This is a genomic window from Pseudooceanicola aquaeponti, assembly GCF_050897975.1.
In the GTDB taxonomy this organism is placed as follows: domain Bacteria; phylum Pseudomonadota; class Alphaproteobacteria; order Rhodobacterales; family Rhodobacteraceae; genus Pseudooceanicola.
Genome location: NZ_JBPAXY010000007.1, coordinates 329,517 through 385,595, shown reverse-complemented (window position 1 = coordinate 385,595; position 56,079 = coordinate 329,517). Strand labels below are relative to the sequence as shown.

General features: G+C 66.2%; 51 protein-coding genes and 1 tRNA gene. 18 read left to right on the top strand and 34 right to left on the bottom strand.

What is annotated here, in order from left to right; all coding sequences use genetic code 11:
* Positions 1-85: 85 nt before the first annotated feature.
* Entirely contained in the window at positions 86-2,263 is a 2,178-nt protein-coding gene (locus tag ACRARE_RS19055) for an acetate--CoA ligase family protein (RefSeq protein WP_432658051.1), read from the bottom strand.
* Positions 2,264-2,339: 76 nt separating this feature from the next.
* A complete protein-coding gene (locus ACRARE_RS19050) occupies positions 2,340-3,320 on the bottom strand; it encodes a Bug family tripartite tricarboxylate transporter substrate binding protein (protein ID WP_432658050.1) in 981 nt (326 codons plus the stop codon).
* Positions 3,321-3,571: 251 nt separating this feature from the next.
* Here ACRARE_RS19050 and ACRARE_RS19045 point away from each other — a divergent pair, with 251 nt between their 5' ends.
* Genes ACRARE_RS19045 through ACRARE_RS19020 form a run of 6 tightly spaced genes read left to right on the top strand, consistent with a single transcriptional unit; the run spans position 3,572 to position 12,523 of the window.
* Positions 3,572-6,868 (top strand): carboxyl transferase domain-containing protein, encoded by a 3,297-nt coding sequence (locus tag ACRARE_RS19045; protein ID WP_432658049.1) that lies wholly within the window; start codon positions 3,572-3,574, stop codon positions 6,866-6,868.
* A gap of 24 nt (positions 6,869-6,892) precedes the next feature.
* Positions 6,893-7,336 (top strand): tripartite tricarboxylate transporter TctB family protein, encoded by a 444-nt coding sequence (locus ACRARE_RS19040; RefSeq protein WP_432658048.1) that lies wholly within the window; start codon positions 6,893-6,895, stop codon positions 7,334-7,336.
* Between the two features lie 7 nt (positions 7,337-7,343).
* Complete coding sequence (locus ACRARE_RS19035) at positions 7,344-8,876, top strand: tripartite tricarboxylate transporter permease (protein WP_432658047.1); 1,533 nt, start codon at positions 7,344-7,346, stop codon at positions 8,874-8,876.
* Between the two features lies 1 nt (position 8,877).
* Positions 8,878-10,956: a 3-hydroxyacyl-CoA dehydrogenase NAD-binding domain-containing protein gene (locus ACRARE_RS19030; protein ID WP_432658046.1), complete on the top strand. Its 2,079-nt coding sequence runs from the start codon at positions 8,878-8,880 to the stop codon at positions 10,954-10,956.
* 5 nt (positions 10,957-10,961) lie between these two features.
* Entirely contained in the window at positions 10,962-12,128 is a 1,167-nt protein-coding gene (locus tag ACRARE_RS19025; RefSeq protein WP_432658045.1) for an acetyl-CoA acetyltransferase, read from the top strand.
* Positions 12,125-12,523, top strand: a complete 399-nt coding sequence (locus ACRARE_RS19020) for a Zn-ribbon domain-containing OB-fold protein (protein WP_432658044.1) — start codon at positions 12,125-12,127, stop codon at positions 12,521-12,523. Before ACRARE_RS19025 ends, ACRARE_RS19020 begins: the two co-directional genes overlap by 4 nt.
* 141 nt (positions 12,524-12,664) lie before the next feature.
* Here the strand turns inward: ACRARE_RS19020 and ACRARE_RS19015 are convergent, their stop codons facing one another.
* The 8 genes from ACRARE_RS19015 to ACRARE_RS18980 form a co-directional block, all read right to left on the bottom strand.
* Positions 12,665-14,140: an aldehyde dehydrogenase family protein gene (locus ACRARE_RS19015; protein ID WP_432658043.1), complete on the bottom strand. Its 1,476-nt coding sequence runs from the start codon at positions 14,138-14,140 to the stop codon at positions 12,665-12,667.
* Positions 14,141-14,153: 13 nt separating this feature from the next.
* The gene (locus tag ACRARE_RS19010; RefSeq protein ID WP_432658042.1) at positions 14,154-14,867 is read right to left on the bottom strand and encodes an ABC transporter ATP-binding protein; all 714 of its coding nucleotides are present in this window, start codon (positions 14,865-14,867) and stop codon (positions 14,154-14,156) included.
* The gene (locus ACRARE_RS19005; RefSeq protein WP_432658041.1) at positions 14,857-15,630 is read right to left on the bottom strand and encodes an ABC transporter ATP-binding protein; all 774 of its coding nucleotides are present in this window, start codon (positions 15,628-15,630) and stop codon (positions 14,857-14,859) included. Before ACRARE_RS19005 ends, ACRARE_RS19010 begins: the two co-directional genes overlap by 11 nt.
* On the bottom strand, positions 15,627-16,595 hold the full coding sequence (locus tag ACRARE_RS19000; protein WP_432658040.1) for a branched-chain amino acid ABC transporter permease: 969 nt from the start codon (positions 16,593-16,595) through the stop codon (positions 15,627-15,629). The genes ACRARE_RS19005 and ACRARE_RS19000 overlap by 4 nt, the downstream gene beginning before the upstream one ends.
* On the bottom strand, positions 16,592-17,455 hold the full coding sequence (locus ACRARE_RS18995; protein WP_010142002.1) for a branched-chain amino acid ABC transporter permease: 864 nt from the start codon (positions 17,453-17,455) through the stop codon (positions 16,592-16,594). The genes ACRARE_RS19000 and ACRARE_RS18995 overlap by 4 nt, the downstream gene beginning before the upstream one ends.
* A gap of 66 nt (positions 17,456-17,521) precedes the next feature.
* Positions 17,522-18,688 carry an ABC transporter substrate-binding protein gene (locus ACRARE_RS18990; RefSeq protein ID WP_432658039.1) on the bottom strand — a complete coding sequence of 389 codons (1,167 nt, stop codon included), beginning with the start codon at positions 18,686-18,688 and terminating at the stop codon, positions 17,522-17,524.
* A gap of 23 nt (positions 18,689-18,711) precedes the next feature.
* Positions 18,712-19,599 (bottom strand): alpha/beta fold hydrolase, encoded by an 888-nt coding sequence (locus tag ACRARE_RS18985; protein ID WP_432658038.1) that lies wholly within the window; start codon positions 19,597-19,599, stop codon positions 18,712-18,714.
* Complete coding sequence (locus tag ACRARE_RS18980; protein WP_432658037.1) at positions 19,596-19,973, bottom strand: hypothetical protein; 378 nt, start codon at positions 19,971-19,973, stop codon at positions 19,596-19,598. Before ACRARE_RS18980 ends, ACRARE_RS18985 begins: the two co-directional genes overlap by 4 nt.
* Before the next feature lie 178 nt (positions 19,974-20,151).
* Between ACRARE_RS18980 and ACRARE_RS18975 the strand changes: the two genes are divergently transcribed.
* From ACRARE_RS18975 to ACRARE_RS18955, 5 genes are all read left to right on the top strand, one after another.
* Positions 20,152-21,114 carry an SMP-30/gluconolactonase/LRE family protein gene (locus tag ACRARE_RS18975; RefSeq protein ID WP_432658036.1) on the top strand — a complete coding sequence of 321 codons (963 nt, stop codon included), beginning with the start codon at positions 20,152-20,154 and terminating at the stop codon, positions 21,112-21,114.
* The gene (locus ACRARE_RS18970; RefSeq protein ID WP_432658035.1) at positions 21,111-22,010 is read left to right on the top strand and encodes an NAD(P)-dependent oxidoreductase; all 900 of its coding nucleotides are present in this window, start codon (positions 21,111-21,113) and stop codon (positions 22,008-22,010) included. The genes ACRARE_RS18975 and ACRARE_RS18970 overlap by 4 nt, the downstream gene beginning before the upstream one ends.
* The gene (tcuA, locus tag ACRARE_RS18965; RefSeq protein WP_432658034.1) at positions 22,010-23,395 is read left to right on the top strand and encodes an FAD-dependent tricarballylate dehydrogenase TcuA; all 1,386 of its coding nucleotides are present in this window, start codon (positions 22,010-22,012) and stop codon (positions 23,393-23,395) included. Before ACRARE_RS18970 ends, tcuA begins: the two co-directional genes overlap by 1 nt.
* A complete protein-coding gene (gene tcuB / locus ACRARE_RS18960; RefSeq protein WP_432658033.1) occupies positions 23,385-24,491 on the top strand; it encodes a tricarballylate utilization 4Fe-4S protein TcuB in 1,107 nt (368 codons plus the stop codon). The genes tcuA and tcuB overlap by 11 nt, the downstream gene beginning before the upstream one ends.
* Positions 24,492-25,281: 790 nt before the next feature.
* Positions 25,282-26,385 (top strand): hypothetical protein, encoded by a 1,104-nt coding sequence (locus ACRARE_RS18955; RefSeq protein WP_432658032.1) that lies wholly within the window; start codon positions 25,282-25,284, stop codon positions 26,383-26,385.
* A 146-nt stretch (positions 26,386-26,531) separates the two neighbouring features.
* Here ACRARE_RS18955 and ACRARE_RS18950 read toward each other — a convergent pair whose 3' ends face one another.
* From ACRARE_RS18950 to ychF, 12 genes are all read right to left on the bottom strand, one after another.
* Positions 26,532-27,893, bottom strand: coding sequence for a hypothetical protein (locus tag ACRARE_RS18950; protein WP_432658031.1), 1,362 nt, complete (start codon positions 27,891-27,893; stop codon positions 26,532-26,534).
* 166 nt (positions 27,894-28,059) lie between these two features.
* The gene (locus tag ACRARE_RS18945) at positions 28,060-28,746 is read right to left on the bottom strand and encodes a helix-turn-helix domain-containing protein (protein ID WP_432658030.1); all 687 of its coding nucleotides are present in this window, start codon (positions 28,744-28,746) and stop codon (positions 28,060-28,062) included.
* Between the two features lie 158 nt (positions 28,747-28,904).
* Positions 28,905-29,177 (bottom strand): hypothetical protein, encoded by a 273-nt coding sequence (locus ACRARE_RS18940; protein ID WP_432658029.1) that lies wholly within the window; start codon positions 29,175-29,177, stop codon positions 28,905-28,907.
* Positions 29,174-30,562 carry an RNA-dependent RNA polymerase family protein gene (locus tag ACRARE_RS18935; RefSeq protein ID WP_432658028.1) on the bottom strand — a complete coding sequence of 463 codons (1,389 nt, stop codon included), beginning with the start codon at positions 30,560-30,562 and terminating at the stop codon, positions 29,174-29,176. Before ACRARE_RS18935 ends, ACRARE_RS18940 begins: the two co-directional genes overlap by 4 nt.
* A 108-nt stretch (positions 30,563-30,670) precedes the next feature.
* Positions 30,671-30,958: a hypothetical protein gene (locus tag ACRARE_RS18930; RefSeq protein ID WP_432658027.1), complete on the bottom strand. Its 288-nt coding sequence runs from the start codon at positions 30,956-30,958 to the stop codon at positions 30,671-30,673.
* A 73-nt stretch (positions 30,959-31,031) separates the two neighbouring features.
* Entirely contained in the window at positions 31,032-31,325 is a 294-nt protein-coding gene (locus ACRARE_RS18925; protein WP_432658026.1) for a hypothetical protein, read from the bottom strand.
* A 19-nt stretch (positions 31,326-31,344) separates the two neighbouring features.
* On the bottom strand, positions 31,345-31,692 hold the full coding sequence (locus tag ACRARE_RS18920) for a hypothetical protein (protein WP_432658025.1): 348 nt from the start codon (positions 31,690-31,692) through the stop codon (positions 31,345-31,347).
* Positions 31,676-31,888 (bottom strand): helix-turn-helix transcriptional regulator, encoded by a 213-nt coding sequence (locus tag ACRARE_RS18915; protein WP_432658024.1) that lies wholly within the window; start codon positions 31,886-31,888, stop codon positions 31,676-31,678. The genes ACRARE_RS18920 and ACRARE_RS18915 overlap by 17 nt, the downstream gene beginning before the upstream one ends.
* Positions 31,889-32,710: 822 nt before the next feature.
* Entirely contained in the window at positions 32,711-33,526 is an 816-nt protein-coding gene (locus ACRARE_RS18910; RefSeq protein ID WP_432658023.1) for a hypothetical protein, read from the bottom strand.
* Positions 33,523-34,827 (bottom strand): tyrosine-type recombinase/integrase, encoded by a 1,305-nt coding sequence (locus ACRARE_RS18905; protein WP_432658022.1) that lies wholly within the window; start codon positions 34,825-34,827, stop codon positions 33,523-33,525. Before ACRARE_RS18905 ends, ACRARE_RS18910 begins: the two co-directional genes overlap by 4 nt.
* A 150-nt stretch (positions 34,828-34,977) precedes the next feature.
* Positions 34,978-35,067 (bottom strand) — tRNA-Ser (locus tag ACRARE_RS18900).
* Between the two features lie 212 nt (positions 35,068-35,279).
* A complete protein-coding gene (ychF, locus tag ACRARE_RS18895) occupies positions 35,280-36,377 on the bottom strand; it encodes a redox-regulated ATPase YchF (protein ID WP_432658021.1) in 1,098 nt (365 codons plus the stop codon).
* Positions 36,378-36,505: 128 nt separating this feature from the next.
* Here ychF and ACRARE_RS18890 point away from each other — a divergent pair, with 128 nt between their 5' ends.
* The gene (locus ACRARE_RS18890) at positions 36,506-36,907 is read left to right on the top strand and encodes a VOC family protein (RefSeq protein WP_432658020.1); all 402 of its coding nucleotides are present in this window, start codon (positions 36,506-36,508) and stop codon (positions 36,905-36,907) included.
* Between the two features lie 64 nt (positions 36,908-36,971).
* Here ACRARE_RS18890 and ACRARE_RS18885 read toward each other — a convergent pair whose 3' ends face one another.
* The 8 genes from ACRARE_RS18885 to ACRARE_RS18850 all read right to left on the bottom strand — a co-directional run bounded on the left by ACRARE_RS18885 (position 36,972) and on the right by ACRARE_RS18850 (position 45,860).
* Positions 36,972-38,033, bottom strand: coding sequence for an aromatic ring-hydroxylating dioxygenase subunit alpha (locus tag ACRARE_RS18885; RefSeq protein WP_432658019.1), 1,062 nt, complete (start codon positions 38,031-38,033; stop codon positions 36,972-36,974).
* A 29-nt stretch (positions 38,034-38,062) separates the two neighbouring features.
* Positions 38,063-38,986, bottom strand: coding sequence for an ABC transporter permease (locus ACRARE_RS18880; protein WP_432658018.1), 924 nt, complete (start codon positions 38,984-38,986; stop codon positions 38,063-38,065).
* Positions 38,983-40,212 (bottom strand): ABC transporter permease, encoded by a 1,230-nt coding sequence (locus ACRARE_RS18875; protein ID WP_432658017.1) that lies wholly within the window; start codon positions 40,210-40,212, stop codon positions 38,983-38,985. The genes ACRARE_RS18880 and ACRARE_RS18875 overlap by 4 nt, the downstream gene beginning before the upstream one ends.
* Positions 40,209-41,819 carry an ABC transporter ATP-binding protein gene (locus ACRARE_RS18870; protein WP_432658016.1) on the bottom strand — a complete coding sequence of 537 codons (1,611 nt, stop codon included), beginning with the start codon at positions 41,817-41,819 and terminating at the stop codon, positions 40,209-40,211. The genes ACRARE_RS18875 and ACRARE_RS18870 overlap by 4 nt, the downstream gene beginning before the upstream one ends.
* Positions 41,816-42,865 (bottom strand): BMP family lipoprotein, encoded by a 1,050-nt coding sequence (locus tag ACRARE_RS18865; protein ID WP_432658015.1) that lies wholly within the window; start codon positions 42,863-42,865, stop codon positions 41,816-41,818. Before ACRARE_RS18865 ends, ACRARE_RS18870 begins: the two co-directional genes overlap by 4 nt.
* Positions 42,866-42,988: 123 nt before the next feature.
* On the bottom strand, positions 42,989-43,570 hold the full coding sequence (locus ACRARE_RS18860) for a TIGR00725 family protein (protein ID WP_432658014.1): 582 nt from the start codon (positions 43,568-43,570) through the stop codon (positions 42,989-42,991).
* The gene (locus ACRARE_RS18855; RefSeq protein ID WP_432658013.1) at positions 43,567-44,643 is read right to left on the bottom strand and encodes a carbohydrate kinase family protein; all 1,077 of its coding nucleotides are present in this window, start codon (positions 44,641-44,643) and stop codon (positions 43,567-43,569) included. Before ACRARE_RS18855 ends, ACRARE_RS18860 begins: the two co-directional genes overlap by 4 nt.
* Before the next feature lie 212 nt (positions 44,644-44,855).
* On the bottom strand, positions 44,856-45,860 hold the full coding sequence (locus ACRARE_RS18850) for an aldo/keto reductase (protein ID WP_432658012.1): 1,005 nt from the start codon (positions 45,858-45,860) through the stop codon (positions 44,856-44,858).
* 169 nt (positions 45,861-46,029) lie between these two features.
* On the opposite strand from ACRARE_RS18850, the gene ACRARE_RS18845 reads away from it, so the two are divergent.
* The 3 genes from ACRARE_RS18845 (at position 46,030) to ACRARE_RS18835 (ending at position 48,135) form a co-directional block, all read left to right on the top strand.
* Complete coding sequence (locus ACRARE_RS18845) at positions 46,030-46,827, top strand: GntR family transcriptional regulator (RefSeq protein WP_432658011.1); 798 nt, start codon at positions 46,030-46,032, stop codon at positions 46,825-46,827.
* Positions 46,828-47,060: 233 nt separating this feature from the next.
* Positions 47,061-47,447 (top strand): glycine zipper family protein, encoded by a 387-nt coding sequence (locus ACRARE_RS18840; protein ID WP_432658010.1) that lies wholly within the window; start codon positions 47,061-47,063, stop codon positions 47,445-47,447.
* A complete protein-coding gene (locus ACRARE_RS18835) occupies positions 47,431-48,135 on the top strand; it encodes a hypothetical protein (RefSeq protein WP_432658009.1) in 705 nt (234 codons plus the stop codon). Before ACRARE_RS18840 ends, ACRARE_RS18835 begins: the two co-directional genes overlap by 17 nt.
* A gap of 16 nt (positions 48,136-48,151) precedes the next feature.
* Here the strand turns inward: ACRARE_RS18835 and ACRARE_RS18830 are convergent, their stop codons facing one another.
* Together ACRARE_RS18830 and clpB are read right to left on the bottom strand one after the other, a co-directional pair.
* Positions 48,152-48,616, bottom strand: a complete 465-nt coding sequence (locus ACRARE_RS18830; RefSeq protein WP_432658008.1) for a DUF2867 domain-containing protein — start codon at positions 48,614-48,616, stop codon at positions 48,152-48,154.
* 186 nt (positions 48,617-48,802) lie between these two features.
* A complete protein-coding gene (gene clpB / locus ACRARE_RS18825) occupies positions 48,803-51,424 on the bottom strand; it encodes an ATP-dependent chaperone ClpB (RefSeq protein WP_432658007.1) in 2,622 nt (873 codons plus the stop codon).
* Positions 51,425-51,636: 212 nt separating this feature from the next.
* Here clpB and ACRARE_RS18820 point away from each other — a divergent pair, with 212 nt between their 5' ends.
* Both ACRARE_RS18820 and pyrF read left to right on the top strand, forming a co-directional pair.
* Positions 51,637-51,981, top strand: coding sequence for a hypothetical protein (locus tag ACRARE_RS18820; protein WP_432658006.1), 345 nt, complete (start codon positions 51,637-51,639; stop codon positions 51,979-51,981).
* 175 nt (positions 51,982-52,156) lie between these two features.
* A complete protein-coding gene (gene pyrF, locus ACRARE_RS18815; protein ID WP_432658005.1) occupies positions 52,157-52,870 on the top strand; it encodes an orotidine-5'-phosphate decarboxylase in 714 nt (237 codons plus the stop codon).
* 247 nt (positions 52,871-53,117) lie between these two features.
* Here pyrF and ACRARE_RS18810 read toward each other — a convergent pair whose 3' ends face one another.
* Positions 53,118-53,564 carry an NUDIX domain-containing protein gene (locus ACRARE_RS18810; protein ID WP_432658004.1) on the bottom strand — a complete coding sequence of 149 codons (447 nt, stop codon included), beginning with the start codon at positions 53,562-53,564 and terminating at the stop codon, positions 53,118-53,120.
* Positions 53,565-53,611: 47 nt separating this feature from the next.
* Here ACRARE_RS18810 and ACRARE_RS18805 point away from each other — a divergent pair, with 47 nt between their 5' ends.
* Positions 53,612-54,877 (top strand): DNA polymerase IV, encoded by a 1,266-nt coding sequence (locus tag ACRARE_RS18805; protein ID WP_432658003.1) that lies wholly within the window; start codon positions 53,612-53,614, stop codon positions 54,875-54,877.
* 231 nt (positions 54,878-55,108) lie between these two features.
* On the opposite strand, the gene ACRARE_RS18800 is transcribed toward ACRARE_RS18805, so the two are convergent.
* Positions 55,109-55,975 (bottom strand): N-formylglutamate amidohydrolase, encoded by an 867-nt coding sequence (locus tag ACRARE_RS18800; RefSeq protein ID WP_432658002.1) that lies wholly within the window; start codon positions 55,973-55,975, stop codon positions 55,109-55,111.
* Positions 55,976-56,079 lie beyond the last annotated feature (104 nt).

The window sequence follows — 56,079 nt, the reverse complement described above, 5'->3', positions numbered from 1 at the left end:
AGAACCGGCCTCCGGCCTGGGCCCCGTGATGGGACGGCAGGCCGCAGGCTCGGGGGCACCCGCCATGCGGCCCGACCGCCAGACCCTAGACCGCAGCCGTTGCAGCCCCTGCCCCCATCTCGGCGAGAACCAGCAGCGCGTCCGCCGCGATGATCTCTGCGCCCCGGCAGATGAGCGGGTTCACGTCCATCTCCGACAGGACCTCGCCGTGATCGGCTGCGAACTCGGACACCCGGGCGATGATGTCCGCCAGCGCCTTGCGATCGACGGCGGGCTGCCCCCTGAAGCCATCCAGCAGGCTTTCGCCCCGCAGCCTCGCCAGCATCGCCTCTGCCTGCGCTGCGGTCACCGGCGCAGGGGCCGTGACACTATCGGCCATCAATTCGACGAGGACGCCGCCAAGCCCGACAAGCACCAGCGGCCCGAAGGCCGGGTCGACCCGGGCGCCGACGACGATCTCCAGCCCTTCGGGAACCATATGCTGAAGGATCACCCCGTCGATGCGCGCCGCAGGAACGGCCGTGCGGACAGCGCCCATCATCCGCTCGTAGGCGGCGACGGCCGCCTCGGCGCCTTCCAGGCCTAGGGCGATGCCTCCGACCTCGGTCTTATGGGCAATGTCGGGGCTGTCGATCTTCATCACCAGGCGCCCGCCCATCTCTGCGGCCGCGCTGCGCACCTCTTCGGCAGAGGTGGCGCGGCGATCGCCGGTGACAGGCACCCCATAGGCCGCCAGAAGCGCCTTCGCCTCGCGCTCGGGGATCGTGGCGGACCGCGCGGCGGCCAGCTTGCGCGCCACCTCACTCCGCGCGGCCTCTTCGACCAGCCTCGGCGCCCGCTCTGCGACCGCAGCGCGTCGGCGGTGCCAGTCGGCCCACAACCGGATCGCGGTAAAGCAGGCGGTGTTGGAGCGGAACAGCGCAAGATTGCGGCTGGCCTCGATCTCTGCCGCGCCCGGCCCTTCCAGCCAGCCCGAAAGCCAGACCATGGCAATCACCTTGTCGGCCTTGCGGGCCAGCTCATCCAACAGCTGGATTCGGGGGGTCGCCGTGTCATAGGCCAGCGGGTGCGGGATGACGATCACGCCGTAGCTGTCGTCGGCCAGGACGGTGTCGACGCAAGCGGTCAGCGAGGTCATGTTGTTCACCACCTCGGCGGTGACATCCGCCGGATTGCGGACCGCACCGAAGCTGGGAATATGCTCGGCCAGGGTCGCAAGCACGGCGCCGTCCGGCTGCGGCAGCGGGACGCCCGCCGTTTCAGCGGCATCGGCGGCCATGATGGCGGCCCCGCCCGAGGTCGCGATGACCATGCTCCCGTCACTCGACGGCGCCCCTACCTTGGAGAGGAAAGTGGCGACCTCCAGCAGATCTTCGAAGTCGTCGATCATGATGCCGCCGGCCCGGTCGATCATGCTGCGATAGGCGGCCTGCGATCCGGCAAGGCTGCCGGTGTGCGAGGCCGCCGCCTCGGCCCCGGAGGCGCCCCGGGCCATCTTGCACAGGATCAGCGGCTTGCCGGCCTGCGTCGCGCGGCGGCAGACCTCTTCCATGCGTCGCGGGTTGGCCAGCCCCTCCAGCAGGCAGACGATCACCCGGCAGCCCGGATCATCGACCAGGAAGTTGGCGCAATCGGCCACGTCCACATCCGCGGAATTACCACAGGACAGCACATGGCTGAAGAAGATGTCGCGGTTCATCGACTGCGCCAGCGACAGGCCAAGCGCGCCGGACTGGCTGGCCAGGCCGATCGCACGTCGCTCTGCGGGACAGTCGAACCCCTTGTCGAGGTCGAGCCCGGTCAGGAAGGTGGCCCCGGCCCGCGAGGCGAAGTTGACGAAACCGATTGTATTGGGCCCGACCAGGGGCATCCCGCTTTCCCGGGCGCGGGCGGCAATGCGGCCCTGCACGGCGGCGGTTTCGGCGTCGCCCGTTTCGGCAAAGCCCGAGGCGATCAGCACCACCCCGCCCGCCCCCACCGCGATGGCCTCCTCGACGATCGCTTCGACCATCGACAGGCCCGTCGCCACCAGGACGCAGTCCGGCACCTCAGGCAGGTCGCCAAGCGCGGCATGGCACGGCACGCCGTCGATCTCGTCATAGCGCGGGTTCACCAGGTAGAGGGCTCCGTCGAACCCCGAGAGGTTCTGCATGAAGCGGCCACCGAAGGAACTGGCGTTGGCCGAGGCGCCGACGATGGCGATCGACCGGGGATTGAAAAGCCGGTCAAGCTGCGCGGTCGGTCGAAGGGAGGAGGGAGTCATCTGGTCTCTCTGTTCTTTGGCGGAGTGTCTTGCGCGGCCGACCCCGGCCGGCCGCGCAGCGAAACAACGGTCGGGGTTACTGGCCCACGACGATGTTTGCCGACTTGATGATTTCGGCGGCGGTCTCGGTCTCGGCCTCGACCTGGCTGCGGAAGTCCTCGGGCGACGGGACGACCGGACGGCCCTGCAACTCCAGCTTGGCGCGGGTCTCGGGATCTTCGGTCGCGCTTACGATGGCGTCGTAGAAGGTCTGGACGATGGAGGGATCGGTGCCATCGGGCATGAAGACGCCGGTCCAGAAGGTGACGTTGAACCCGTCGATCCCGGCTTCCATCATCGTTGGCGTATCGGGCAGGCCAGGCCAGCGATCCGGCCCCGAAACCGCCAGCGCGGTCAGTCGGCCGGCCTCGATCTGCGGCACCCCCGAGGGTGTATCGAAGGCCAGGTCGATCTCGCCCGACAGCAGCCCGACTTCCATCGGGGCGGCGCCCTTGTAGGGGATGTGGGTCATCTCGGTGCCGGTCTTCTGCGCCATGATCTCGGTGGCGAGATGGATCAGGTTGCCGATCCCGGCAGAGCCATAGGACAGATCCCCCGGATTGGCGCGGGCCGTCTCAACCAGCGAGGCGACATCCGTCACACCCTCGGTGCGGGGATTCTCGGGGTTGGTGACCAGGATGAAGGGGGTTTCGACGACCTTGGTGATCGGCGCGAAATCCACCAGCGGCTGGTACTGGATATCCTTGAACAGCGTCGGATTGACGGTGATCGAGCTCGAGTTCGAGAACAGCACCGTGTGGCCGTCGGGATCGGCCTGGGCGACGGCGGTCGCCGCCAGCATCCCGTTGGCCCCGGTGCGGTTCTCGACCACCACCGGCTGGCCCAGCGACTCCGTCAGCTTCTCGGCCATGATGCGGGCCACGGTGTCGATCGAGCTGCCGGCACTGAAGCCGACCAGCACCTTGATGGGTTCACTCGGGTAGTCCTGGGCCTGGCCGAGGGACGCGGCGGAAAGCCCAAGGGCAAGGCCAAGGGCGAGCGTTTTCGAAGATTTCATGGTTCCTCCCATTTTTCAAAATGGTCTTTTTGACAGACCACATGTTCTAAACCATATCCATATCCGCTCTTCTGGCAATGCCCTTCCTGCCAGAAATTTCTGGCGAACCCTGAGTCCCGCCTCGCAAAAACGCCAAGCGGCCGAACATAAGTCTTGTGAATCTTTCAGACCATATGTTCTACTTAAAAGAACACAGAGGGGGAAATCATGCTCGGAACCAAAGACGAAAACCGCCTGCCGGGAGCCAAAAATTGAAGGAAGAAGGTTTGTCCGGAAAGAAACTCCTGATCGCGAATCGGGGGGAGATCGCCGTTCGCGTGGCACGGGCCTGTGCCGAGCTCGGAATCACCAGCGTGGCCATTCACCCTGAGGATGACAGGGCTGCCGCCCATGTGACCGCCGCGAACGAGGCGCTGCTCATCCCCGGGCGCGGCGCAATGGCCTATCTCGATATCGGCACCGTGGTCGACGCGGCGCGCTCTGCCGGTTGCGACTTCGTCCACCCGGGCTATGGCTTCCTCTCCGAGAACGCCAGTTTCGCGCGCCAGTGCGAGGACGCGGGGATCACTTTCGTGGGGCCAATGCCCGACAGCCTGGCCCGGCTGGGCGACAAGGCCCGCGCCCGCGCCCTTGCGGTGTCGCTTGCGGTGCCGGTGGTCGAGGGGCTCGAGACCGTGACCTCGACCGAGGATGCCCTGGCCTTCTTCGCCGCGCAGCCCGCGGGCACCGCGGTGATGGTCAAGGCCGTGTCGGGCGGCGGCGGTCGTGGCATCCGCACGGTGCGGCAGGCCGAAGACCTGGAGGCCGCCGTGAAGAGCTGCCGTGCCGAGGCGAAGTCCGCCTTCGGCGACGATGCGCTTTACATGGAACGGCTGATCGAACGCGCCCGCCATGTCGAGGTGCAGGTGCTGGGCGACGGACAGGGCGGCATCACCCACCTGTGGAACCGCGAATGCACGGTGCAGCGGCGCAACCAGAAGCTTCTTGAAATCGCCCCCAGCCCCTGGGTGCCCGAGGCCCTGACCAGGGCCATGCAGGAGGATGCCGTGCGCCTGGCTGCCGCGGTGAACTACCGTGGCCTTGCCACCGTCGAATACCTGGTCGACGAGGACCGCGGCGATTACGCCTTTATCGAGGTGAACCCCCGCATCCAGGTCGAACACACGGTCACCGAAGAGGTGATGGGCCTCGACCTGGTCGCCGCACAGATCCGGGTCTGCGCCGGGGAAACCCTGGGCGAGCTGGGCCTGACCCAGGACAGTCTGCCCGCGCCCCGCGGCTTCGCCGTGCAGGCACGCGTCAACGCCGAGATCATGTCCGAAGATGGCATGGCCCGGATCGCGGACGGCACGATCACCTCCTATGAGGTGCCCACGGGGCCCGGCCTGCGCATCGACGGCTCGGGCTATAGCGGGCTGACGCTCTCGCCCTTCTACGACTCGCTGCTGGCCAAGGTCATCGTGCGTGGTCAGGACTGGCCGTCGCTGCGCCAGCGCCTGGACCGGGCGCTGTCCGACTTCCTGATCGGCGGGGTCGAGACCAACATCGGTTTCCTGCGCAAGCTGCTGGCACTCGACGAGGTTCATACCGGCGCCGTGACCACCCGCATGGTCGACGACCGGGTGGCCGAACTGGTCCGCGCACCGGCCCCGGCCCAAAGCCACCGCAGCATCCCGGACAGCCCGGTTGCCACGGCTCCGACCGGGGCCGAGGTGGGCGACGGCCTGATCGGCATCGCCGCCCCCATGGGCGGGGTGCTGGTCTCTTTGCTGGTGACAGACGGGGAACCGGTCGCCCTGGGCACGCCGGTCGCTGTCCTCGAAGCCATGAAGATGGAGCATGTGGTCACCGCCGATGTGGCGGGCCATGTGCGCCGCCTTGCCTGCCCGGGCGAGGTCATCTCGAAGGGCGATGCCCTGGTGGTGGTCGAACCGGGCGAGATCGCCGGGGCCGCACGCAGCGAGGAAGCCGCCTTCGACCCGAACCGGATCCGGCCCGACCTGGCCGAGGCCCTGGCCCGGCGCGACAGCGGCCTGGACGCCGCGCGCCCCGAGGCGGTCGCCCGCCGTCACGACAAGGGCAAGCGCACCGCACGGGAGAATATCGACGACCTCTGCGACAGCGGAAGCTTCGTGGAATACGGCGCGCTGGCCGTTGCCGCGCAACGCAGCCGCCACCCCGAAGAGCACCTGCGCAAGATCAGCCCGGCCGACGGCCTGGTGGCCGGCATCGGCACGATCAACGCCGACACCTTCGGCCCCGAGAAGGGCCGCGCGGCGGTGATGTCCTACGACTATACGGTCTTTGCGGGCACTCAGGGCAATATCGGGCACCGCAAGACGGACCGGCTGCTGAAGGTCGCCGAACGCGCGGCCCTGCCGGTGGTGGTCTACGCCGAAGGGGGCGGCGGGCGGCCCGGCGACACCGACAACCGGCCCGGCGTGAACCTGGCCAACCCGACCTTCTGGCAACTCGCCCGGCACTCGGGCGTGGCGCCCATGGTGGGCATCGTCTCGGGGCGCTGCTTTGCCGGCAATGCCGCCGTGCTTGGCGTCTGCGACGTAGTGATCGCCACCGAGGATGCCACTATCGGCATGGGCGGCCCGGCGATGATCGAGGGCGCCGGCCTCGGCGTCTTCCGGCCCGAAGAGGTCGGCCCGACCTCGGTGCACAGCCGTAACGGCGTGATCGACATCCTGGTCGCGGACGAGGAAGAGGCCACCGAGGCGGCCCGCAAGTACCTGTCCTATTTCCAGGGGCCGATCGACAGCTGGGAGGCCAACGACACCCGCCAGCTGCGCGGTGCCGTGCCCGAGGACCGCAAGCGCGCCTATGACGTGCGCCCGCTGATCGAAACCCTGGCCGACCGCGACAGCGTGCTGGAACTGCGCGCCGGTTTCGGCCCGGCCCTGGTCACCGCCCTGGCGCGGATCGAGGGCAAACCCTGCGGCATCCTGGCCAATGTGGCGGCCGTGAACGGCGGCGCGGTGGACCGTGACGAAGCCGACAAGGCGGCGCGGTTCCTGCAACTTTGCGATGCCTTCGACCTGCCCGTCATCAGCCTCATCGACACCCCCGGCTTCATGGTCGGACCGGATGCCGAGACGCGGGCCAACGTGCGCCATTTCAGCCGCCTGTTCCTGGTCGGGGCCAGCCTGAACACGCCGTTCTTCTCGGTCATCCTGCGCAAGGCCTATGGCCTGGGCGCAATGGCCATGGCCGGGGGCAGTTTCCACGAAAGCAGCCAGATGACGCTGAGTTGGCCTTCGGGAGAGTTCGGCGCCATGGGGCTGGAGGGTGCGGCGCGCCTCGGGTTCCGCAAGGAGCTGGAGGCGATCGCCGACGAAGGCGCGCGGGAGGCGCGCTATCAGCAGATCGTGGCGGAGATGTACGAGACAGGCAAGGCGGTCAACATCGCGCCCTTCCTCAGCATCGACGCGGTGATCGACCCGGCAGAGACCCGTTCAGCCCTGGCCCGTGCCATGCAGGCCGTGCCCGAGGCGCGCCTGCCGAAGCACTCCAAGCGTCCAATGATCGACGCCTGGTAAGAGCGGCTTAGGGAGGAGCCGAACATGTCGAGACAAATCAACTGGCCAGAGCTTCTGGCCGCACTGGCGCTTGGGGCCCTCGGGGCCTTCATGGTTCTAGAAGGCAGCGAGTTTTCCCTGGGATCGCTGAAACGGATGGGGCCCGGCTACATGCCGGTCGCCATCGGCGTGGCGCTGATCGGGTTTTCCGCAGGCCTGGTGATCGAAAGCGGCTTTGCCGCCCGCAGGCCCTTTCCCTTCGGCTGGCGCCCGGTGCTGGCGGTCTCGGTGGCGATGCTGTTCTTCGCTGTCGCCGCGCGACCCCTCGGCCTCATTCCCGCGACCCTGGGGGTCGTCATGCTGGCAGCCATCGCCGATGCCCCGTTCCGTCCGCTGCGCGCCGCGCTCGCCGGGCTGGTGATCGCAGCCCTGGGTTACCTGGTCTTCGTCGTCGGGCTGCGCATCTCCCTCAATCCTTTCTGGTGGTGACCGCGACATGCTCGATTCTCTCACGCAAGGCTTCGCGGCGGCCCTCAGCCTGGACGCCCTCCTGTTCTGCTTCATCGGGGTCACCGTCGGCACCTTCGTCGGCGTGCTTCCGGGCCTCGGGGCGCTGACCGCCATCTCGATGCTGCTGCCCCTGACCTACTACCTCGACCCGATGGTCGGCCTGATCATGCTGGCGGGGATCTTCTACGGTGCGCAATACGGCAGTTCGACCGCGGCCATCCTGCTGAACATCCCAGGCACCGCCACGGCGGCGATCACCTGCCTCGACGGCTACCCCATGGCCCGCAACGGGCGCGCCGGGGTGGCGCTGTTCATGACCTCGATCGCCAGCTTCGCGGGCGGGGTCTTTGCCATCTGCGCGCTGATGCTCTTCACCCCGGCGCTGTCGCAACTCGCCCTCAGCTTCAACTCGGCCGAGTATTTCGCCGCCATGTTCCTGGGCCTGATCGCTGCCTCGACCCTGGGCGTCGGATCACCGCTGAAGGGGCTGGCCATGGTGGTTCTGGGCCTGGCCCTGGCCATCCCGGGCACCGACATCAACTCGGGCCAGATGCGGTTCACCTTCGGCTATTTCGAGATGGCCGAGGGGTTCCAGCTGGTGGCCATCGCCATGGGCCTTTTCGGCGTCTCCGAGATCCTGACGATGCTGATCCGCCGTGAACGCCCGAAGGTGCTAGCCAAGCACATCACCTATCGCTCGATGCTGCCCACCCGCGAGGACTGGTCGCGTTTCTCCTGGCCAGCGGCGCGCGGCGCCGTCATCGGCTCGATCATCGGCGCCCTGCCCGGCTCTGGCCCGTCGATGGCCACCTTCGTCTCCTACGCGGTCGAACGCCGCGCGGCGAAGGATCCCTCCCGCTTCGGCAAGGGCGCGGTCGAGGGGATCGTGGCGCCGGAATCGGCCAACAACGCCTCGGTGCAGGCGGCCTTCATCCCGACGCTCAGCCTGGGCGTGCCGGGCGATGCGGTCATGGCCATCCTGCTGGGGGCGCTGATGATCCACGGCATCATCCCGGGCCCCGAGTTCATCGACCAGCAGCCGCGCCTGTTCTGGGGCCTGGTGGCCAGTTTCTGGATCGGCAACATCGCCCTGCTGGTGCTGAACGTGCCGTTGATCGGGCTGTGGATCCGGCTGCTCTCGGTGCCCTACCGCATCCTCTATCCGACCATGCTCTTCCTGATCTGCATCGGGGTCTACTCGGTCCGGGGCAATGGCTTCGACGTCGGCGTCACCCTGGCCTTCGGCCTTATCGGGATGGTGATGAACCTGCTGAACTACCCGACCGCGCCGGTGCTGCTCGGCTTCATCCTGGGGCCGCTGATCGAAGAGCATTTCAAGCGCGCCCTGCTGGTGTCGCGCGGCGACCTGGCGATCTTCATCGAGCGCCCGATCAGCGCCGGGCTGCTGATCTGCGCCGCGCTGATGCTGGCCCTGTCCATCTGGCAGGCCCTCTACGCCCGGCGCAGACGACTGGCCCGCGAGGCGGCGGCCAGCACCGAACAAACTGAAGGCAACTGACATGACACAAGACTACGTGAGTTTCGAGCGCGACGGCGAGATCGCCGTTCTGGTGATCGACAACCCGCCGGTAAATGCCATGGGCCACGAGGTGCGGACCGCGCTGTCCGCCCGACTGGACGCGATCGAGGCGGACGACAGCCTGCGCGGGGTGGTCCTGATGGGCACCGGGCGGACCTTCTGCGCCGGTGCCGACATCCGCCAGCTCGCGGCACCGCCGGTCGAACCGACCTCTCCCGAGCTGTTCCTGCGGATCGAGGCCATGGCAAAGCCGGTGGTCGCGGCCCTGCACGGGCCGGTGCTGGGCGCCGGGTTCGAACTGGCCCTGGCCTGCGCGGGGCGCGTCGCGGCGCCGGATGCGGAACTTGGTCTGCCCGAGGTCAAGCTGGGCCTGATCCCCGGCGCGGGCGGCACCTTCCGCCTGCCCGCCGTGATCGGTGCCGTCGCCGCGCTGGACCTGATCGCAGGCGCCCGGCGCATCTCTGCCGCCGAGGCCCTGGACCTTGGCCTGCTCAGCGACGTGGCGGCCGATCGCGCCGACCTGCGCCGCACCGCACTCGCCTGTGCCCGCGACCTTTTCGATGCGCCACGCAGTGCGCCCGGCGCCGCCCTGGGCCCGCGCGCCGATTTCGAGGTCGCCGCTGAACGCCTGCTGAAACGCGCCCGGGGCGCCGAGGCGCCGCACCTGCTGGTCGAGGCCATCGGCAATGCCTTCAGCCTTCGGGGCCGCGCCGCGCAGGAGGCCGAGCAGGCCCTGTTCCAGCGGCTGCGCGAGGGCCCGCAATCCGCCGCGATGCGTCATCTGTTCTTCGCCGAACGCGCCGCCGCCAGGCTGCCCGACGGCCTGACCGGCACCGCCGCAAAGATCACCCGCGCGGCGGTGATCGGGGCGGGCACCATGGGCGGCGGGATCGCCATGTGCTTTGCCGACGCGGGCCTGCCCGTGACCCTGATCGACAAAAGCGCAGAGGGCCTTGGCGCAGGCCTGGACCGGATCCGCAAGAACTACGAGATCTCGGTGAAGCGCGGGCGCCTCAGCCCCTCCGAGGCCGAGGCACGGATGGCCCGCATCCGCCCGGCCCAGACACTGGAGGCCGCAGGGCAGGCCGATCTGGTGATCGAGGCCGTCTTCGAGGACATGGCGCTGAAGCGGCAGCTGTTCCGGGAACTGGACGGCCTTTTGGCACCCGGGGCCGTGCTGGCCACCAACACCTCTTCGCTCGACATCGACGAGATGGCGGCGGCGACCGGCCGCCCGCAGCGCGTGGTCGGGTTGCACTTCTTCTCGCCCGCCAACGTGATGACCCTGCTCGAGGTGGTGCGCGGCGCAAGGACCGATGCCGACACCCTGGCCACGGCGCTGGCGCTGGCCGCCGCCCTGGGCAAGCAGGCGGTGATCGTCGGCAACTGCCCCGGCTTCGTCGGCAACCGCATCCTGCGGCAACGCCACCACCAGGCGGAACAGCTGCTGCAACAGGGCGCCCGCCCCGAGGCGGTGGACCGCGTCATCACCACCTTCGGCATGGCCATGGGCCCGTTCCAGATGGCCGACCTGGCCGGGCTGGACGTCGCCCGCATGGTGCGCCGGGGCCAGGGCTATGCCCTGCCGGTGGCCGATGCGCTCTGCGAGCTCGGCCGTTTCGGGCAGAAGACCGGCAAGGGCTACTACCTCTACGAGGACGGGCGCACGCCCCGCCCCGATCCGCAGGTCGATCAGCTTATCGCCGAAATATCGGACCGGCTTGGTGCGCCGCAACGCGACTTCACCGACGACGAGATCCGCGCCCGCATCTTCTACCCGATGGTGAACGAGGCGGCGCGCATCCTGGACGAGGGGATCGCCGCCCGCCCCTCGGACATCGACGTGACCTATGTGCATGGCTACGGCTTCCCGGCCTGGCGCGGCGGGCTGATGTACTGGGCCGATGGCGAGGGCCTGGACGCCGTGGCCCGCGCCCTGGCGGCCTGGGCCGACGAAACCGGCGAAGACCGCCTGCGCCCGGCCCCGCTGCTAGAGCGGCTGGCCCGCGAAAACCGGACCTTCGCCGACTGGCAAGCCGACAGAAACAAGGAGAGCTGATCACCATGGGAAAGAACTTCAGGGACGGGGTGGTGATCGCCGGCGTCGCCGAAAGCGAGGTTGGCGTCCTGCCCCACAGGACAGAGCTGCAACTGCACGCCCAGGCGGCCAGCCGGGCGCTGGCCGATGCCGGGATGACCCTGGCCGATGTGGACGGCGTGCTGTCCATCGGCTCGTCCCGCGGCACGCGGATGCCCTCGGTGCAGGTGGCGGAATACCTCGGCATCACCCCGAACTTCAGCGACTCCAGCTCTCTCGGGGGCTGTTCCTTCGAGGCCTATGTCCAGCACGCGGCCCTGGCCATCGACGCGGGCCTCTGCACCACCTGCCTGATCACCTACGGATCGACGCAGCGCAGCTCGGGCGCGGGCTTTGGCGGCGGGGCCGATCCCTGGCTGGCCTCGACCCAGTTCGAAGGGCTCTGGGGCCTGCCGATGATGACCGGCGCCTATGCCCTTGCCGCCTCTCGCCACATGCACCTTTACGGTACCACGCGGGAACAGCTGGCCGAGGTTGCCGTGGCCGCCCGCAAATGGGCGCAGCTGAATCCCCAGGCGCCCCGGCATGAGGACCTCAGCATCGGGGACGTGCTCTCGGCGCCGATGATCGCCACGCCGCTTGGCAAGTTCGACTGCTGCCTGGTGACCGATGGCGGCGGCGCCGTGGTGGTGACCAAAGCCGACCGGGCCCGCGATCTGCCCAGGGCGCCTGCCTGGCTCTGGGGTTCGGCCGAGACCCACACCCATGCCTCGATCGCCAACATGCCCGACCTGACCGTCACCCCCGCCGCGATCACCGGCCCGGCCGCCCTGAAAAGCGCGGGCGTGACCCCGGCGGACATGGATCTGGCGATGATCTACGACAGCTTCACCATCACGGCGCTGATGAGCCTGGAGGACCTCGGGTTCTGCAAGAAGGGGGAAGGCGGCGCCTTCGTCTCGGACGGGCGCATCGCCCCCGGCGGCGATTTCGCCATGAACACCCAGGGCGGCGGGCTCAGCTACACCCATCCCGGCATGTACGGCATCTTCCTGATCGTCGAGGCGGTGCGCCAGATCCGCGGCGAGGCCGGGGCGCGCCAGGTGGCGACCGATCTTGCCCTCGTGCATGGCACCGGCGGCGCCCTGTCGGCCGGTTCCACCCTGATCCTCGGAAAGGAGGCCCGCCGATGAGCAACAGACCCGTCCCCACCCCCGATGCCGAAACCGCCCCCTTCTGGCAGGGCGCGGAGGCCGGGCAACTGAAGATCCAGCGCTGCACCGCCTGCGATCACGCGATCTTCTATCCGCGCCTGGTCTGCCCCGCCTGCATGACCGAGGACCCCGCCTGGGTCGACGCCTCGGGGCAGGCCACCATCCACGCGCTGACCACGGTGCACCGCACCGGCCCCGCCTTCCGCGAGGACGTACCCTTTGCCGTCGCGCTGGTCGAACTGGCCGAGGGGCCGCGCATGATGACCCGCATCCTGTTGCAGCAGCCAGAGGCGCTGCGGATCGGCGATGCGGTGCAGGTGAGCTTCGTGCCGCAGCCCGAGGGGCCACCGCTGCCCTTCTTCATCCCCTGCTGACCCCGGGGGCCACAACGGAACAGGGGGCGGCGCCATGATCCGGCGCCGCCCCCTTTCTTTTCCCGCATCGCGCAACCGTCAGATTGCCGAAGATGCCCGGGACGCGGCCGCCAAGACGGCCACGTCCGCGACGGCCGCCCCTCAGACGGCCCAGTAGAGGCTTTTCATCTGCTGGTAGGCGCGCATCCCCTGGAGGCCCTTCTCGCGCCCCTGCCCCGACAGTTTGAAGCCACCGAAGGGGGCCGCAATGGACAGCTGCTTGTAGGTGTTGATCCAGACCGTCCCGGCCTCGAGGGCACGAGCGACCCGCCAGGCGCGACGATAGCTCTCGGTCCAGATCCCCGCCGCAAGGCCGAAATCGCTGTCATTGGCGGCGCCGACCAGTTCCGCCTCGTCCTCGAAGGTCATGAAGCAAAGCACCGGGCCGAAGATCTCTTCCTGGGCGATGGCGGCAGAGTTATCCAGCCCGCCAATGATCGTCGGCTGGAAATAGGCCCCCTCGGCGAAGGCCGCGCCCGCCGGGCGCTGGCCGCCAAAGAGGATCTCGCCCCCTGCCGCGACACCGGCCTGCACGAAACCCTCGACCCGCTCGCGATGCGCGAAGGACGACAGCGGACCGATCACGCTGGAGGGGTCGCTGGGCGGGCCAAGCCGCATCGCCCCGGCCGCCTCGATCAGCAGGGCGCGGAAGCGATCCGCCACCGAGGCCTCGACGAAAAGCCGCGAACCTGCGACGCAGGACTGACCGGTGCCGCTGAAGATCCCGTTGGCCACCGATTTGGCCGCGGCCTCCAGATCGGCATCGGCAAAGACGATATGCGGCGACTTGCCCCCCAGCTCCAGGATCATCGGCACCAGCCGGTCCGCCGCACCGCGGGCAATGCTTTGCCCGGTGGCGGTGCCGCCGGTAAAGCTGATCAGGCCGATCCCCGCATCCTCGACCAGCGCCACGGCGGTCTCGCGGCCACCGGCGATGACCGACAGCAGCCCCTCGGGCAGACCGGCCTCGACGACGCATTGCCCCAGGGCCAGGGTCACGAAAGAGGTTGTCTCTGCCGCCTTCAGCACCACCGCGTTGCCCGCCGCCAGGGCCGGGGCGATCTTCTGCGCGCCCATGGTCAGCGGAGAGTTCCAGGGGGTCAGGGCGGCCACCACGCCGACCGGTTCGTAGACCTGCATGGTGTAGTAGTCACCACGGGCGGGCGGCATCGCCTCTTCGCTGCATTCGCAGACGGCGGCGTAATAGCGGAAGATCCCCGCCGCCGACATGGCCTGGGCATGGCTTTCCTTGCGCGTCTTGCCGTTCTCGCTCATCTGGAGGACCGCAAGATGATCGGCCTGACGTTCGATCTCGTCGGCGGCGCGCGACAGGATGCGCGCCCGTTCGTGCGGTGGCAACTGGGACCAGCCGGTCCGGCGCAAGGCCGCGTGACCGGCGGCGATCGCCTCGGCCACCTGCGACGGAGCCGAGGTGCCGACACGCCCCAGACGCGCGCCCGTCGCCGGGTTCACCACATCCAGCGGCGGCCCGTCTCCGGGCACGGATCGCCCGGCAATCAGCAGATCCTGCACCTGGTCGGCCGGCGGAATCCTGGCCTCCTTCGCGAGAAGCGACATGTTCTGTTCCTTCTTAAGTTCCAAGGTAGGCGGCCCGGACCTCCGGGCTTTCCAAAAGCTCTCGGCCCGTGCCGGTAAGCACGACGCTGCCGGTTTCCAGCACCACGCCGGTGGCCGCGATCGACAGGGCCATCTGGGCGTTCTGTTCGACCAGCAGAACGGTCATCGACATGTCGCGGCTGATCTCCTCGATGATCACGGCAAGCTCGGCCACGATGATCGGCGCAATCCCCAGCGAGGGTTCGTCCAGCAGCAGGATCCGCGGCAGCGCCATCAGGGCGCGGCCAATGGCGCACATCTGCTGTTCCCCGCCCGAAAGCGAGCCCGCCAGTTGCCGCCGCCGTTCCTTCAGCCGCGGGAAATAGCCGTAGACCCGTTCCAGCATCTCGCGCCGCGCCGCCTTGTCGCGCACGGCATAGGACCCCATGATCAGGTTTTCCTCGACCGACAGCTGGCCAAACAGCCGCCGCCCCTCGGGCGAGAGCGCAACGCCGTGGCGCAGCGGATCGCCCGGGCGGGGCTGCAACAGTTCCTCGCCGACACGGATCTCGCCCTCGACGGGTTTCAGCAGGCCGCAGACCGACTTGAGCACCGTGCTCTTGCCGGCCCCGTTCGAGCCGACCAGCGCGGCCACCTGCCCCGCAGGCACGTCGAAACTGACGCCGTGCAGGGCCCGCACGGGCCCGTAGTTCACCACGAGGTTGCGGACGGAAAGATCACTGCGCATGGTCGACCCCCAGGTAGGCTTCGATGACTTTCGGGTCGTCGCGCACCTGAGCGGGCGCGCCCTCGGCGATCTTCTCGCCATGGTCCAGAACCACCAGATGGTCGCAGACCCGCATGATCAGCCGCATGTGGTGTTCGACGATCAGCACCGAGACCCCAAAGCCTTCGCGGATCTCGTTCAGCATGGAGCCGAAGCGGTCCACCTCGTCGGGATTGAGCCCTGCCGCCGGTTCGTCCAGCAGCAGCAACCCCGGCCGCGTGGCCAGGCCGATCGCCACGCCGAGGCGCTTTTGATGCCCATAGGCCAGCGTTCCGGCCTCGCGGTCGGCATGGTCGGCCAGATCCAGCGCCTCCATCACGTGTTCGACCGTATCGCGTGCCTCCTGCTCGGCCCGCCGGGCCGCCGCCCCGCCAAACAGCATCGCCCCCAGACCCAGCGGGTGACGCAGCAGCGCCCCGCGCAGGATGTTCTCGCGCACGGTCGCGGTCGGGAAGGTGGTGGCCGCCTGAAAGGTCCGTGCCAGCCCGTGCTCGACGATGCGGTGCGGCGGCAGCCCCGAGATGTCCTGATCCCGGAAGCGGATCGTGCCGGAGGTCGCCGGGAAGGTCCCGGTGATCAGGTTGAAACAGGTCGTCTTGCCCGCGCCATTGGGCCCGATCAGGCCGGTAATCGCGTCCCCGGCGACGGTGAAACTGACATCGGACAGGGCCGTCAAACCGCCGAAGCGCTTGGTCAGGCCGCCGATTTCCAGAAGCGTGCTCATGCCCGGCCTCCTTTACGTGCAAGCTGCGCCGGCAGACCTGCCAGGCCCTGCGGCAGGAACCGCAGCACCGCGATCAGGACCACGCCGTAGATGATGTGCTGATACTCGACCGCGCCGCGCAGGAACTCGGGCAGCGGTGTCAGGAAAAGCGCGCCGACCAGTGGCCCCCAAAGCGCCAGCCGTCCGCCCGTCACCAGCATGATCACGTAAGAGACCGAAAGCTGGAACCCGAAGGTCTCGGGCGAGATGAAGCCGACGTAATGGGCCAGGAAGGCCCCCGCGAAACCGGCGATCGCGCTGCCGATGGTAAAGGCAAGGGTCTGGGTCCGGGCAGTCGGGATGCCCGAGGCCTCGGCCAGGGCAAGGTTTTCTTCGACCGCGCCGAAGCGGCGGCCAAGCTGGCCTTTGCGGATCAGCACGAGCAGGCCCATGACCAGCGCAAGACAGACCAGCGCGAAGGGATAGACGGCCTCGTAGCTCGACAGGGTCAGGCCGAAGAGCGAGATCTTGGGAATGCCCGCGATGCCGCTCGATCCGCCCGAATATTCGGGGACCTCCAGCATGACCAGGCGGAACAGTTCGTTCAGCGCGAAGGTGATCAGAACGAAGTAGACACCGCGCAGCCGCAGCAGGGGGGCGCCGATCACGAAGGCCACGCCCCCTGCGACCAGCGCACCGGCCGGGAGTCCCAGCAGGACGGGCAGGCCCAGACGGGTGACCAGCAGCACCGAGGTATAGGCCCCGATCCCGGCGAAGGCGGCATGGGCAAGCGACAGCTGGCCGACCCAGGCGGTGACCGCAAGGCCCCCGGTCGCCATCGCCGAGATGCAGACCATGATCGCGATATGGAAGTGGAAGGTACTGCCGGTGATCCAGGGGATCAGGGCGACCGCCACCAGGGCCAAGGCCCAGAAGAACGCCATCAGCCGCGGGCCGGAGGCGGTGTGTGTGACTGCGGAGCTCATGCCTCAGCCCTCCCCAGAAGGCCGGCGGGACGCACCAGCAGCACGCCGATGACCAGCGCGAAGGTCACGATGTCGGCGGCCGAGGCGCTGACGAAGGACGAGGTGAAGCTTTCGATCAGCCCCAGCAGGATCGCCGCGAGGGCCGCACCCGGGATCGACCCGAGACCGCCGAGGATGACCACGATGAAGGCTTTCAGCAGCGGCGTCGCACCGATGAAGGGAGAGACCCCGAAAAGCGGCGCCATCAGGCCGCCCGCCACCGCGGCCAGGGCGATACCCAGGCCAAGACCCAGCGGATACATGATTTCCAGCCGCACCCCGAAGACCGCGGCAACCTCCTGGTCCTGGACCAGGGCGCGCAGCGCCCGCCCGTGCCGGGTGTGCATCAGGAACAGGTAGAAGATCAGCAGGATGACCAGGCCGATGCCAAGCGCGAGGGCCCGCGACTTGGGCACGATCAGCGCGCCCCACTTGAACACGCCCGAGACCATCGCCGGGAAGGCCTGCGGGTCGGGCCCGAAGAGGATCAGCGCCCCGTGTTGCAGGATCATCGCCAAGCCGAGCGAGGCGATCATCCCCGACAGTTCGTCATTGCGGAAGGGGCGGAAGACCAGGCGCTCGACCACCGCGCCCATGAGGATGGCAAAGACGATGGTCAGGGCCAGGGTCACCGGATAGGGCAGCCCCAGCCAGGTCACGCCGATCAGCGCGCAGAAGGCACCGATCATGTAGAATTCGCCATGCGCGAAATTGACAATGCGCATGACGCCGAAGGCCAGCGTGAAGCCGATCGCCATCAGAAGGTAAAGGGTTCCCAGGATCACGCCGTTGATCAGCGACTGGGCGATGAGGAAGCTCACGGAAGCCGGTCCTTATACATGAGGGGGCCGCGCACCGCACCTTGTCGGCGCGCGGCAGAAGGGCGCTTATTCGCAGCCCGCAGAGGTGCAGCGGGCGACGATCTCTTCCTGGCCGCCGGTCACCCGGGCGATGTAGAAGGGGCTGTCGAGCTGGTGGTCGATCCCGTAGCGCTCACCCCCCGTCCAGTTCATCGTGCCGAGGATGCCCTCGTAGTCCGAGAGGTTCTCGTAGGCGGTCTTCACCGCCTCGGTGTCCTCGACCGTGCCGGCGTCCTGCATTGCCTGGAACAGCATCTTGGTGCCGTCGTAGAAGAAGGGCGAGAAGCCGTTCATCGGCTCGTTGTAGGTCTCGACGTAGCGATCCTCGTAGGCCTTGGCGCTGGCCAGGCCGGGGTCGAAGGCCGAGTGGACGAACATCCCCTCGGTGGCCGCCTCGCCGGCGACGTTGACGATCTCTTGGGTGGCGGGACCGCCGGTGCGGATGATCACGCCTTCGAAGCCCAGGTCCCGGGCCTGCTGCACGATCTGCCCGGCGGTGACCGGAGAGTTGCCGTCCAGCTCGATCGCGTCCACACCCTGGGCGATGATGCGGGTCAGCAGCGGGATGAAGTCGACGCGGTCACGCTCGAAGAATTCGGTTGCCGCGAGGGTCGCACCCGCCTGCTCGTAGGCCCCGGCCAGGTCCTTCGCGATGGCTTCGCCGGTCTCGTCCTTGGGGAAAAGCGCGCCGACGGTCTTCACGTCCTGGGTGCGCACGATCCAGTCGATCTGCGGCTGCGCCACCTCTGCCGTGGTCGGGTTGGGGCGGAAGGTATACTGTTTCTCGGCCGTCAGCGCCTGGGCGGTGAAACCCAGAGTCATGGTGATGACGCCGTTCGCCTCGGTAATCGGCTGGATCGCCAGGATCGGCGCCGAGCCGACGGTGCCGATGATGTATTTCACCTTGTCCTCGAAGACGAGGCGATTGGCGGCGGTCACCGCCTCATTGGCCTTGTAGCTGTCGTCATAGGCGATGATCTCGACCTGGTAGCTGGTGCCGCCGACCTCGAGGCCACCGGCCGCGTTGACGTCCTCGGCGGCCAGCTCGGCGGCGCGTTTCATGCCGTTGCCCCAGCTCGCGCCAGCGCCGGACATGGTCACAAGCGCGCCGATCTTCAGGGTCTCCTGCGCCATGGCGCCCGTCGCGACCATCGCGAGGGCCGAAGCCGCCGCGAGAATTGTCGTCCGTTTCATGTGTAGTCTCCTCCCGTGTGTCATCACGTTTCTTGGTTCGCCTCGGCGCCCTGCGCCGTGGGAACCGGCCCCGATATCTCTTCCAGGATCGGGGTCAGGCTGCGGGCGAACTGCCCGTAGTTCTCGCTCATCGGAAAATGGCCAAGCCGTTCCATCACCACCGCCTGGCAACCGGGAATGGCCTCGGCGGTGGCGATCATGTCCTCGGGGCGGCATGAGAAATCGTATTCCCCCGCCATCAGCCACAGCGGACAGCGCGCGGTGTCGATCCGCGCGATGGTGTCGCGCAGGTCGCCGTCGACGCGGTAGAACCAGAGGTCGCCCTTGAAGACCCCCGGACCGCCCTGCATGTAATGCCACAGCGTCTCGTGCCGGTCCGCCGCGGGGCCGCCGGGCGCAATCAGGCCGGAAATCAGCGCCGCGCAGACCTCGCCGCCGTGCACATCGGGGCGGTGCAGCCAATCGGTGTCGTACCAGGGATCCTGCCAGGCGGCGCCCTGGGCACCGATCAGCCCGCGGAACCTCTCGGGGTGATCGGCGGCCAGCTGAAGCACGATGCGGCCCCCGATCGAACACCCCAGAACCACCGGGCGGTCCAGGTCGAGCGCCGCGCAGACATCCAGGATCATCCCGACATAGGCCTCGGTGCTCAGGCGGTATTCCTCGTCCTGCCAGCCTTCGGGCGGACTGGACTTGCCATGCCAGGGCATGTCGAAGGCGATGACGCGGAAACGCGACGTGACGGCCTCGTCCAGCAGCAGGTCGCGATACTGCCGACCATCGGCCCCGGCCGTGTGCAGGCACAGCAGCGGAATGCCCTGCCCCGCTTCCTCGACATAAAGGCGATGCGGCCGGCCACCGATGTCCAGACGCAGGTAGCGCCCGGTGACGGGATCGAAACGCGGGCTCATGCCGCGGCCCTCGGCAGCGCAAGGATGTCCTTCAGCACCTGCAGGTGCCGCATGAAGGGGGCGAAATTGCCTTCGATCCGCATCCGCCCGTGGCGAACCATGCCGAGGATGTCGAAGGCATCCGGCGCCGGAACGGCCCGCCAGTGATCGGCCCAGGCCACAGGCGCGGCGCGCAGGGCGATATCCCAGCCCCGCATCGGCCCCTCGGCCGGAAGCACACTCAGCTGCCCCTTTTCAAGCTGTAGACGCAGCCCCTGCGACCCGGCCTCCAGCAACAGGACGACCCGAGCCCTTTCGGCCCGTCGGGCAATCTCGGGATGCCCGGCAAGAAGCGCCGGCAAACGCGTGAACGTGGCGATTATCTGATCGGTCATGTCCGCTCCACTGTTGCGCCTAACAGAACTAATGGTCTATTGAGTAGCGAGTCACAGATCGAGATTGCAAGATGAATTTTCCGAAAAATTTGGGAAACCTTGTCGAACAGCCCTTCCCAAGCCGAAGCGATCTCGACAAAAACAGAACAAATATACCGACTTTAAGGAGCTTCCCGACATGACTGACACGGCAGGCAAGCCGCTTCTCTCGGTCGATGACGTCACGCGCATCGGTCAGGGTCTGGACCGCCCGGAATCAGTTCACGTCACCGGCAACGGTGGCCTGGTCGTCTCGCACCGGGCGCGCGGGATCAGCCGGATCTCGCCCGAGGGTCAGGTCCAGACGCTGGGCCCCTCGCCTGCGGTGGCCAACGGCGCCGACCTGGTGCCGAACGGAATCGCGCCGCAGCCTGACGGCAGCGTGCTGATCGCCAATATCGGAGAGGGCGGCGGCATCTGGCGCCTCGGCCCGGACCAGAGCCTGACCTGCGAGGTCATGGAGGCCGAGGGCGTGCCCCTGGCGGCGGCGAACTTCGTGATGACCGACGACGCGGGCCGGATGTGGATCACCGTCAGCACCATCCAGCAACCGCGCTTCAACGCCTACTCGGACAAGGTCGCGGACGGGTTGATCGTGCTGGTCGAGAACGGCACGGCGCGAATCCTGGCGGATGACATCTGCTTTGCCAACGAATGCCGACTGACACCGGATGGCACGGGCCTTGTCATCTCCGAGACCTTCTCGCGCCGGATCACCCGTTTCGACCTCGGGCCGGACGGGCTAAGCAATCGCCGCACCATGGTGCAGTTCGGGCGGGGCGACTTCCCCGACGGGATCCGCTTCGACAGCGCCGGGAACCTCTGGGTCACCTGCATCGTCTCGAACCGGCTGTGGCGCGTGGCGCCGGACGGTCGGGCGGAACTGGTTCTGGAAGACTGCGACGACGACCTCGTCGACCGGGTCGAAAGCGCCCTGGCCGAAGGCCGCATGGGCCGCGAGCATTTCTACGACACCGGCCAGAGCCGCCTCGGCAACATCGCCTCGATCACCTTTTCCCAGGACGAGAGCCGCGCCTTCCTCGGCTCGCTTTGCGGCATCTCGATCCTGTCCATTCCCGTTCCCCAAGGAGAGCAAGCATGACCCCCAAGACCACCGCCTCTGCCCAGCCCGCGCACCTCGGCTTTGCCGGGCTCGGCGTGATGGGCGAGCCGATCTGCCGCAACATCCTGCTGAAGTCCGGCGCACCGATGCAGGTCTTCGATCTTTCCGCCGCGCCGGTCGCCCGGCTGGTCGGCCATGGCGCCCGCGCCGCCCAAAGCGTGGCCGCCATGGCCGCCGAGGTCGACATCCTGTTCCTGTCGCTGCCCGGCGGCGCCCAGGTTGAAAAGGTCGTCCGGGACGAGATCCTGCCCGCCGGCAAGGCCGGGCTGCTGGTGGTGGACATGTCCACCTCGCCCGTCGGCCTGTCCCGAGAGCTGTCCGAGGCGTTGCAGGAAAAGGGGATGCGCTTTGCCGATGCCCCGGTTGCCCGGACCCGGCAGGCGGCCGAGGACGGCACCCTGTCGATCATGGTCGGCGGCGCCGACGCGGATGTTGCCCTCATTCACCCGCTGCTGGCCCATGCGGCGACCGACATCACCCATTGCGGCCCGGTCGGCTGTGGCCAGGTGGTGAAGATCCTCAACAACATGGTGCTGTTTGAAACCGTGGTGGCCCTGTCCGAGGCCCTCAGCCTGGGCCGCGCCGCCGGGGTCGACAATGCCCTGTTGCTGGATACGCTGGCCAAGGGCTCGGCCGACAGTTTCGCCCTGCGCAACCACGGCATGAAGGCCATGCTGCCCGATGTCTTCCCCACCGGCGCCTTCCCGACCGATTATGCCCTGAAGGACGTCAGCTATGCGCTTGCTCTGGCCAGCCTGACCGGGTTCCGGGCGCACGGCGCAGAACTGGCAAAGGCCCGAATGGAGAAGGCCCAGGAGGCCGGGTTGGGCGACGCCTATTTCCCCGCCCTGATCCGCGTGATGGATCGCGCGTGATGGCGGTCTGGGATGTCCTGGTGGCCGGGGGTGGCAACGCCGCCCTCTGCGCCGCCATCGCCGCACGCCGCGCCGGACGCAGCGTCCTGGTGCTGGAGAAGGCGCCGAAATTCTATCGCGGCGGCAATACCCGGCACACGCGCAACATGCGCTGCGCCCATGACACGGCCACCGGCACGTTGACCGGCCCCTATACCGGCGACGAGTTCATGGAGGACCTGCTACGGGTGACCTCGGGCAATACCGACGAGACCCTGTCGCGGATGATGATCGACCGCTCTTACGAGATGCTGGACTGGATACAGCAGCAGGGCGTGCGCTTTCAGCCCTCGCTGGGCGGCACCCTCAGCCTCGGGCGGACCAACTCGTTCTTCCTCGGTGGCGGGCGTTCGATGCTGAACGCGCTTTACCGCACCGCCGAGGGGCTGGGCGTCGAGATCCGCTACGAGCACGAGGTGACCGAGGTCGAGATCGACGGCCCCAGCTTCCGAGCCGCGACGGTGACGACCCCCGCGGGCACGGCCCGGATCGAGGCCCGCAGCTTGATCGCCGCAAGCGGTGGCTTTCAGGCGGATATCGACTGGCTGAAACAGGGCTGGGGAGAGCGGGCCGAAAACTTCCTGATCCGCGGCACGCCCTACAACAAGGGCAGCCTGACCCGTGCGCTGATCGATAGTGGCGTTCGCCAGATCGGAGACGCCACCCAATGCCACGCCGTGGCCATCGACGCCCGGGCGCCGCAGTTCGACGGCGGCATCATAACCCGGCTTGACTGCGTGGTCTTCGGCATCGTGGTCAACAAGCACGCCAAGCGTTTCTACGACGAAGGAGAGGACATCTGGCCGAAGCGCTACGCCATCTGGGGACGCCTGGTGGCCGACCAGCCGGACCAGATCGCCTGGATCCTCTTCGACGCCCCCAACCTGGAGAAGTTCATGCCCTCCCTCTTCCCGCCGGTCGAGGCCGGCAGCATCGCCGCGCTTGCGCAGAAGCTCTCGCTCGACCCGGCGCAGTTGGTCGAGACCGTCGAGAGCTTCAACGACTGCGTCGTCGGCGGGCGCCCCTTCAACCACGTCGAACCCGACGGCAACCGCACCGAAGGGCTGACGCCCGAAAAGAGCAACTGGGCACAACGCATCGAGACCGCGCCGTTCTACGCCTACCCCGTGCGGCCCGGGATCACCTTCACCTACCTCGGGGTCCGCGTCGATGATCGCGCGCGCATGGTGATGCAGGATGGCCAACCGGCCGAGAACATGTTCGCGGCCGGAGAGATCATGGCCGGCAATGTACTGGGCCAGGGCTACGCCGCCGGCATCGGCATGACCATCGGCGCCGTTTTCGGACGTCTGGCCGGAGAGGGAGCCGCCGCCCATGTCGCATAGCACCCCCGCCCTGACCGAGGCGGACCGCCTGATGACGGTCTGCAATTCCTGCCGCTATTGCGAGGGGCTCTGCGCCGTCTTCCCGGCGATGGAGCTGAAGCGATCCTTCAGCGACGGCGACCTCAACTACCTCGCCAACCTCTGCCACAACTGCGGCGCCTGCTACCACGACTGCCAGTTCACCCCGCCGCATGAATTCGCGGTCAACGTGCCCGGCACGCTGGCGCAGGTCCGCGTCGAAAGCTACGCCCATTATGCCTGGCCGCGGGCGGCCAGACCGCTTTTCGCCCGTCACGGCACGGCGCTTGCCATCGGCATGACCCTGATCACCGCGCTGTTCCTCCTCGGCTTTGTCGCGGCGAACGAGCCCGGGGCGCTGCTGACGGCGCATCTGGACGATGCCAGGTTCTACGCCTTGTTGCCGCACGAAGCGATGGTCGCCCTCTTCGGCGCCGCGTTCCTGTGGATGCTGATGGCCGTCTTCATGGGCGCCCGGGCCTTCTGGCGCGACACCGGCACGCCGCAGACGGGCCTTGCCGATCATACCCGGGCGAGCCTTGATGCCGCGCAGCTGCGCTATCTCGACGGTGGCGGAATGGGCTGCTTCAACGAGGACGATCAGCCCACCGACCGGCGGCGGCTCTGGCATCACTTCACCTTCTACGGCTTTCTGCTCTGCCTGGGGGCGACCTCCCTGGCGACCGTCTACCACTACGTTTTCGGCTGGCAGGCGCCCTATGCCTGGCACAGTGGCCCGGCGCTTCTGGGGATCGCCGGCGGGATCGGCCTTGTCATCGGCCCCCTGGGCCTGCTGAGCGCAAAGCGAAGCCGCATGACAGAGCTGGGCGCGGAAGGGTTCCGCGGCATGGAGGTTGGCTTTGTCCTGATACTGCTGCTGACCGGCGCCAGCGGCCTGGCCCTGAGGGTTCTGGGCGAGACGGCCCTGCTTGGCCCCCTGCTGGCCCTGCATCTTGGGGCGGTGCTCACCTTCTTCCTGAGTATGCCCTACGGCAAGTTCGTGCACGGCCTCTATCGCTATCTCGCGCTCTCGCGCCATGCCCGCGACATGCGGATCGCCTTGGCACCGAAGCGATAACCCAGCAAGCCGGGGGGCTATGCCTCCCGGCTTTGGCGCGCTGCCCCCAAAGACCGGCAACCTGCGGCCCTTCGCCGATCCGCGGCTTGCAGCGGGCGACATGCCGCGATGCGCCGCCGCAGTATCCTGCAGCCCCTGCCCTGGGCCTTTCTCCAATTGGCCCGGCACGACACTGTCGCCCCCTCACCGATCAGGCGCATTCAACCCAGATCTTCTGCCCCCCGGTGGCGGCATCCGTCCTCGCTGGTGTGGCGGGGCATATTTGGCGCGACTTCCGGGCGGGGCTCTCGACTTGAAGGCAAGGAGACGGACCCGCCTCTTGCTTCGCCGTTCGGTTCGACAGGGGGCAAACGCCGCGAAACACCTGTCAGGAATAGAAAAAGGCCGCCCGAGGCGACCTATTCAAAACCACTGAACATGCATGGTGGCGGAGACGAAGTCCGCCATAAATTACTGCTATAAATCAATAAATTTTCAGAAACGCCACCGCACCCCCCATCCAACCCAACAAAAGGTGACGACCTCAGAGCGCCCGGATCATGACCCTCAGATAGTCGTCCCGACTTTCACCGTCCGAACCCGAGGCAGCGCCATTTCTCTCAGGTGTAGACCTCCTTGCCACCTGTGCTTCTTGAAGCGTTCTTCCCAAGGAATGTCGCACTTTCATGTACTCGATAGACATACTTGCTTATCCCTTCAATTAGATGCCAAGATCGAACGAACAGCTCGAACATACTTTTCGGCACCTCCCTCAGAGAGGTACTTGTCAAACAATTGAGAAGGTGACGCCTTGAAGAAGGTTCTCTTTGCATTCCTAGTCTCTGCAATCGTTTTGCCCCAAAGCAGCTCAGCCGAAAGCCTCGAAGACGTCGAAAATTCTTTGGAAACAGCTCGACATCTCTATGGGGACTATGAATTTGACAAAGCCGACAGAATTCTATGGGATATTTTCCTAGAAGGAGAAGCTTCCGGAGCATCGACGCTTCAGATCGCAAAAGCGGCGGACCTACTCGCAAACCAACACGGCCCCCATGACCACAAAGAGTATCTCTATTTACTCACGTGGGCGTCTGAAGCAGGCTATCCTAAGTCGATGGGCCGTTTGGCGCGAGAGGTACTTTATACATACCGCACGTCTAAGTCAGGTGACGACCTGATCGAGAAGCTTTTGATGTATCCAAAATTTTTCTCTAAAGATTCAGCCCTCTCCCTCCTTAAGGACGCTGCCCAAAGGAAAGACCCTGACTCTATGAGGGCGATCGCAGGATTCTATAGCTCAGGTTCTAACGGCTTCCTTCTCGACCCACGGAAGGCCCAAGAGCTAGAGACTGAAGCTCTTGCGAGAGAGGTGGAAATTGGAAGCACCGAAGACTTCCGCATCCTAATTAAAGCCGCACGTGAAAATCTAAAGGCAGGAGGGGACGCGTCAACATCAAACAGGATGGTATATGAAGCGATAAAGTTTGGCTATTCTCAACCTCTCGGCATAGACGCGGACACCGCCTACTCGATCGCCGCATATTATCGAGTGTACTACACAGAAAACAGAGCCGACGCGATTAACGGAGAATATCGATGGCGCCTCTACGGCTTGAAGTCTCAAGGGGAATTCAATCGAGCATATCGGCTAGAGCAACTAGGTGACTTCTTCTCTGGCGGCACCAGCTACTCCAGCCAGAATGAAACTAGCCCCATAGACATAACTATTGCTCACGCAATTTACAATTACGCGGGCACACTTAGCCCAAACCCCTCACTTAGAGAGAAGAGAGATTCCGCAACAAAGAAAATGAGCACAGAACAAGTTTCTGCCGCCATGGACATTGCTCGGCACTGTACAGAGAGAGGATTTATTTTGTGTTTGGACGCCATCGACCACGTCTACTCCAAGTAAACCTCAGCTCTGAGAACGCAAGCAGTTCGCACTGCCCTCACGAGGCAGCCCTTGCGGAAAGACACATAATGATATTCTCGTCTGCCCCCCGTGACGCTGAGAGTATTTGGCATCACGCATGACACAGCGCTGCAGTTGAGCAGTTTCTAAGCTTCATCGACCGCACCAGAGATCGCTTTGCGTCCCTTGCGGCTGAGCTGAACTTGTGGCCCACCGGGGCCAAAACTGGCTGAAGCAGAGAGACCCATCAATGCGGCCAGAGCCTGCGCCCCTTCCTCCAAAGTTTCACGCTTGGAAGCTGCAAACAGACCCTGTGTTACACCGTTGATCCACTCAGGAGGAATTTCCTCATCGTGCTCTTTTCGAATTTCCAATGCGGCATCCATAACCCACGAAGCGCGCGCCATGTCATTTCGGAAGCGCAGCAGCTCTTCCTGCGCCTGCATATCTCGGTTGTAGAAGTACCGGAGCCAAGCGGCTGCACCGACGAACGCCGACAGTGACGCTGCGGTCAGAAGCGCAGATCGTAAAACCAGCAGCACCGCCGCAGTCAAAGACGAACCACTCTCCGCCGGGGATACTACGGATGCCTCAAAGTTCGCGACGTCAAAACTCAGATACGCGAAATAGCCTGCATAGACACCGGCACACATGAGCGCGAAGAAGACCAACAAACGGGTCAAACGCTGCCCGGTGTCTGTGACGGGGCGACCAATACTTTTTCGCAAGTCGTCTTGAAGCGCCTGAAACTGCTTACGCCTTGCATCTTTGTGGCTACTCGTTTCGAGTTTCTTCCATTCTTCCGCAAGTCGCTGCTTTTCGTCTTTCAGCTCAGCACGCTCTCGCTCGTTCGCTTGGTTGGCGGCTGCGAGGATCTCATCGCGTTCTACAGCGATCTCTTCTTGCAGCCGCTTGCGCTCTTCCTGAAACTCAGTGATCTGCTCAGCTCGCTCCTTACTTACCGCCGCCACCGCACCGGACAGCTCAAGCGCAATCCTCTGATATGTAGTTTCGAACGCTTGGGAAATATTGCTGAGTGAGGAAACTAGGCCCCCATCTTCAGGCGCAACGGGCTGCATAACTTTTGATAGCGCCCGATGAATAGATCGTTGCACCGACTGCTCACCATCGCCCCGCATCTCACTTCCATGCACACTTGAAGAAATGGTCAGTGTATCCGTTAGGCTGTCACCAGTTCCTCTCGAAACAGCGAAGTAAACACGCGACTGACGTTGCTGCCGATTAACTTGATAAGTCCCTTCGAATGACAAACTGATTGTTCCCAGCGCATACTGCCCCGGGTCGGCGTTCTCTAGATCTTCCTCGGTAAGCTTCCACGGCAAGACTGTGTCAAAGTCAAAACCAATGGCGCAATCTGATCCGCTAAGCTTCTTAGCATCCCGCGCGGCCTCTAGCGCGCTACTCCCAGCCTCAAATGCCGAATTGAAGATGCGGAACAGTGTACCATCATCAAGTCGTCTGATCCGAATATTGGAGTTTTGCGCCATGGAAAATTCTCGCGATAGAGCCTCTTCCTTATGACTTATTGGCTTCAAGCACCTGTGTCACCGCTAAATGCTGAAAAGTCACTGCCCGACAAGAAGGGCAACTGGCACTCAAGAAATTTTCTTTGCAAGAGGCAAACTTGCGCCGTTGCTATCTGCTGCTACCTGCTCAACGCGGCCCGCTGCCCTCCGACGCAAACAGGCCTTCCAACAGCTCTTCGTAGCTCTCAGGGTCAGCTTCTTGCCCTTCAGAAACCTCCTCCGAAATTCCCGAGAACATCGAGTAGAGCATCTCCCGAAGAGCACGCACACCCTGCTCATCATCGTCACTGTTCTCATTGTAGGTCCGAGCTGCCATGGGCTTCTCACCACGGCCACCGTACATGCCGATGCGCTCCCCGATCCGCGAGAAATGGTTCTCCGTTTGGATGATAAGATTTAGGCAGGCACGTCTACTCTGCGGATCTCGCGCCCCTTCAAATTGCTCCCACGCCTCAGCACGCGCCCGGCGAAGAGACGACAGGCTCTCCATGATGAAATCCCGAGGCTGAAGCCGGACCGCTTCTTCACGCAAATCGGCCAGCAGGCGCTTACGCCACCGATATGCAGTGTCGATAGAAATGCCGAATGCTTCAGCAATGGCCGCGCCGGAATAGTTCTGCATGACCATCGGGTGTAGGTACTCACGCACCACCTCCCACTGATGCTCGGAACGAACCCGGCCCAGATTGCGGATATGCTGCGCTGGGCTCAGAGGCACAGCCGCTTCAGTGGACGGCGTGTAAATTTCACTGGACCGACCGAGTGTGGAGACGCCGTCTTCCGTTGGGGTATGTTCGCCAGCCTGATCTGTCATCAGGTACGTTCCTTCGCTTAAATTAGGGGGCAAACTCCGGCACTAACCGGCACAAAGGTTCGAGGATCAGTCCCACATTGCACCCGGGTTCACCACGCTGGGCCGCGCCTCCGGTGGCATGGAGCCTCGCGCCCAGCGCTACGCTCTCGTTACACGTTTCACTTCCCGAACATGCGCCCAGCTAGGAAACCAAACAGCAAAAAGCCGGGCCAGAAGAGAACAAAGCTGCCCTTGACGATGTAGTAGCTTGCCCACTGCTGTTTCTCCCCAATCTCAAGAGGCGCACGCGCGGCAACATCGTCGAGGAAGGCTGTCTCGCTGCCTGCGCGCACCCGATCTTCTGGTGTCCATGGTCGCATGACGATCTTGCGCCAGAAAACCTGCCCCAAGGACAGATATGCAAGAGCTAGACCTAGGAGAAACAAGCTCATTTCGGCACCTCCATGGCGTTCCTCGGGCATCGGCTGAGGATTGCACGGAGCGCCCTGTCTTCCACTGTCCCGCGTTCCGCAAACAGGTTCCGGTGAAGATGTTCGATCCGCCAGTCTCCGCGAGCTTCAGCGACATATGCAGAGGTTTCGAGGTAGTAATTCAACTCCGAGCAGTCCGAGTGAGCGGCAGGAAACCCTGCACGAAACTCTCGAAGGGTTCTCCAAACACGCGCCGGGGGCTCGTTCGCCAGTGGATTGACCACAGACAGGAACGGCAGGTCTTGCACCACGGCTTCATGGCACTCCACCACCGTGCGAACATGAAGCTCGTCTGCTGCTTCCTCTGAGACGAGGCGCCGTTCCAAACGGTTCAGAGCATTCCCATCTATCCCAATGTCGTGCCTGACAGGGTCGAATACATAGCCGAGAAAGGACATAGCGGTCCCGTCCGCAAACTCGGGCACACACAGCGCAAGCGGGCCTGCTGGGCACCGCTCAAAGTGGGCGATCAAGGTGTCAGCCATCTCCCGGCATCCTTCAGGCGTCCGTGCCGCGACAGCAATGTTGTCGAAGCAAAGTAGGACGCGTGCGCTCTCCCTCGATGGGAGCCCGTTCAGCAGCCACGCGAGGATGATACTGGACGCCGGGGAGCCTTGCATTAGGCCCTTCGGCCCGCTTGCCTTGTGTGTTACGTGTATAGCACCGGAGAGAGAGCTAGCGTGGTGAACCTGCGAAGTTCGGTAGCCCCCCTCCTCGATGATCGTAAGGTTACGTGGGTCTAGTGCTCGGCGTATGACCTCCTGCGGCAGTGGGAGCTGGTACAGAGCGTCGGGGTCGACACTCTGAAAGCAATCTACGATGTCGGTCTGCGCGAGATAGACATGTCCGTCGTTCTGAAGCTGCTTGAGGGTGCGCGCAGCGTCGTCACGGCTGGCGCCAGAGACGCCATACAAGCTCTCAGAGCGAGCAAGCTGCTGCCTGACAACTTCGGCTACCATGTAGTGAACAGCCTTCAGCTCAGGGGGCAGAATGCAGATGGATCGCGAGGTGCCGTCTGGCTTTCGCCGCGCGTGCCACCGGATTGGAGGATAATCGGTCGCCCAAGCATTCACGCGCTCGCGGAGGTCAAGGATCTGCTCCTTGCTGGATGCTCCGCCCAGCGCCCGCAGAGACGCAGCCAGCCTCACTTTGGGATGCCGAAGAAATTCACGCACGACAGGCTGCAATCTCTTCCCGGCTTGCGTTGCCGCTGAGATGGCCTGAGCTTTCCTCTGGAATATAAGGTTCGCCTGATCGCAGTCTTTGCACCACTCGGCGTTCGCGCCATCCACTGCACCCGGGTTCAACTCAACATCTTCAAGTCTTTGCTCGTAATTCACGGCCATCTCTCCGCCTTGGAACACATCGTTCGGCAACTCAAGCCGAACAGGATCGACGCCGGTCGACCTCCTTCGCCGTCCGTCTGGGGGCTGACGAGGCGCCTACGCCCCCTATCAGCGCTCCTCCGCCCGAAGGGCTTCCAGACCCTGAAGCGCACTCAAGGTATCCTGCAGCTCAAGCACCCGTCTTTGCGCGAATACGAAACTGGTCGCCCGCACTAGATGATCGTTGCCGTCATTCAGATCGGAGCGATTTGCCAGCGCGGAAAGCTCTGCGTCGGCGTGCGAGTTGAGCATCAGCGCATATTCACTCAAGCGCCCACACAGCGAGGCAGTTGTGCGCCTGATGGCCGAGGCCGAAACCTCTCCGGAAGCCGTGTCTTCGACATGGTTGTCGTTCATTCTTGATCTCACTCGATGTTCTGGGACTTGCGCGCCCGAACACGCTCTCGCAGCGGGCCGCGCTGAAACAGGCCTACGCAGAGGTGGACCCGATCACGTTCCCTTGGTCGCCAAGGTCGATTTCCTCGAACAGGAACTTTCCTTCACTACGTGCCTCGCTGACTTGATGAGCGCCGATGCGATAGTCCACGGCGTCACGTGCAGCGGCATCGAGATATGCCTTGGTTGTCTCCGTAACCGGGACAGGCACCCCCTTCTCGAAGACCAAAGGCTTCATTTGGCTTGGATCGCCTGCGCTGGGCTGAAGCAGGATGTACCTGCGGCCTCGGACAAGCGTGGCGAGATGTGTCGGTGTGGTGTCAGCCATCGAATTCTCTCCTAGCCTTCTACCGTTTCGAACCAACGCCAAATGTTTGGCTGATAGCGTTGTCCTGCACCTCCTCCGGGTAGGCAGGGGCGTCCAATGTGATGCCTAACGTTCGTTCGATCTTTCGGCGGCGCTCCACCCGGCCATCCATGGCCCTTGCAGACTTCTTGGCCTGATCTTGCGACCGCGCAGGATCGACACCGAACGCGCTGGCAATACTCTTACGTTCTGCCGACACCCGGCCCAGCTCGGACACCTTCGTGCTGACAGGGCCGGATGCCTCCTGCGGCCCGGCTAACCCCCAACGATAAGACAGGGTGCTGTGATCTTGGTTCTCGGTGCACCCGGGTTCAATTTTGGGCTTCATTTGCCGTCTCCTTGGAAAATTTGGCTTCAGTGCCGGAGCGTCGGCTTTCGAACCAAGCATCGACGTCCGACTTCACCCAGCGCGTGCAGCGCGCCGAAATCCTGATTGGTTTAGGGAAGTCAGGGACAGTGCGGCACCAAAGCCAGACCGTCCCAGTCGAGACGCCTAGGCAGTCAGCGATCTGCCCGGCGCTCATCATTCCCCTCTTTACGGGCAGCCCAAGATCCGAGTTGGAGCTGCCACCCGTAGCACCGAGCTTGCTGTGTTCGTCATTCCCGTAATCCACCACACCACTTCACTCCTCTTCGAGAACGCTTCAATTAGGCTAATCGAAGCAATTGAAGCGAACTTACGCCCACCCCCGGCGGCTCGAAACGTTCGAGATTAGAAGACAGTGAACCCGGGTGCACCGGGGCAGGAAGCTGGCGAGGATGTACATTCACTCGCCTTGGGAAGCTCCCCTCCCACAAAGATCACCAACCGGTCATCTTTTCGACGCGATCAACCTCGAAACGTGGGGACAAGCATTTCAGAAAGGACTTCATCCATGCTTTTCAGGTTCTTAGCGATAGCGTTGGCTCTTGGTTTGGCTGCGTGTGGCCCCTCGCCTCAGCAGCAGGCCTTTATGGCTCAGGTAGAGGCTAATTGTCGGGCTGGAGATGTGGTGTCCTGCTACCAAAGAGATGGAGACCCCGTCGAAGTGGCACGCTTGGAGGCTGCTTGCGCAGCAAATAACCTTCAGGCCTGCCAAGCGGTTGCCAACTATCGAACCCAGCAGAAGCAGATTCAGGCTCAGAAGTCTGCGGACTTGGCCCAACAATCTGCCTCTTATCGCCTACCTGCCACGCAGACCTACTACCCGACCTACCAAGCACCGCAGGCTCAGAGCTACCAGCTTGGCGGAGGTTCGCAGTACTACTACTGCAACCAACTTGGAAGCTACGTAACGACCTGTCGCTGACAGGCATCGAGCACATCGACCCAAAGTCAATCGATGACACTCACCGTCTCTAGCGCTTCAGGCGTCGACTTGAAGCGCTAGTGCGTCCGACATTGCCCGCGAGTAGGTGCGTACAAACCCCTCATCCACGCATTCGTTGAGGGACGCTCTCAGCCATCGTGCGGGAGGCCTTTTCCTGTTGTCCGAGGCCTCAGCCTTCCATCTTTCAAGAAGCAAGTTGACCTGTCGTCGGAAGGCGTGCTCCCGGTCGGAGCTTGGCGGGACGGTTAGATCTTTTACGCCGTCACCAACCACAAAGCGCAACTCTGGCAGGCGTCTTTCTTCAATCTTGGAAGGTGGATCACCCACAAGGCCCAACGTCCCTAGATCTAGGTCCGGAATACCACCAGTCGCATCGTCATACCTGTCACCGATGTCAGCACGAAGCGCCCAGCGATGAGTGATAAACTGAAAGAGTTCGGCCCTTCTTCGACCCACCTCATAGTACCTGAGCGCATCGTCGTATGAACGAAGAGAAACAGGCTGACGCCCCGGGTGCCTGTCAGGAAGAAGCACACGATCAAGGCCAAGCTCTCCGCCGTCAGCAAAACCAATCAGCTCCCCAATGCAAAACTTTCTAAAGAAAAGGTTTTGGTTGGGGGGCTTCTGCTTACCATCCGGCCACAGCAGATCCTCGACACAGTAATACGCGACACCATCCTGAACTGCTTTCACGAAGGTAGGATCATCCAAGCCACCTATCCCAGCAGGCCACTCGGCTGGTGTCTCCCCGTCAAGTGTTAGCTTCGCAGGGAATATCTCGCGCACAGCCTCTCTAAGCTGATCTTCAATCTTCCAAAGCGCTTGAAATTGCGGCTTCCCCCTCTCGCTCATCGTTCCACGCTTCCAACAAGCGATACCACATTGGCAGCGAGGATGCGTCCATCGACAAACTCCGCCCAAGCCTGCATCATCGCCCGGCGCTTCTTGATCATGTCACCCCGGCGATACGCTGCTTCAACCGCGTTCGAAACCTTATGGGCCAAAGCGACTTCCGCCATGTCCCCGGGAAAGCCAGTGCACTCCGCGACCCAATCCCGAAAAGTGCTTCTAAGACCATGAGGCACGGCGGAGCGACCGGAGACCCGGTCCGAGTACCCCGCACCACCCTCCTTTAGGTCAGCCTCGTGGAGCCGTTTCATTGCGGCACTCAATGTCATATCGGACAGCATCCCACCGCGAGGCGCTGGGAAAATCAGATCGCTACCTTCAAAGCGTGGCGTGCTGGCCAGATGCCTCATGGCTACATCAGACAAAGGCACTCGGTGCTCCCGCGCTCGCTTCATGCGCTCTGCGGGGATAACCCAGAGCGACTTTTCAAAGTCGACTTCATCCCACCGCGCTCCCCGCACCTCCTGTGAGCGAGCAGCGGTGAGAAGCGCAAACTCAAGCGCAAGTCGCCCCATTCCTTCCATGGAGCGCAGCCCCACAACCCATCTCTGAACGTCAGAAAGCTGAAGGGCCGGATGGTTTTCCTCTTTTGCCACCCGGCTAGGAGCAGGCAACAGCTCCTTGAGGTTACCGGCCCAGCGCGCAGGGTTATCGCCCGATCTGTGTCCAGAAACCGTAGCCCAGCTCAACACTGCTTCAATACGTCCGCGAAGCCGAGAAGCTGTTTCAGTCCGCTCAAGCCAAATGGGCTGCAGTACGCGCAGAACGTCCTGCACGACGATGTCTTGGACCAGCATCGAGCCCAGCTCGGGCATAGCGTAGGTGTGTAGGGTGTTGCGCCACTGTTGGCGATGCTTCGGGTTCTTGTATTGGTCGAGCTTGGCACTCAAGTATTTCTCAACAGCATCTTCGAAGGTCATCCCCCGGCGCTGGGCAGCGATCAGTGCTGCCTTGTGAGCTTTACGTTCTTCAGTCGGGTCTATGCCCTCTCTGATTCTTCCCTTGAGCTCTCGCGCACGATCTCTGGCTGCCGCAAGCGAGACCTCCGGATATCCCCCCAGCCCAAACTCGCGCCGCTTCGCACCGACAACAGTCCGCAGAAGCCAAGTCTTGCCGCTATTGGGAGTGATTTGGAGCATCAAGCCCGCAACACCGCCGACTGCAACCGTATGATTGATACCCTTTCCCGGATGTTCGAGACGCTTGATCTCTAACGCAGACAGCTCTTTTGCTACCTTCGGCATCGGCGCACCCTCCAAAATACCCGCCAAAAGTAATCACATTTTATCGCACGCACTAGGCCCCAATCGTACAACAGTTTGTTCGCGATCACGGAAAGTGCCTGAAAAATATGGCCTTTAACGGGCCACACTGTATCAACTTGAATGATTGGGTGGCGGAGACGAAGGGATTCGAACCCTCGAGACGGTTTCCCGCCTACTCCCTTAGCAGGGGAGCGCCTTCGACCACTCGGCCACGTCTCCGTCGACGCGTATATCGAAGCCAAGCCAGAGAGTACAAGGCGAAAGTGGACGGGCAGGCAAAAAGTCGGGGCAGGAAAACACCGGGGGCGGTCTGGCGGGGACCAGGGCCCGGAAGAGGGGCGGAAAGGACAAAGCCGCCCCGGTTGGGGGCGGCTTTGGCAAGGCCAGCGGCATCCGGGGCGCGGTCCGGCAGGCGCGGCGCCCCGACGGCCTCAGGTGTTGAAGAGGAAGTGCAGGACGTCGCCGTCCTTGACCATATAAGCCTTGCCCTCGGCACGCATCTTGCCCGCTTCCTTGGCGCCGCTTTCGCCCTTGCAGGCGATGTAGTCGTCAAAGGCGATGGTCTCGGCCCGGATGAAGCCCTTCTCGAAATCGCCGTGGATCACGCCGGCGGCCTGGGGCGCCATGGTGCCCTGCTTGATCGTCCAGGCCCGCGCCTCTTTCGGGCCCACGGTGAAATAGGTCTCGAGGTGCAGCAGCTCGTAGCCCGCGCGGATCAGGCGATCGAGGCCCGCCTCTTCCAGACCCATCTCGCCCAGGAACATCTCGGCCTCTTCGGCGTCGAGCTGGCTGATCTCTTCCTCGATCCGGGCAGAGATCAGCACGGTGCCCGCGCCCTGCTCTGCCGCCATCTTTTCGACCGCGGCCGAGAAATCATTGCCCTTGGCGGCGTCTTCCTCGTTCACGTTGCAGACGTAGAGGACAGGTTTGGAGGTCAGCAGTTGCAGCATCTTCCAGGCCTTCAGGTCCTCGGCGTCCACCTCGACCGTGCGGGCGGGCTTGCCGTCTTCCAGCGCGGCCTGGGCGGCGGCCAGCAGGCGGTCCTGCTGCTGCGCTTCCTTGTCGTTGCCCTTCAGCTTGCGCACCAGGTTGGCACGGCGCTTTTCGATGCTTTCCAGATCGGCCAGCATCAGCTCGGTCTCGATCACCTCGGCATCGGCGACGGGGTCGACGCGGCCCTCGACGTGGGTGATGTCCCCGTCCTCGAAGCAGCGCAGCACATGGGCGATGGCGTCGGTTTCCCGGATGTTGGCCAGGAACTGGTTGCCCAGGCCCTCGCCCTGGCTCGCGCCCTTCACCAGGCCCGCGATGTCAACGAAGGTCATCCGCGCCGGGATGATCTGCTTCGATCCGGCGATCTCGGCCAGGGCGTCCAGACGGCGGTCCGGTACGTTCACCTCGCCCACGTTCGGTTCGATCGTGCAGAAGGGGAAGTTGGCGGCCTGGGCCGCAGCGGTCTTGGTCAGCGCGTTGAACAGGGTCGACTTGCCGACATTCGGCAGCCCCACGATGCCCATCCGAAAGCCCATGGCGTTACTCCAATCTAAGGTTCCTGCGCCTCATAAATCCCAAGGGGCTTTGTCGCAAGCCGATCCGTGATATGATGGGCATTGGTGGGGGTCCTCTCCGTTTCGGAGACGTGACCGGGAATTTTCAGATGTCCATTTACCTGTTCTTCAACGGCCAGGCGCGCTTTGCCCTGAATTTCTATGCCGATGTGCTGGAGGGTGAGGTCGAGCATGTGCTGACCTATGCCGACATGCCAGAGCCCCCGCCCCTGCCGCGGGACAAGCATCACTGGCTGATGCATGGCCACCTGACCTCGCGCTATGCCGAGATCATGGTGTCCGACCGCGACGAAAGCGAGGGGCCGATCCACTATTCCGGTTTCGCGCTGGAGATTGACGACGAAGACCTTGAGGTCGCCCATCACCTGTTCCTGCGCCTGTCGGACCGGGGCGAGGTGATCCTGCCCTTCGCGCCGAACTTTTGGGCGCGGGGCTTCGGCACCTGCCGGGATCGCTTCGGCGTGCCCTGGATGATCAACTGCGACCGCTAAGGCAGCGCGGAAAAGGGCATGACCGCGGCGGCATTGGGATGTTGGCCGCGGTCATGCAGCAGGCTCAGCGCGGGGATCGCTGGGCCTTGACCGATGCAAGGAAGGGCCGCGCCCAGGCCTCGTCCGGGGTCACGTCCGAGTTTTCCGCCGCCAGTTCCGCCAGGATCTTGCGGTATTCCACCGTCATCCGGTCGGCGCGGGTGTGCATCTCGGTCTGCATGTCCAGGGGGAACTCGGGGCGGACGCCCGCCAGCAGTTCCTTGTCCTCGGACTGGATGCGGCGGTCGAGGGCGACGATCCCCGCCACCTTCTCCGCATCCGGGTTGTCGTTGCGGGCAATGAACTGGCAGAACAGGGTGTGGCTGTCGTCCACCGGCGTGGCGGTCTTGTAGAGGACGTGGCGCAACCCGTTCTCATACTCCATCACGTCCTTGTACATCAGCGGCTGCACCAGCTGCGAGTTGGTCACCCGGATCGTATAGTCACCCGTCAGCCCGGTATTTTTGCGCAGCGCCTCGGTCACCCGAGCGCGATAGCTGATGCGCGCCGACAGGTCGTGGCCGTCGCGGAAGATCTCGAAGCTTTCGAATTGCGAGGCGTTGCTGTCGCCGATGGTGTTCCGGTGCGTCCAGGCGACATGCGAGATATCCAGCGCATTGTCGATGACCCGCGGCGCCGAGGTGTCCCAGACCTCCATCATCTCGTGGATCAGGGTAAAGCCGCCCTCCTCCAGTTCCGGCAGCACGGGGATGTCTTCGCGGGGCATCCCCACGCAGACCCAGATCAGCCCGTATTTCTCTTCCACCAGCATGGGCAGGGTTCGGGCGCGCGGCGGGATCGGCTTGTCGGCGTCGTTCTGCGGGATGCGGGTGCAGGCGCCCGAGCCGTTGAAGGCCCAGCCGTGGTAGGGGCAGATGATGTCGCCCCCCTCGACCCAGCCTTGCGACAGGCGGGCGGCGCGGTGCGGGCATTCGTCGACGGCGCAGGCCACCTTGCCACCCGCGCCGCGCCAGATGACATAGTTGTCCGACAAAAGGCGCACGGCGCGGGGCGCGTCGGTCAGATCGCTGCTGTAGGCGACCGGATACCAATAGTCGCGCAGGGCGGGAATTTCACTGACATACATGGGACGTCTCCGTGATCTTGGGGCGGGCCTCAGGCCCGGCGGAAGGGTTTGCCCACGTCAGCGGGGCCAGTGGCCCGTCCAACGAAGGTGGCCAGCGCGACCAGCGCCAGCACATAGGGCAGCGCGAAGAGCAGGTCATGCGGCAGGTCATGGGTGAAGATCTGGGCGCGCAGGGCCACGGCATCGGCCAGGCCGAAGCCCAGGCAGACCAGGAAGGCCGGGCCGACACGCCATTTGCCAAAGACCATGGCGGCCAGCGCAAGGAAGCCGCGCCCCTGGGTCATCGAGGCCTGGAACAGATCCAGCGTGACGATCGACAGATAGGCCCCGCCCAGTGCGGCCAGCACCCCCGACAGAGTGACGGCGATGAAGCGCACCCGGGTCACGTCGATCCCGGCGGCATCGGCGGCGGCGGCGCTTTCGCCGCAGGCGCGCAGGCGCAGGCCCATGTCGGTACGCATCAGCACCCACCAGACGGCGCCCACCAGGGCAAAGGCGATCAGGTCGATCAGCGACAGCTCGGCCAGCAGCGGGCCCACCAGCGGGATCTGCCCGACCAGGGGCAGTTCCGGCGTCGGCACCTTGGGCACCGAGGGCGTGGTGCCGTCGATGCCCCAGATGATCGGCACCAGGGCGGCGGTCAGCCCCGCGCCGATCAGGTTCAACGCCGTGGCGCCGATCACCTGGTCGCCGCGCAGCAGCACCGACATGGTGGCCAGCAGCATCCCCGACAAAAGCCCGGTGCCCACGGCGCCCAGCAGGCCCAGCCAGGGATTGCCGGTGACATAGCTGAAGGCCACGGCGCCAAAGGCGCCGCCCAGCATCATCCCCTCCAGCCCGATGTTGATCACGCCAGAGCGTTCGCACAGCAGGCCGCCCAGCATCGGCAGGATGATCGGCACCGCCAGGTGCAGGGCCGAGGCGAAAAGGGCAATGGTGAAGAAATCGCTCATGTCGCGTCTCCGGTGTCGGTCAGGGGGGCGGAGGCCGCAGGGGCACTGTCACGGCGGCTGCGGCGGCGGCTGCGCATCCGGTCCAGGCCGTGCAGCAGCCAGGGCTGGATGGCGACAAAGGCCACGACCAGACCCGAGACGACGCCGACCATCTCGCGGCTGACCCCGGCCACGGCCTGCATCTGCACCGCGCCGCTATCCAGCATGGCAAAGAAGAAGGCCGAAACGATCAGCGCGAAGGGCGACAGCGCGGCCAGCAGGGCCACCGCGATGGCGTCCCAGCCGTAGCCGGCCGAGAAGGCATCGAAGAAACGGCCATAGACGCCCAGCACCTGCACCGCGCCCGCCAGGCCGCCAAAGCCGCCCGAGATCAGCAGCGTGGTGATGATCGTGCGCTTGACCGAGACCCCGCTGGCGCGCGCGGCGCCCGCGTTCTTGCCCATCAGGCGGATCCGGAAGCCAAGCGGCGTGCGGTAGAGAAGCCACCACAGGCCCACCACGGCGACCAGGGCGATGATCACCCCAGCGTGCAGGCGGGTGCCGTCCCAGACCATGGGCAGGCGCGCGTCGCGGGGGATCTTCTCGGTCGCCGAGGGCTGGGTGGCGGCCACGAAGGGCCCGGCGGGGGCCACGGCATAGATGGCAAAATAGGTGGCGACGAAGTTCATCATGATGGTGGTCACCACCTCATGCACGCCGCGATAGGCCTTCAGCAGGGCCGGCACCAGCGCGGCCAGCGCGCCGCCCAGGACCCCGCCCAGCAGGACCAGCACCGACAGGACCAGCGGCGGCGCCTCGACCGTGGCACCGATCACGCCCGCCACCAGGCCGCCGAAGATCAGCTGCCCCTCGACCCCCATGTTGAAAAGACCCCCGTGGAACGAGATGGCCACGGCCATCCCTGCGATCAGCAGCGGGATCATCTGCACCAGGGTCTCGGCAAAGGCGAATTTCGAGCCCAGGCTGCCGTTCAGAAAGGCGCTGAGGGTGACGCCCAGCTCGGCGCCGGTCAGGAACAGGAAGGGCAGCGTGCAGATCACCGCCGCCGCCAGGGTGATGACGAAGACCAGCACCCGGCCCGCGACGCTGCGGCTGCCGTCGCGCATCTGCGCCAGCATCGCCTCGACCGAGAAGGGTTGGGCGCGGCGCGCCTCGATACCGGCGCGCACTTCGGGATCTAGCCGCAGGTCACCCTCATGGGGCAGCGGCGGACGTTTGAAGATCATGCGACCTCCTGTTTCTTGGGGGCCGCGTCGGGCGTTGTGTCAGGGGCTGTATCCTGGGCGCCGGACATCCAGCGGCCGATCTGGTCGATGTCGAATTCCGCCGCCGTCATGGCGCCCGCGATCCGGCCCTTGCGCAGCACCACCAGACGGTCGGCCAGGGCAAAGACCTCTGCCAGGTCCAGCGACAGCAGCAGCACCGCCGCGCCGCGATCGCGCAGGCCCAGAAGGGCGTGGTGCACCGCCGAGGCCGAGCCGATATCCAGGCCGCGCGTCGGCTGCGCCGCCACCATCAGCCGGGGCGAGCGGGCCAGTTCCCGACCCACCACCAGCTTTTGCTGGTTGCCGCCCGACAGCGAGGACATGGGCAGAAGGGCCGAGGGCGTGCGCACCTTGTGCCGTTCGATCAGCACCTCGGTAAAGCGCACCCGGTCGCGCCAGGCCAGATACCAGGGCCCGGGGCTGAAGGGTTCGCCGTCGAGATACCCGATCGAGGCATTGTCGGCGAGGCTCATGTCATTGGCCACGCCGGTGGCGTGCCGGTCTTCGCTGATATGGGCGATCCCGGCGGCCAGGCGTTTCTGGGTGGACCAGTCGGTGACATTGCGGTTGTCGATGGCGATCAGCCCGTCGGTGGGTTTCGACAGGCCCATCAGCAGATCGACCAGTTCGGACTGGCCGTTGCCCTCGACCCCCACCACGGCGACGATCTCGCCCCCGTGCAGTTGCAGGTCCAGCGGCCCCAGGCGGTGGCCATCGCTCAGCCCGCGCACATCCAGGATCAGCGGCCCCTCCTTGGGGGCGCGATCCGGCAGGGCGGGGCTTTCGCGGCCAATCATCATGTTGACCATCCGCGCCTCCAGCTCGGCGCGCACCTCGGGCTGGGTGGTATCCAGCGCCGAGATCTCGGCATTGCCCACCACGGCGCCATCGCGCAGCACGGTGACCCGGTCGCACAGGCGCATGATCTCGGGCATCTTGTGGCTGATCAGAACAATGGTCCTGCCCTCGGCGCGCAGCTTTTCCAGCACGGCGTACAGCTCGTCGGCCTCGGGCGGCGACAGGGCGGCGGTCGGCTCGTCCAGGACCAGGGTGCGGGCCCCGCCCCAAAGCGCCTTCAGGATCTCGACCTTCTGGCGCGCGCCCACCGACAGGGTGGACACCTTCGCCCAGGGGTCGATGCCGAAACCAAAGCGGTCCGACAGCTCGGCCGCGCGGGCGGCGGCGCCGGGCAGATCCAGCTTGCGCGTCAGCCGCGACAGGGCCGAGCCCCGGGCGCGGCCCATGATCAGGTTCTCGACCACCGAAAAGGCGCCGATCAGGGAAAAGTGCTGCTGCACCATGCCGATCCCGGCGGCCAGCGCCTCGGCGGAAGAGCGGAAGGAGACGGGGGCGCCGTCGATCTCGACCCGGCCCGCATCGGCATGGATCATGCCGAAGAGGATCTTCATCAGCGTCGACTTGCCCGCGCCGTTCTCGCCAAGCAGACCATGGATCGACCCAGGTGCGACGCGCAGGTCGATGGCGCGGTTGGCGTGCACCGCGCCGAACCGCTTGTCGATCCCGGCCAGGTGGATGGCCGGGATCTGGTTTTCAGGCGCGCCGCTCACAGGGCGCCGGGCTCGAAGGCGTCGAGCTCTTCATAGGTGCCGGGGATGACCAGCTCGCCCGCCACGATCTTGGCCTGGACGGCTTCGATCTTTTCCATGATCTCGGCGGGGATCTCGTCGATATTGTCGGCGCACAGGCCCACGGCGCCCTCGGCCAGGCCCAGCGACTGCGGGCCGCCAACGAAGGTGCCTTCGACCAGGGCCTTGTTCTCGTAGAAGACGGCACCGGCCACGTCCTTGACCGCGGCGGTCAGGAAGTTGTCGGGCGCCAGGTGGCCCTTGCAGGTGTCCACCGAGATGGCCCAGGTGCCTTCGCCCTCGGCGATGACGGCATCATAGATGCCCCGGCCCCCGCCGCCGGCCACGTCCATGATCACATCGACACCGGCGTCGAACATGCCCTCGGCCAGAACCTTGGCCTTGGCCGGGTCGCGGAACGAGCCGACGAAGGCATGGGCCACTTCGATCTCGGGGTTCACGGTGGCGATGCCCGCGGTGTAACCGGTCAGGAAGCGCACGACGGGCGGGGTTTCCATGCCGCCGATGAAACCGATGTGATCGCTTTGGGTGGTCATCGCCGCGACCATGCCCGCCAGGAAGGCCGCCTCCTGTTCGCGGAAGGTCACCGAGGCGACGTTGGGCAGCGGGTTGCCATCGTCATCCACCGACACGGCGTCGATCAGGGTGAAATGCGCCTCGGGGCGATCCAGGGCCACTTCGGTCACCGCGTCGTTCAACAGCGAGCCCACGCCCACAACCATGGTGGCGCCACCGGCGACCGCTTGCAGCAGGTTCGGCACGAACTGCGACTGGTCGGTGGACTGGATGACCTGGGCGCGACCGCCGAAGGCCTCGACCGAGCGGTCCAGGCCCAGCTTGGCCAGATCGTTGAACCCGTGGTCGCCCAACCCGTTCTGGTCGGTGATCATGGTCCAGATCGCATCGTCCTGGGCCGAGGCGGCCAGGGGCGCGAGGCTGCCCGCCAGGGCGGTGGCCAGGGTCAGCGCCAGGGCGCAGCGGCGGGAAGGCAGAAGGTTTTTGGTCATGGGAGGGCTCCGTTGGATCAGTTTGTTGGATCGTTGTCTGTTGTTGGTCTTGGTCTTGTTTTTATTGTTGTGGGTCATGTTATGGATCTTGGCCCCCTCAGGGGCCGTGACGTGACGGCGCGGTCAGCCGCCTGCCCATCCGGTCAGCGCCTCAAGCTTCGAGCCGCTGCGCGGTTCATTGGCGCGGGTCAGAGCGATCTCGACCGCCTGCTCCGGCGTTGCGGCGAAACTGACGGGCAGCACCCGGCGCTCGTCCAGGAAGCAGCCGTCATACAGGGTGTCGCGCAGCCGGTCGGACCAGCCGCCGCAGCCTTCCAGCGCCACCACGGGCACGCCCGCGTCATAGGCCACGGTCAGCTCGTTCAGGGTGCCGACGCCGCCGCCCAGCATGATCAGGCTGTGACAGCAGCGCGCCGTCAGCACGTTGCGGATCGTGCCCATGCCGGTGGGAAAGACCAGGTCGCAATAGGCATTGGCCTTGGACGCGTCGCCATAGGGCAGGAACCCCACGGTCAGCCCGCCCGCTGCCTTGGCGCCGCGCGACGACGCCTCCATCACGCCGCCGGTGCCGCCGGTGACCAGGGCCGCGCCCGCCAGGGCAACGCCCCGGCCCACGGCCTCGGCGGCCTCCAGCAGCTGTTCCGGCAGGGTTTCCCCGGCGCGGGCCGAGCGGCCGATCAGGCCGATGGTGGTCATGCGGGTCATGCGGTGGTGTCCTTTTCCAGCAACGCGCGCTCTGGCGCGGTGGCGCCCACGGGGAAATCGTCGTCAAACAGGGTGGCCCGGGCCAGCAACCCGTCGCGGCGCAACAGCGCCTCGGTGCGGTCGGCGGCGAGCAGATCCAGCGGATCGGCCGTTTCCAGCGCGAAAGAGGCCGAGGCCGAGCCAAGCGCGGCGGCCTCCAGCAGATCGGCGCCCTGCGCCCGCGCCACCAGGAAGCCGCCACAGAAGGCGTCGCCCGCCCCGGTCGGGTCGATGGGTGTCGCGGGCCAGGCGGGCAGATGGGTCACTTGCGCGCCCTCCAGCACATAGACGCCGTCGGCGCCCGCCTTCAGCACCACCGAGCGCGCCCCATGGGCCCGCAGCGCGGCCAGGGCGCCGCGCGGGTCCAGATCGGGGGCGAAGACATCCAGGTCCGAGGTCGAGGGCAGGAAAATGTCGATATCGGGCAGGCTTTCGGCCAGCCGCGCGAAGGGGGCGCCCAGCAGGGCGGCGCGGGTCGGGCAATCGGCCTGCACCTGGCCCGCCGAACCGGCCAGTGCCGCGACCAGGGCGCGGTGCCGCGCCAGGGGCAGCAGCGGCAGGTGCCAATGCCCCACCTCCTGCATCCAGGCGGCGGGAATGTCCTGCGGTTCGGGCGCGCCTTCCACCAGGGTTTCGGGCGAATGGGTGGTATCGACGAACTCGGCCCGCTCGGCGGGCGTCAGATGCGCCAGCAGCTCTTCGGGCACCGGCTGCACCCGGTCGCCATTGGGACGATGGGCATAGCTGACGCGCACCGGGTGGCTGCGCTCCAGCCGGATCAGCGAGCCAAGGTCGAAGCCCGCTTCGGCCAGACGCTCCAGCACGGCGACGGGATAGTCGCGCCCGACACGGGCCACGATGCGCGGCGTCAGCCCGGCCAGATGGGCGCCCATGGCCGACCACAGGGCATTGCCGCCGGGCTTGGCGGGCAGCGCCACGTCATCGGGGGTGACCACGCTGTCGATGCTGAAGGACCCCACGATCGCGATCGGCGCGGCGGCAGCGGGCTGAGGGGAGACGGGGCGGCTGGTCATCGGGCGAGGCTTTGGTCTGTCATCGGTGTCATGGGTCGAGCCTATGTGGTCATGCTCATTGTTCAACAATGATATGTTCCTAGGTGAGAGAATATCGCCCTGAAACGGACAATGCGTATTTCTTGAGCGGGTTTCGCCGAGATCGAGGGGTGCCCGCGCGTTTTGATGGCAGGAACGAGCTCCCCCGTGCGCCCCGGGCGGGGCCGCGCGACTCAGCGCCGCCGGGCGCTGACGGCCAGCCCCTCGGGCACCCAGCCCGCATTGCGCGGATCCACGTTGCGGCCAGGGGCCACCACCGCGTCGATCCGATCCAGCAGATCGGCATCCAGGGTCACACCGACCGCTTCCAGAAGGGCATCCAGCTGCCCTTCGGTGCGCGGCCCGATCAGGGTGCTGGTGACATCGGGATGGGCCTGGGTCCAGGCCAGGCTCATCTGCATCATGCTCAGCCCCGCCTCGGCGGCCAGCGGCGCCAGCTGCTCGACCACGTCCAGCTTGGCCGCGTCATCGGCCCGCACGAAGGGGTTGCCGCTGGCCGCGCGCGAGCCCTCCGGGGCCTCCATGTTGCGACGGTATTTCCCGGTTAGCCAGCCGCCGTTCAGCGGACTCCAGACCAACATGCCCAGCCCGTAGCGACGGCAGGTCGGCAGCACCTCGGCCTCGATTCCGCGCACCAGAATGGAATAAGGCGCCTGTTCCGCAACGAATCCGGTCAGTTTCTCGCGTTCGGCGGCCCATTGCGCGCGCACCAGCATTTCCGCCGGAAAGGTCGAGCTGCCGATGTGGCGCACCTTGCCCGCCCGGATCAGATCCTCGAAGGCGCGCAGGCTTTCCTCCAGCGGCACCTTCGGGTCGGGTCGGTGCATCTGGTAGAGGTCGATACAGTCCACATCCAGCCGCCGCAGCGAACCTTCGACGGCCTCGGTGATCCAGGCCCGGCCGCCACCGGATCGCGCCGGGTCGCCGCCCATGGGCAGGCCCACCTTGGTGGCCAGCACCACCTCGTCGCGACGCCCCTTCAGGGCCTTGCCCAGCACCTCTTCCACGACGCCATTGTCATAGATGTCGGCGGTGTCGATCAGGTTGATCCCCGCATCCAGCGCGCGATGCACCAGGCGGATGGCCTCCTCCTCGGTGTTCGAGGTCAAAAGCGCCATGGTACCGAAGGCGAAGGACGACACCGGAAGACCGGTCCGCCCGAGGGGATTCATCTGCATTGTCTTCATCCTGCATATCCTGGGTTTCCCCAAGTCATACAGGCAGACCTTCATTGTTCAACAATGGATTTTCTTTGTGAGATCCCCCGCAATGCTCCCCTCTGGATTGTGCCGCGCCCGGTGACGCGCTACAAATGACGGGTAACGTCTTTGCGACGAAGGGTTTCCCATGCCGAAAGACCAGCCGCTGAAGTTCCAGCGCGTCAAGGACAAGCGCGCGCTGTCTGTCCAGGTTTACGACCAGCTGGTCGAGGTGCTGCGCAACAATGCGGCACCGGGCGCCCTGATCCCGCCGGAAATCCGCCTGGCCGAGGACCTCGGCGTCAGCCGCACCGTCCTGCGCGAGGCCCTGCGCCTGCTGGAAGAGGACGGGGTGATCGAACGCGCCGCCGATCCCCGCCGCCGCCAGCTGGCCGCCTCGGGCAAACGCCCCCCCGCCTTCTCGGCCCCGCTCGAGGATATCGTCACCGGCGCGGGCGAGCTGAGCGCGCGGGTGGTGCGCGACGGCCCCCTGGCCTCGACCAACTGGAGCCGCAGCCTGCTGGACATCGCAGAGCCGCAGACCGAGCTTTACACCCGCGAGACCCTGTTCCTGCGGGGCGAGGGTCAGGTGCCGGTGGTCTCGGCGCTGGAGGCCGTGCCGATGGAGGCGCTGCGCGACGCCCGCCCGCTGGACGCCGCCAATCCCTCGGGCAGCCTGCTGAACGACCTCGGGCCGAAGTTCCGCGCCAAATGCGTCACCACCCTGTGGCGCCTGTCGGATGCCGCCACCGGCGGTCGCCCGCGCCGCGGTTTTGCCGATCTGCCCGCGGGCGCGCCGCTGATCTCGCTGACCACGGTGCTGTCGCGCAATGGCCGCCCGGCCTTCGTCGCCAAGTACCTGCTGCGCCTCGATCTGGTCTCGCTCAGCGTCGGTGACATGGGCGACGAGGCGGCCAAGGCCGCCGCCGAGATCCCCGAGGGCTAAGCCCGCGCCCCGGCGGCGCCTGCCGCCCCTGACGCGCCCAATCCCCCCCGCACCCTGCCCCGCGCGCGCCTGAACCGGCGTGGCGCCCGCCGTCCTGCGCAGATGTCACCTCTGGCCAAGTCTTTGTTACCGCCGGTCATGGGCCGGGCGGCACCACGGGCCTAAACGGCGGCATCCCCGTGCCGCCCCGGTGGCTCGGGCCTCTTTCTTTCCTCATGAACGGAGCTTACCCGATGCAATCCCATTCCTTCCCTACCCGTCTGGCCCTGTCCCTGCCCCTGCTGGCGATGATCGCCGCCTGCGCCGACAGCGGCGCCAACTATACCCCGATCACCGATGGCGCCCCCTCGGCCGCCTTCCGCCAGGACCTGGGCGAATGCCAGCAGCTGGCGCGCGCCAACTACCGAGATGCCGCCGGGGGCACCGCCGCCGTGGGCGCGGGCATCGGCGCCGTGGCGGGCCTGGCCGATGACGACACCTCGGACACCGAGGGCCTGGTGGGCGGGCTGATCGTCGGCGCCCTGACCGGCGCGGCGGCAGGCAGCGTCGAGGCCAACCAGAAGCGCGAGGCCCTGGTGCGCAATTGCATGAAGGGGCGTGGCCATGCCGTTGTCGGCTAAGGCCACGCCCCCCGACCTGCCCAGGACGGCCCGGCGCCCCTCGGGCCGCCTGCCGGGGGTTGCCGCGCTGATCTGCGCGGCAACCTACCTGGCGGGGTTCGCCCTGCTGATCCTCGTGCTGTTGCCCGGCGGCTATGATCCCTCGGGTTCGGGCGGGGCGGCGGACCTGGCCTTTGCCGGGGCGCATCGCACCCTGTTGAAGGGCTGGTTCCTGGTGATCTACCTGGCCAACGGCTTTGCCCTGGCCCTGCTGGCCGAGGGGCTGGGCCGCTGCCTGGCGCCCGCCTCGTCCATGGCCGGGCTGGTGCGGGGGCTGGGGCTGATCTGGGCCGGGCTTGTGCTGGCCGCCGGGCTGGTGGCCCTGGCCGGGCTGGAAAAGGCCACGGCCCTGGCGGCCCGCGCCCCCGATCAGGCCCTGGCCCTGTGGCGCGCGGCGCGGCTGGTCGAAGAGGGGCTGGGCGGCGGCACCGAAATTGCCGGCGCGGCCTGGCTGGCGATCACCGCCCTGGCCCTGCGCGACGCCCCCACCCGGCCGCGCCTGCTGGCCAGTGCCGGGCTGGCCCTGGCCGCCGCCGGGGTCGCCACGCTGATCCCCGCCCTGGGCGAGGCGCCCGGCGCGGTCTTCGGGCTGGGGATGATCGCCTGGTTCGCCGGCATCGGCCTCACCCTGTGGCGCGGTCGGATCTAGCCCCCCGCGTCCGTCCTCAGGCGCGCGGCAGGCGGCGCAGCATCGCCGCGACAATCACCCGATGCGCCAGACCCACCGGGATCATGTAAAGCCGCCCGAAGGCGTTATGCACCTTGACCGAACTGGTCACGGTGAAGACCCGCCCCTCGGTCGACAGGCAGGTCATCACATCCAGATGGCGGTCGCGTTCGGTCAGCACCAGCAGGTCGGGGCGTGCCTCTTCCACCAGGAAGAAGTCCAGCCTGTCGCCCGCCGCCACCTGTGTGGGCCGGTCACCGGAAAACCCGCCGATCCGCTTCACCCCGAACCGGGCCGAGATCGCGTCGCGGAGGCGAAAGGCCAGGGCCAGCCCCGGCAGGGGGCGGGCCTGCATCGCCCACCAGGCCTGAAGCGGCGTCATCTCGCGCGCCAGGGTCACCCGGGCCACATGGTGATAGGCCAGCGCCCGGGCCGGGGCGACCAGAGGGACATCGGTCGGCATGGGGCGGGTCTCCTTTCGCGCGGCATGTCGGGGCGCAGAAGGCCACGCCCGCGCCGCCCTGTCCCTGCGGCAGATCACCCGCCCGGATCCGGGGGGGGGGACCTCGGCACAAAGGGCCTTGGCGCAAGGAAAAGGGGCGGCCCCTTGCGGAGCCGCCCCACCCGTTCACTCGTTACCCTGACATCCTCAGTGGACCGTTGCCTCATCCGGCGTGTCGCGCTCCGACGTGCCGACCCGGTTGCCGATGATCAGCCCCTCGGGGCCTGCGGTCACCGGCACCACCGCGCCGTCGCCGATCTCGCCGCCCAGCAGGACCTCGGCCAGCGGATCCTGCAACGCGCGCTGGATCACCCGTTTCAGCGGCCGCGCGCCGAAGACCGGATCGTAGCCCTCGTCGGCCAGCCACTTGCGGGCATCCTCGTCCAGCTCCAGCCGGATCTTGCGACCGGCCAGACGTTTTTCCAGACGGCCCAGCTGGATCTCGACGATCCCGCCCATGTCCTGACGACCCAGCCGGTCGAAGACGATGATCTCGTCCAGCCGGTTCAGGAACTCGGGGCGGAAATGGGCCCGCACCGCGTCCATCACGTCGCGCTTCGCGTCCGAGGAATCGGCGCCATCGGGCAGCATCGACAGGGCCTGGGCGCCCAGGTTCGAGGTCAGGATGATCAGCGTCTGCTTGAAGTCGACAGTGCGCCCTTGACCATCGGTCAGCTGGCCATCGTCCAGAACCTGCAACAGCACGTTGAACACATCCGGATGCGCCTTCTCGACCTCGTCGAACAGCACCACCTGATAGGGGCGCCGCCGCACGGCCTCGGTCAGCACGCCGCCCTCGTCATAACCGACATAGCCCGGAGGGGCGCCGATCAGACGGGCGACCGAATGTTTCTCCATGAACTCGGACATGTCGATGCGCACCATGGCGCTGTCGTCGTCAAAGAGGAACTCGGCCACGGCCTTGGTCAGCTCGGTCTTGCCGACGCCGGTCGGCCCGAGGAACAGGAAGCTGCCCAGCGGGCGGTTCTCGTCGTTCAGACCCGCACGCGCCCGGCGCACCGCATTGGCCACCGCCTTGACGGCGGCGTTCTGGCCGATGACGCGACGGTGCAGACCGTCCTCCATGCGCAACAGCTTCTCGCGCTCGCCCTCCAGCATCTTGGCCATCGGGATCCCGGTCCAGCGTTCGACAACGCTGGCGATCTGCTCGGGCCGCACGGCCTCTTCGACCATGACCTCTCCCTCGGCCTCGGCGGCCTCGGCCTCGCCCAGCTGTTTTTCCAGCTGCGGGATGACGCCGTAGGACAGCTCCCCGGCCTTGGCCAGGTCACCCTGCCGCTTGGCAATGTCCAGATCCGCCCGGGCCCGGTCCAGCTGTTCCTTCAGCTCGCGCGCCCCGGCCAGCTTGTCACGTTCCGCCTGCCAGCGCGCGGTCAGCGCGTCAGCTTTCTCTTGCAGATCGCCCAGCTCTTTCTCCAGCGCCTCGAGCCGGTCCTTCGACGCCGCATCGTCCTCTTTCTTCAGGGCCTCGGCCTCGATCTGAAGCTGCAGGATATGCCGGTCGAGCTGGTCCAGCTCTTCGGGTTTGCTGTCCACCTCCATGCGCAGACGGCTGGCAGCCTCATCGACCAGGTCGATGGCCTTGTCGGGCAGGAACCGGTCGGTGATGTAGCGGTTCGACAGGGTCGCCGCCGACACCAGGGCCGAGTCCGAGATCCGCACCCCGTGGTGCAGCTCGTATTTCTCCTTGATGCCCCGCAGGATCGAAATCGTGTCCTCGACCGTGGGTTCGTTCACCATCACCGGCTGGAAGCGACGGGCCAGGGCCGCGTCCTTCTCGACGTACTTGCGGTATTCGTCCAGCGTGGTGGCGCCGATGCAGTGCAACTCACCCCGCGCCAGCGCGGGCTTGATCAGGTTGGCCGCATCCATGGCGCCATCGGTTTTCCCGGCGCCGACCAGGGTGTGCATCTCGTCGATGAACAGGATCACCTCACCGGCAGCGGCCTCGATCTCCGACAGGATGGATTTCAGCCGTTCCTCGAACTCACCGCGATATTTCGCACCGGCGATCAGCGCGCCCATGTCCAGCGCCAGAAGACGCTTGTTCTTCAGGCTTTCGGGCACGTCGCCATTGATGATGCGCAGGGCCAGACCTTCCGCGATGGCGGTCTTACCCGTACCGGGCTCCCCGATCAGGACGGGGTTGTTCTTGGTCCGGCGGCTCAGCACCTGCATGGCGCGGCGGATCTCGTCGTCGCGGCCGATGATCGGGTCGATCTTGCCTTCCTCGGCGGCCTTGGTCAGGTCGCGGGCATATTTCTCCAGCGCCTCGAAGGTGTCTTCGGCGCTGGCGGTATCGGCGGTGCGGCCCTTGCGGATCTCGTTGATCGCGGCGTTCAGCTTCTGGGCCGAAACGCCCCCGGCCTCCAGCGCGTCCTTAGCGCCGGATTTCACCAGGGCCAGCGCGGTCAGCAGCCGTTCGACGGGCACGAAGCTGTCCTTGGCCTGCTTGGCCACCTTCTCGGCCTCGGCAATCACCTTGACCGTCTGGTTGTCCATGTAGGTCTGGCTGCTGTCGCCGCTGACCACGGGCAGCTTCTTCAGCGCCAGCTCGCAGGCCTGGGCAACGGCCTTGGCGTCGCCGCCAGCCTTGCCGATGAGGTTGGCCGACAGCCCCTCTTCATCGTCCAGCAGCGCTTTGAGGATGTGATCGGGCACCAGGCGCTGATGGCCTTCCCGAATGGCGATGGTCTGGGCCGCCTGGATGAATCCCCGCGACCGCTCCGTGAACTTCGACAAGTCCATGGCAATACTCCTTTTCCCAAGCGTCCCGCGTCTCTTGGCACCCTTGATAGGCATACCGATCGGTCCGGGACCTCACGATCTCGAGATGGGGATCGGCGGGGCGCGGTTCAAGCGGGTTCCGGCCGAAACCGGCGCGAAAACGGAACCCGAGGCGGGGGCCATCCGTTTTATTGCCAACGCGCCCCGACCGGCGCCCCTGCAAGGAGGCCATGATGCCCGAGACCGAGAAGGACCCCCGCCCTGCCCCTTTCCTGACCCGCCTGTCGCGGGTCCGCTACAACCCCGCCGCCCGCGCCTTCGAGGCCGCCGTGGCCCTGCATGACGCGGGCGAGGTCTTCACCTACCCGGTCAGCCTGCGCGCCCCGATGAATGCCGATTACGAAGCGGTGACCTCTGCCCTGGCGGAACTGGCCCGCCGCCGCCATGCCCGCCAGCAGGGCCATGCCCAGGGACCGCTGCGCGCCCGGCGCCGCGAGGCCGCGCCCCGCCCCCTGCCGCCCCGGGTCGAGGCGGCCACCGCCGCCCTGTGGAAGCGGGTGCTGCACCGCGCCGCCTGACGGCGGCAGGGGGGCGCTGCCCCCCGGCTCCGGGCCGGAGCCTCCCCCCGGGATATTTTTGGCAAACAAGAAGAGGGGGCACCGCGCGAGAGGGCCCAGGGGGCCGCGGGGCGGGCCCATGGCTTGACCTGCGCCGCGCGCTGGCCCAACAGGGGGGAAATCGCGGAGAGAGCCCATGACCCAGACCCCGAACGCCGCCGACGACCGCCTGATCGTTGCCCTGGATGTGCCCAATGCCCTGCAAGGGCTGGAGCTGGCCGAGAAGATCGGCGACGCGGTCTCTTTCTACAAGATCGGTCTGGGGATGCTGACCGGCGGCGGCATGGCCCTGGCCAATGAGCTGAAGCAGGAGCACGGCAAGCGCATCTTCCTGGACATGAAGCTGTTCGACATCGGCCAGACGGTGGAGAACGCGGTGCGCGGCATCGCGCAATACGATCTGGATTTCCTGACCGTCCATGGCGACCCCCATGTGGTGCGCGCCGCCAAGGAAGGGGCCGCCGGGACGGGCCTGAAGATCCTGGGCGTGACCATCCTGACCTCGCTGGACCGGGGCGATCTGGATGACGGCATGATGCGCGCAGGCGACATGGCCGAGATGGTGGTGGAACGCGCCGACCGCGCCTTTGGCGCCGGAGCCGACGGCATCATCTGCTCGCCCAACGAGGCGGCGGCGATCCGGGCCCTGCCCTCTGCCGAGGGACGCCTGATCGTCACGCCGGGCGTGCGCCCTGCGGGCAGCGCCAGCGACGATCAGAAACGCATCGCGACCCCTGCCTCGGCCGTGGCCGCAGGGGTCGACCACATGGTGGTGGGCCGTCCGGTCTGGCGCGCCGAGGATCCCCGCGGCGCCGCCCAGGCCATCGTGAGCGAGCTGCGCGGCCTCTGACCCCCGTTCCCGGCGCAAGCCCGGGCCGGGGTCCGGAATACCCCCATGGACGCCACATGGCGTCACGCCGCATCCTTGTCCCAGGATCACCGCCTGGGAGGGGAAACCGATGGCACGCAATCCGAATGTTCCGAGCGACGACTTCGACGTGACCGGCGGCCTGGCGGGCTTCGCCCCGTCCTGGCTGCGCAAGGGGCGACGCAAGCCCGAAGAGGCCTGACAGGGCCGAGGAGGACCCCGGCGCGCCTCAACCCCCCAGCACCCGGCGCAGCCGCGCGGCCAAGGGCGGGATATGGGCGGGATGGGCCAGGTAGGCGCGCGGGGGCATCAACGCCCAGCCCTGCCCCTCATCCCCCAGCCGGATCTTTGCGACGCAGGCAGGCGGCAGGCGGGCCGTCCAGAACCAGACCTCGGCGCCCGCCTGGTCGCGATAGGCGCGGGCGTGGCGGAAGTCGCGGGGTCGCAGGATCAGCGACAGCTCTTCCGCCGTTTCGCGGATGACGCAGTCGCGCGGGCTTTCGCCTGGCTCGCGCCCGCCGCCGGGCAGATCCCAGAGGCCGGGATAGGGAACTCCGGGGATGTCGTCGCGTTGCAGCACCGCCAGGCGCGCGCCCAGGAACAGCGCCACCTTGGCGCCCGAGAAGGGGCGGCCGCGTTCCAGCGCGGCGCCGGGAATGCCTGTTTCGCTTGTCATGCCGCCGGTCTATCATCTGGGCCCAAGCAGACCCACCGGAACCTGACATGGACGCCCTCTGCCGCGACTGCCTGCACAGTTTCACCGCCCCGACCCGCGACCGCCTGCGCTGCCCCGCCTGCGGATCGCCGCGCTGTGTCGCCCATGGGGAACTGATGCAGCTGTCCATCGCGCACATGGATTGCGACGCCTTCTATGCCTCGGTCGAGAAACGCGACGACCCCAGCCTGGCCGACAAGCCGGTGATCATCGGCGGCGGGCGGCGCGGGGTGGTCTCGACCGCCTGCTATGTGGCGCGGATCCGGGGCGTGCGCTCGGCCATGCCGATGTTCCAGGCGCTGAAACTCTGCCCCGAGGCGGTGGTGATCCGCCCCCGCATGGCCCGCTATGTCGAGGTCTCGCGCCAGATCCGCGCCATGATGGAGGAACTGACCCCGGCCATCGAGCCGCTGTCGCTGGACGAGGCCTTTCTGGATCTGACCGGCACCGCGCGGCTCCATGGCACGCCGCCTGCGGTGCAACTGGCCCGCCTGGTGCGGCGGATGCGGGACGAGCTGGGGGTGACCGGCTCGATCGGGCTGTCGCACAACAAGTTCCTGGCCAAGATCGCCTCGGACCTGGACAAGCCGCATGGTTTCGCGGTGATCGGCCAGGCCGAGACGCTGGCCTTCCTTGGCCCCAAGCCTGTGGGGCTGATCTGGGGCGTGGGCGCGGCCGGAAAGGGGGCGCTGGACCGGGCGGGGATCCGCACCATCGAGGATCTGCGCCGGTGGGAGCTGTCGGATCTGGTGGCGCGATTCGGTTCGATGGGCACCCGGCTTTACCATCTGTCGCGGGGCGAGGACCGGCGCCGCGTCTCGCCGCACGCCCCGGTGAAATCGGTGTCGAACGAAACGACCTTCTTCGAGGATATCGCCGACCCCGAGCTGCTGGACGGCCATCTGTGGCGGCTGGCGGAACAGGTGTCGGACCGGTTGAAGGCGAAAGAGATCGCGGGCCGCACCGTGGTGCTGAAGCTGAAGCGCGCCGATCACTCGTTGCTGACCCGTCGCACCGGGCTGCGCGATGCCACCCAGCTGGCCGACCGCATCTATCGCGAGGCGCGCGGGCTCTTCGACAAGCTACCCGATCGCGGGCCCTTCCGGCTGATCGGGGTAGGCGTCACCGATCTGGGACCGGCCGCCGACGCCGACCGCTCGGGCGACCTGCTGGACCCCGAGGCGGGGCGGCGCAGCGCCGCCGAACGCGCCTCGGACCAGATCCGGGCGCGCTTCGGCAAAGATGCGATTCGCAAGGGGCGGGCGCTGCGCTGATTGCGACGGGGGGCGGGGGCTCTGCCCCCCTTGAGCCTGCGGCTCAATTCCCCCCGGGATATTTTTGGCAATGAGAAGAGGGAGGCCGGGGGAACAGTCCGGCGCGGGGGCTGTGACCGCGGGGCCCTTTGGGCTTTTGCAGGGCTAGGGGAGGGGGTCTGGCGGGCGAGGGAAGGCGCGGCGCAGGGCGCGCGCGCCGCGTCCGCACCGGGGCGAGGCTGGGGCGGGGCGTTATTCCGCGGCCAGGGGCTGGTCGTTACGGCCCAGCTCGGTCAGTTCGGCGATGATGCCGTGCATGAGGGTGGCGAAGGCGTCGAAATCGGCGCGCGGTTCGATCTGCGCCTCGTCCATGTAAAGCGCCCGGTCGATCTCGATCTGCACCGCGTGGCGGCCCCGCGCCGGGCGGCCGTAGTGCTGCGCCACATAGGCCCCGGCGAAGGGGGCGTTGCGGATCACGTTCAGCCCGGCGCCGGTGAAGGCGGCCTCGATCCGGTCCACCAGCTGGCTGTCCGCCGAGGCGCCGAAACGGTCGCCCAGCACCACGTCGGGGCGACGGCGGGAATTGCGGCGAATCGCATCCAGGGCCTCATGCGGCATCGAGTGGCAGTCGATCAGCACCGCCTCGCCAAAGCCCCGGTGCACCTCTGCCAGCAGGGTTTGCAGGGTGGCGTGATAGGGCTGCCAGCAGCGTTCCAGCCGCGCCTCGGCCTCGGCCAGGGGGATCTTGCCATCGTAGATCGGCCGTCCGCCCGCCACGACCCGGGGAATCACCCCCAGCCCCGAGGCGATGCGCGGATTGTGCCCGCGCCGACGGGCGCCTTCGACCAGCGCCGGATCCAGCTCATCGGCGGCGCGGTTCAGGTCGACATAGGCCCGTGGCACCCGCGCACAGAGCAGCGCCGCACCCAGTTCGGTCGCCGGGGCAAACAGGCGATCAACGAAGGCATCTTCGGAACTGCGGATCTGGCGACCGTCCAGCCGGGTGCGTGTCATAAGGTCCGCCGGATAGTCCCGCCCCGAATGGGGCGAGGCGAAAACCACGCTGGTTGTCAGCCGCGCAGGGCGATACAGCGCATAGGGCAGCGCAGGGTCAGACATGATCGGGGCACCTCTCGGGCAACGCGATTGATACTAGCGCAAAAAAGGATTGCCAAAAGCCCCTTGATCCCCCCGCCGACTCCTTTTATAGGACGCGAACCGGC

Bases quoted from the DNA above. Each gene is read 5' to 3' on its own strand.
- ACRARE_RS18820 (WP_432658006.1), top strand. From the start codon at position 51,637: ATGCCCGAGACCGAGAAGGACCCCCGCCCTGCCCCTTTCCTGACCCGC.
- ACRARE_RS18885 (WP_432658019.1), bottom strand. From the start codon at position 38,033: ATGTATGTCAGTGAAATTCCCGCCCTGCGCGACTATTGGTATCCGGTC.
- ACRARE_RS19055 (WP_432658051.1), bottom strand. From the start codon at position 2,263: ATGACTCCCTCCTCCCTTCGACCGACCGCGCAGCTTGACCGGCTTTTC.
- ACRARE_RS18925 (WP_432658026.1), bottom strand. From the start codon at position 31,325: ATGGCTGACACCACACCGACACATCTCGCCACGCTTGTCCGAGGCCGC.
- ACRARE_RS18865 (WP_432658015.1), bottom strand. From the start codon at position 42,865: ATGACCAAAAACCTTCTGCCTTCCCGCCGCTGCGCCCTGGCGCTGACC.
- ACRARE_RS18800 (WP_432658002.1), bottom strand. From the start codon at position 55,975: ATGTCTGACCCTGCGCTGCCCTATGCGCTGTATCGCCCTGCGCGGCTG.
- ACRARE_RS19030 (WP_432658046.1), top strand. From the start codon at position 8,878: ATGACACAAGACTACGTGAGTTTCGAGCGCGACGGCGAGATCGCCGTT.
- ACRARE_RS18950 (WP_432658031.1), bottom strand. From the start codon at position 27,893: ATGGCGCAAAACTCCAATATTCGGATCAGACGACTTGATGATGGTACA.
- tcuB (WP_432658033.1), top strand. From the start codon at position 23,385: ATGTCGCATAGCACCCCCGCCCTGACCGAGGCGGACCGCCTGATGACG.
- ACRARE_RS19005 (WP_432658041.1), bottom strand. From the start codon at position 15,630: ATGAGCACGCTTCTGGAAATCGGCGGCCTGACCAAGCGCTTCGGCGGT.
- ACRARE_RS18935 (WP_432658028.1), bottom strand. From the start codon at position 30,562: ATGGCCGTGAATTACGAGCAAAGACTTGAAGATGTTGAGTTGAACCCG.
- ACRARE_RS18875 (WP_432658017.1), bottom strand. From the start codon at position 40,212: ATGATCTTCAAACGTCCGCCGCTGCCCCATGAGGGTGACCTGCGGCTA.
- ACRARE_RS18980 (WP_432658037.1), bottom strand. From the start codon at position 19,973: ATGACCGATCAGATAATCGCCACGTTCACGCGTTTGCCGGCGCTTCTT.
- tcuA (WP_432658034.1), top strand. From the start codon at position 22,010: ATGGCGGTCTGGGATGTCCTGGTGGCCGGGGGTGGCAACGCCGCCCTC.
- ACRARE_RS19040 (WP_432658048.1), top strand. From the start codon at position 6,893: ATGTCGAGACAAATCAACTGGCCAGAGCTTCTGGCCGCACTGGCGCTT.
- ACRARE_RS18805 (WP_432658003.1), top strand. From the start codon at position 53,612: ATGGACGCCCTCTGCCGCGACTGCCTGCACAGTTTCACCGCCCCGACC.
- ACRARE_RS18890 (WP_432658020.1), top strand. From the start codon at position 36,506: ATGTCCATTTACCTGTTCTTCAACGGCCAGGCGCGCTTTGCCCTGAAT.
- pyrF (WP_432658005.1), top strand. From the start codon at position 52,157: ATGACCCAGACCCCGAACGCCGCCGACGACCGCCTGATCGTTGCCCTG.
- ACRARE_RS18880 (WP_432658018.1), bottom strand. From the start codon at position 38,986: ATGAGCGATTTCTTCACCATTGCCCTTTTCGCCTCGGCCCTGCACCTG.
- ACRARE_RS19025 (WP_432658045.1), top strand. From the start codon at position 10,962: ATGGGAAAGAACTTCAGGGACGGGGTGGTGATCGCCGGCGTCGCCGAA.
- ACRARE_RS18945 (WP_432658030.1), bottom strand. From the start codon at position 28,746: ATGACAGATCAGGCTGGCGAACATACCCCAACGGAAGACGGCGTCTCC.
- ACRARE_RS18860 (WP_432658014.1), bottom strand. From the start codon at position 43,570: ATGACCCGCATGACCACCATCGGCCTGATCGGCCGCTCGGCCCGCGCC.
- ACRARE_RS19050 (WP_432658050.1), bottom strand. From the start codon at position 3,320: ATGAAATCTTCGAAAACGCTCGCCCTTGGCCTTGCCCTTGGGCTTTCC.
- ACRARE_RS18920 (WP_432658025.1), bottom strand. From the start codon at position 31,692: ATGAAGCCCAAAATTGAACCCGGGTGCACCGAGAACCAAGATCACAGC.
- ACRARE_RS19020 (WP_432658044.1), top strand. From the start codon at position 12,125: ATGAGCAACAGACCCGTCCCCACCCCCGATGCCGAAACCGCCCCCTTC.
- ACRARE_RS19015 (WP_432658043.1), bottom strand. From the start codon at position 14,140: ATGTCGCTTCTCGCGAAGGAGGCCAGGATTCCGCCGGCCGACCAGGTG.
- ychF (WP_432658021.1), bottom strand. From the start codon at position 36,377: ATGGGCTTTCGGATGGGCATCGTGGGGCTGCCGAATGTCGGCAAGTCG.
- ACRARE_RS18835 (WP_432658009.1), top strand. From the start codon at position 47,431: ATGCCGTTGTCGGCTAAGGCCACGCCCCCCGACCTGCCCAGGACGGCC.
- ACRARE_RS18970 (WP_432658035.1), top strand. From the start codon at position 21,111: ATGACCCCCAAGACCACCGCCTCTGCCCAGCCCGCGCACCTCGGCTTT.
- ACRARE_RS18850 (WP_432658012.1), bottom strand. From the start codon at position 45,860: ATGCAGATGAATCCCCTCGGGCGGACCGGTCTTCCGGTGTCGTCCTTC.
- ACRARE_RS18930 (WP_432658027.1), bottom strand. From the start codon at position 30,958: ATGAACGACAACCATGTCGAAGACACGGCTTCCGGAGAGGTTTCGGCC.
- ACRARE_RS19035 (WP_432658047.1), top strand. From the start codon at position 7,344: ATGCTCGATTCTCTCACGCAAGGCTTCGCGGCGGCCCTCAGCCTGGAC.
- ACRARE_RS18940 (WP_432658029.1), bottom strand. From the start codon at position 29,177: ATGAGCTTGTTTCTCCTAGGTCTAGCTCTTGCATATCTGTCCTTGGGG.
- ACRARE_RS19000 (WP_432658040.1), bottom strand. From the start codon at position 16,595: ATGAGCTCCGCAGTCACACACACCGCCTCCGGCCCGCGGCTGATGGCG.
- ACRARE_RS18855 (WP_432658013.1), bottom strand. From the start codon at position 44,643: ATGACCAGCCGCCCCGTCTCCCCTCAGCCCGCTGCCGCCGCGCCGATC.
- ACRARE_RS18915 (WP_432658024.1), bottom strand. From the start codon at position 31,888: ATGAGCGCCGGGCAGATCGCTGACTGCCTAGGCGTCTCGACTGGGACG.
- ACRARE_RS18990 (WP_432658039.1), bottom strand. From the start codon at position 18,688: ATGAAACGGACGACAATTCTCGCGGCGGCTTCGGCCCTCGCGATGGTC.
- ACRARE_RS18910 (WP_432658023.1), bottom strand. From the start codon at position 33,526: ATGAGCGAGAGGGGGAAGCCGCAATTTCAAGCGCTTTGGAAGATTGAA.
- ACRARE_RS18830 (WP_432658008.1), bottom strand. From the start codon at position 48,616: ATGCCGACCGATGTCCCTCTGGTCGCCCCGGCCCGGGCGCTGGCCTAT.
- ACRARE_RS19010 (WP_432658042.1), bottom strand. From the start codon at position 14,867: ATGCGCAGTGATCTTTCCGTCCGCAACCTCGTGGTGAACTACGGGCCC.
- clpB (WP_432658007.1), bottom strand. From the start codon at position 51,424: ATGGACTTGTCGAAGTTCACGGAGCGGTCGCGGGGATTCATCCAGGCG.
- ACRARE_RS18845 (WP_432658011.1), top strand. From the start codon at position 46,030: ATGCCGAAAGACCAGCCGCTGAAGTTCCAGCGCGTCAAGGACAAGCGC.
- ACRARE_RS18975 (WP_432658036.1), top strand. From the start codon at position 20,152: ATGACTGACACGGCAGGCAAGCCGCTTCTCTCGGTCGATGACGTCACG.
- ACRARE_RS18840 (WP_432658010.1), top strand. From the start codon at position 47,061: ATGCAATCCCATTCCTTCCCTACCCGTCTGGCCCTGTCCCTGCCCCTG.
- ACRARE_RS18905 (WP_432658022.1), bottom strand. From the start codon at position 34,827: ATGCCGAAGGTAGCAAAAGAGCTGTCTGCGTTAGAGATCAAGCGTCTC.
- ACRARE_RS18985 (WP_432658038.1), bottom strand. From the start codon at position 19,599: ATGAGCCCGCGTTTCGATCCCGTCACCGGGCGCTACCTGCGTCTGGAC.
- ACRARE_RS18810 (WP_432658004.1), bottom strand. From the start codon at position 53,564: ATGACAAGCGAAACAGGCATTCCCGGCGCCGCGCTGGAACGCGGCCGC.